Origin of the sequence: Alcaligenes sp., from assembly GCF_050255915.1 — a bacterium.
Classification (GTDB): Bacteria; Pseudomonadota; Gammaproteobacteria; order Burkholderiales; family Burkholderiaceae_B; genus Alcaligenes; species Alcaligenes aquatilis.
Window position 1 is genome coordinate 1 of the sequence record NZ_JBFWIQ010000017.1, and the last position, 56,193, is coordinate 56,193.

At 55.9% G+C, this 56,193-nt stretch carries 54 protein-coding genes and 1 pseudogene (1 of these 55 only partly in view); 33 read left to right on the forward strand and 22 right to left on the reverse strand.

Annotated elements, in window-relative coordinates:
• Positions 1–1,117 precede the first annotated feature (1,117 nt).
• Positions 1,118–1,483 carry a DUF4870 family protein gene (locus AB7E06_RS17330; RefSeq protein WP_094197537.1) on the forward strand — a complete coding sequence of 122 codons (366 nt, stop codon included), beginning with the start codon at positions 1,118–1,120 and terminating at the stop codon, positions 1,481–1,483.
• Positions 1,484–1,866: 383 nt separating this feature from the next.
• Here the strand turns inward: AB7E06_RS17330 and AB7E06_RS17335 are convergent, their stop codons facing one another.
• The 3 genes from AB7E06_RS17335 to AB7E06_RS17345 all read right to left on the reverse strand — a co-directional run bounded on the left by AB7E06_RS17335 (position 1,867) and on the right by AB7E06_RS17345 (position 4,287).
• A complete protein-coding gene (locus tag AB7E06_RS17335; protein ID WP_094197536.1) occupies positions 1,867–2,445 on the reverse strand; it encodes a hypothetical protein in 579 nt (192 codons plus the stop codon).
• A gap of 18 nt (positions 2,446–2,463) precedes the next feature.
• Positions 2,464–3,903, reverse strand: coding sequence for a cryptochrome/photolyase family protein (locus AB7E06_RS17340; RefSeq protein WP_427957872.1), 1,440 nt, complete (start codon positions 3,901–3,903; stop codon positions 2,464–2,466).
• Positions 3,904–4,008: 105 nt separating this feature from the next.
• Complete coding sequence (locus tag AB7E06_RS17345) at positions 4,009–4,287, reverse strand: SWIB/MDM2 domain-containing protein (RefSeq protein ID WP_009459783.1); 279 nt, start codon at positions 4,285–4,287, stop codon at positions 4,009–4,011.
• Between the two features lie 318 nt (positions 4,288–4,605).
• Between AB7E06_RS17345 and pyrC the strand changes: the two genes are divergently transcribed.
• The gene (pyrC, locus tag AB7E06_RS17350) at positions 4,606–5,664 is read left to right on the forward strand and encodes a dihydroorotase (RefSeq protein ID WP_108727875.1); all 1,059 of its coding nucleotides are present in this window, start codon (positions 4,606–4,608) and stop codon (positions 5,662–5,664) included.
• 87 nt (positions 5,665–5,751) lie between these two features.
• Complete coding sequence (locus AB7E06_RS17355; RefSeq protein ID WP_230017564.1) at positions 5,752–6,552, forward strand: hypothetical protein; 801 nt, start codon at positions 5,752–5,754, stop codon at positions 6,550–6,552.
• A 4-nt stretch (positions 6,553–6,556) separates the two neighbouring features.
• Here the strand turns inward: AB7E06_RS17355 and ruvB are convergent, their stop codons facing one another.
• Entirely contained in the window at positions 6,557–7,627 is a 1,071-nt protein-coding gene (gene ruvB / locus AB7E06_RS17360) for a Holliday junction branch migration DNA helicase RuvB (protein ID WP_094197533.1), read from the reverse strand.
• 201 nt (positions 7,628–7,828) lie between these two features.
• On the opposite strand from ruvB, the gene AB7E06_RS17365 reads away from it, so the two are divergent.
• Complete coding sequence (locus AB7E06_RS17365) at positions 7,829–8,788, forward strand: threo-3-hydroxy-L-aspartate ammonia-lyase (RefSeq protein ID WP_108727874.1); 960 nt, start codon at positions 7,829–7,831, stop codon at positions 8,786–8,788.
• 280 nt (positions 8,789–9,068) lie between these two features.
• Here the strand turns inward: AB7E06_RS17365 and ruvA are convergent, their stop codons facing one another.
• The 6 genes from ruvA to AB7E06_RS17395 form a co-directional block, all read right to left on the reverse strand.
• Complete coding sequence (ruvA, locus tag AB7E06_RS17370; RefSeq protein WP_121739460.1) at positions 9,069–9,650, reverse strand: Holliday junction branch migration protein RuvA; 582 nt, start codon at positions 9,648–9,650, stop codon at positions 9,069–9,071.
• An 18-nt stretch (positions 9,651–9,668) separates the two neighbouring features.
• Positions 9,669–10,214: a crossover junction endodeoxyribonuclease RuvC gene (gene ruvC / locus AB7E06_RS17375; RefSeq protein WP_094197530.1), complete on the reverse strand. Its 546-nt coding sequence runs from the start codon at positions 10,212–10,214 to the stop codon at positions 9,669–9,671.
• Position 10,215: 1 nt separating this feature from the next.
• On the reverse strand, positions 10,216–11,808 hold the full coding sequence (gene purH / locus AB7E06_RS17380; RefSeq protein ID WP_346547996.1) for a bifunctional phosphoribosylaminoimidazolecarboxamide formyltransferase/IMP cyclohydrolase: 1,593 nt from the start codon (positions 11,806–11,808) through the stop codon (positions 10,216–10,218).
• A gap of 26 nt (positions 11,809–11,834) precedes the next feature.
• Positions 11,835–12,074 carry a helix-turn-helix domain-containing protein gene (locus tag AB7E06_RS17385; RefSeq protein ID WP_003803089.1) on the reverse strand — a complete coding sequence of 80 codons (240 nt, stop codon included), beginning with the start codon at positions 12,072–12,074 and terminating at the stop codon, positions 11,835–11,837.
• Positions 12,075–12,129: 55 nt separating this feature from the next.
• Positions 12,130–13,125: a tRNA dihydrouridine synthase DusB gene (gene dusB / locus AB7E06_RS17390; protein ID WP_094197528.1), complete on the reverse strand. Its 996-nt coding sequence runs from the start codon at positions 13,123–13,125 to the stop codon at positions 12,130–12,132.
• Positions 13,126–13,220: 95 nt separating this feature from the next.
• On the reverse strand, positions 13,221–14,381 hold the full coding sequence (locus tag AB7E06_RS17395) for an FAD-dependent monooxygenase (protein WP_094197527.1): 1,161 nt from the start codon (positions 14,379–14,381) through the stop codon (positions 13,221–13,223).
• A 126-nt stretch (positions 14,382–14,507) separates the two neighbouring features.
• On the opposite strand from AB7E06_RS17395, the gene AB7E06_RS17400 reads away from it, so the two are divergent.
• The 4 genes from AB7E06_RS17400 (at position 14,508) to AB7E06_RS17415 (ending at position 18,029) form a co-directional block, all read left to right on the forward strand.
• On the forward strand, positions 14,508–14,957 hold the full coding sequence (locus AB7E06_RS17400; RefSeq protein WP_230017567.1) for a hypothetical protein: 450 nt from the start codon (positions 14,508–14,510) through the stop codon (positions 14,955–14,957).
• A 340-nt stretch (positions 14,958–15,297) separates the two neighbouring features.
• Entirely contained in the window at positions 15,298–15,633 is a 336-nt protein-coding gene (locus tag AB7E06_RS17405; RefSeq protein ID WP_003803097.1) for a hypothetical protein, read from the forward strand.
• Positions 15,634–15,663: 30 nt separating this feature from the next.
• A complete protein-coding gene (locus AB7E06_RS17410; RefSeq protein WP_094197525.1) occupies positions 15,664–16,518 on the forward strand; it encodes a cytochrome c oxidase assembly protein in 855 nt (284 codons plus the stop codon).
• 17 nt (positions 16,519–16,535) lie between these two features.
• A complete protein-coding gene (locus tag AB7E06_RS17415; RefSeq protein ID WP_346547999.1) occupies positions 16,536–18,029 on the forward strand; it encodes a M48 family metalloprotease in 1,494 nt (497 codons plus the stop codon).
• A gap of 28 nt (positions 18,030–18,057) precedes the next feature.
• Here AB7E06_RS17415 and AB7E06_RS17420 read toward each other — a convergent pair whose 3' ends face one another.
• Positions 18,058–19,188, reverse strand: coding sequence for a YheT family hydrolase (locus AB7E06_RS17420; RefSeq protein WP_094198418.1), 1,131 nt, complete (start codon positions 19,186–19,188; stop codon positions 18,058–18,060).
• 66 nt (positions 19,189–19,254) lie between these two features.
• A complete protein-coding gene (locus AB7E06_RS17425) occupies positions 19,255–19,467 on the reverse strand; it encodes a zinc-finger domain-containing protein (RefSeq protein WP_094197523.1) in 213 nt (70 codons plus the stop codon).
• A gap of 284 nt (positions 19,468–19,751) precedes the next feature.
• Here AB7E06_RS17425 and AB7E06_RS17430 point away from each other — a divergent pair, with 284 nt between their 5' ends.
• From AB7E06_RS17430 to AB7E06_RS17440, 3 genes are all read left to right on the forward strand, one after another.
• On the forward strand, positions 19,752–20,438 hold the full coding sequence (locus AB7E06_RS17430; protein WP_094198417.1) for an AzlC family ABC transporter permease: 687 nt from the start codon (positions 19,752–19,754) through the stop codon (positions 20,436–20,438).
• Entirely contained in the window at positions 20,438–20,773 is a 336-nt protein-coding gene (locus AB7E06_RS17435; protein ID WP_094197522.1) for an AzlD domain-containing protein, read from the forward strand. Before AB7E06_RS17430 ends, AB7E06_RS17435 begins: the two co-directional genes overlap by 1 nt.
• A 113-nt stretch (positions 20,774–20,886) precedes the next feature.
• Positions 20,887–22,254 carry a DEAD/DEAH box helicase gene (locus AB7E06_RS17440; protein WP_094197521.1) on the forward strand — a complete coding sequence of 456 codons (1,368 nt, stop codon included), beginning with the start codon at positions 20,887–20,889 and terminating at the stop codon, positions 22,252–22,254.
• Here the strand turns inward: AB7E06_RS17440 and AB7E06_RS17445 are convergent.
• On the reverse strand, positions 22,234–22,623 hold the full coding sequence (locus AB7E06_RS17445; RefSeq protein WP_427957880.1) for a thioredoxin family protein: 390 nt from the start codon (positions 22,621–22,623) through the stop codon (positions 22,234–22,236). The two genes, AB7E06_RS17440 and AB7E06_RS17445, sit on opposite strands and share 21 nt — an antisense overlap.
• A 73-nt stretch (positions 22,624–22,696) precedes the next feature.
• Here AB7E06_RS17445 and AB7E06_RS17450 point away from each other — a divergent pair, with 73 nt between their 5' ends.
• The 4 genes from AB7E06_RS17450 to phaP all read left to right on the forward strand — a co-directional run bounded on the left by AB7E06_RS17450 (position 22,697) and on the right by phaP (position 26,020).
• Complete coding sequence (locus AB7E06_RS17450) at positions 22,697–23,515, forward strand: EI24 domain-containing protein (protein ID WP_108727869.1); 819 nt, start codon at positions 22,697–22,699, stop codon at positions 23,513–23,515.
• Positions 23,505–24,314, forward strand: a complete 810-nt coding sequence (locus tag AB7E06_RS17455) for a competence/damage-inducible protein A (RefSeq protein ID WP_108727868.1) — start codon at positions 23,505–23,507, stop codon at positions 24,312–24,314. The genes AB7E06_RS17450 and AB7E06_RS17455 overlap by 11 nt, the downstream gene beginning before the upstream one ends.
• Positions 24,315–24,435: 121 nt before the next feature.
• Entirely contained in the window at positions 24,436–25,185 is a 750-nt protein-coding gene (locus AB7E06_RS17460) for an IclR family transcriptional regulator (protein ID WP_162496905.1), read from the forward strand.
• A 244-nt stretch (positions 25,186–25,429) separates the two neighbouring features.
• Positions 25,430–26,020 carry a TIGR01841 family phasin gene (phaP, locus tag AB7E06_RS17465; protein ID WP_427957883.1) on the forward strand — a complete coding sequence of 197 codons (591 nt, stop codon included), beginning with the start codon at positions 25,430–25,432 and terminating at the stop codon, positions 26,018–26,020.
• A 134-nt stretch (positions 26,021–26,154) separates the two neighbouring features.
• On the opposite strand, the gene AB7E06_RS17470 is transcribed toward phaP, so the two are convergent.
• From AB7E06_RS17470 to AB7E06_RS17495, 6 genes are all read right to left on the reverse strand, one after another.
• Positions 26,155–27,189, reverse strand: coding sequence for a quinone-dependent dihydroorotate dehydrogenase (locus AB7E06_RS17470; RefSeq protein ID WP_094197515.1), 1,035 nt, complete (start codon positions 27,187–27,189; stop codon positions 26,155–26,157).
• A 21-nt stretch (positions 27,190–27,210) separates the two neighbouring features.
• Positions 27,211–27,936 (reverse strand): arginyltransferase, encoded by a 726-nt coding sequence (locus AB7E06_RS17475; protein WP_094197514.1) that lies wholly within the window; start codon positions 27,934–27,936, stop codon positions 27,211–27,213.
• 48 nt (positions 27,937–27,984) lie between these two features.
• On the reverse strand, positions 27,985–28,713 hold the full coding sequence (aat, locus tag AB7E06_RS17480; protein WP_249460023.1) for a leucyl/phenylalanyl-tRNA--protein transferase: 729 nt from the start codon (positions 28,711–28,713) through the stop codon (positions 27,985–27,987).
• A 2-nt stretch (positions 28,714–28,715) separates the two neighbouring features.
• A complete protein-coding gene (locus AB7E06_RS17485) occupies positions 28,716–29,306 on the reverse strand; it encodes an NUDIX hydrolase (protein ID WP_094197512.1) in 591 nt (196 codons plus the stop codon).
• Between the two features lie 20 nt (positions 29,307–29,326).
• Complete coding sequence (locus tag AB7E06_RS17490) at positions 29,327–29,929, reverse strand: DUF2946 family protein (RefSeq protein WP_108727866.1); 603 nt, start codon at positions 29,927–29,929, stop codon at positions 29,327–29,329.
• A gap of 110 nt (positions 29,930–30,039) precedes the next feature.
• Positions 30,040–30,597, reverse strand: coding sequence for a MarR family winged helix-turn-helix transcriptional regulator (locus AB7E06_RS17495; RefSeq protein WP_427957887.1), 558 nt, complete (start codon positions 30,595–30,597; stop codon positions 30,040–30,042).
• Between the two features lie 839 nt (positions 30,598–31,436).
• Between AB7E06_RS17495 and AB7E06_RS17500 the strand changes: the two genes are divergently transcribed.
• The 3 genes from AB7E06_RS17500 to hppD all read left to right on the forward strand — a co-directional run bounded on the left by AB7E06_RS17500 (position 31,437) and on the right by hppD (position 35,099).
• The gene (locus AB7E06_RS17500) at positions 31,437–32,855 is read left to right on the forward strand and encodes an aspartate ammonia-lyase (RefSeq protein ID WP_094197509.1); all 1,419 of its coding nucleotides are present in this window, start codon (positions 31,437–31,439) and stop codon (positions 32,853–32,855) included.
• A 149-nt stretch (positions 32,856–33,004) separates the two neighbouring features.
• Complete coding sequence (locus tag AB7E06_RS17505) at positions 33,005–33,754, forward strand: sulfite exporter TauE/SafE family protein (RefSeq protein WP_094198416.1); 750 nt, start codon at positions 33,005–33,007, stop codon at positions 33,752–33,754.
• 268 nt (positions 33,755–34,022) lie between these two features.
• Positions 34,023–35,099 (forward strand): 4-hydroxyphenylpyruvate dioxygenase, encoded by a 1,077-nt coding sequence (gene hppD / locus AB7E06_RS17510; RefSeq protein ID WP_264671985.1) that lies wholly within the window; start codon positions 34,023–34,025, stop codon positions 35,097–35,099.
• A gap of 99 nt (positions 35,100–35,198) precedes the next feature.
• Here hppD and AB7E06_RS17515 read toward each other — a convergent pair whose 3' ends face one another.
• Entirely contained in the window at positions 35,199–36,332 is a 1,134-nt protein-coding gene (locus tag AB7E06_RS17515) for an HPP family protein (RefSeq protein WP_108727865.1), read from the reverse strand.
• A 57-nt stretch (positions 36,333–36,389) separates the two neighbouring features.
• Complete coding sequence (locus tag AB7E06_RS17520) at positions 36,390–36,830, reverse strand: hypothetical protein (protein ID WP_108727864.1); 441 nt, start codon at positions 36,828–36,830, stop codon at positions 36,390–36,392.
• Between the two features lie 127 nt (positions 36,831–36,957).
• Here AB7E06_RS17520 and gspG point away from each other — a divergent pair, with 127 nt between their 5' ends.
• From gspG to gspF, 11 genes are read left to right on the forward strand one after another with little or no spacing between them, the layout of a single operon-like run.
• Complete coding sequence (gene gspG / locus AB7E06_RS17525) at positions 36,958–37,428, forward strand: type II secretion system major pseudopilin GspG (RefSeq protein WP_094198415.1); 471 nt, start codon at positions 36,958–36,960, stop codon at positions 37,426–37,428.
• Positions 37,403–37,900, forward strand: coding sequence for a type II secretion system protein (locus AB7E06_RS17530; protein ID WP_230017572.1), 498 nt, complete (start codon positions 37,403–37,405; stop codon positions 37,898–37,900). Before gspG ends, AB7E06_RS17530 begins: the two co-directional genes overlap by 26 nt.
• Positions 37,897–38,256, forward strand: a complete 360-nt coding sequence (gspI, locus tag AB7E06_RS17535; RefSeq protein WP_094197504.1) for a type II secretion system minor pseudopilin GspI — start codon at positions 37,897–37,899, stop codon at positions 38,254–38,256. The genes AB7E06_RS17530 and gspI overlap by 4 nt, the downstream gene beginning before the upstream one ends.
• Positions 38,253–38,852 carry a PulJ/GspJ family protein gene (locus AB7E06_RS17540; protein ID WP_094197503.1) on the forward strand — a complete coding sequence of 200 codons (600 nt, stop codon included), beginning with the start codon at positions 38,253–38,255 and terminating at the stop codon, positions 38,850–38,852. Before gspI ends, AB7E06_RS17540 begins: the two co-directional genes overlap by 4 nt.
• The gene (gene gspK / locus AB7E06_RS17545) at positions 38,849–39,709 is read left to right on the forward strand and encodes a type II secretion system minor pseudopilin GspK (protein ID WP_094197502.1); all 861 of its coding nucleotides are present in this window, start codon (positions 38,849–38,851) and stop codon (positions 39,707–39,709) included. Before AB7E06_RS17540 ends, gspK begins: the two co-directional genes overlap by 4 nt.
• Before the next feature lie 4 nt (positions 39,710–39,713).
• Positions 39,714–40,682, forward strand: a complete 969-nt coding sequence (locus AB7E06_RS17550) for a GspL/Epsl periplasmic domain-containing protein (protein WP_230017574.1) — start codon at positions 39,714–39,716, stop codon at positions 40,680–40,682.
• The gene (locus tag AB7E06_RS17555) at positions 40,679–41,230 is read left to right on the forward strand and encodes a type II secretion system protein M (protein ID WP_264671984.1); all 552 of its coding nucleotides are present in this window, start codon (positions 40,679–40,681) and stop codon (positions 41,228–41,230) included. The genes AB7E06_RS17550 and AB7E06_RS17555 overlap by 4 nt, the downstream gene beginning before the upstream one ends.
• Positions 41,227–41,973, forward strand: coding sequence for a type II secretion system protein N (gene gspN / locus AB7E06_RS17560; protein ID WP_264671983.1), 747 nt, complete (start codon positions 41,227–41,229; stop codon positions 41,971–41,973). The genes AB7E06_RS17555 and gspN overlap by 4 nt, the downstream gene beginning before the upstream one ends.
• Before the next feature lie 13 nt (positions 41,974–41,986).
• On the forward strand, positions 41,987–44,296 hold the full coding sequence (gene gspD, locus AB7E06_RS17565) for a type II secretion system secretin GspD (RefSeq protein ID WP_125277653.1): 2,310 nt from the start codon (positions 41,987–41,989) through the stop codon (positions 44,294–44,296).
• Positions 44,293–45,711, forward strand: coding sequence for a type II secretion system ATPase GspE (gspE, locus tag AB7E06_RS17570; RefSeq protein WP_427957893.1), 1,419 nt, complete (start codon positions 44,293–44,295; stop codon positions 45,709–45,711). Before gspD ends, gspE begins: the two co-directional genes overlap by 4 nt.
• 14 nt (positions 45,712–45,725) lie before the next feature.
• The gene (gene gspF, locus AB7E06_RS17575; RefSeq protein ID WP_094197496.1) at positions 45,726–46,928 is read left to right on the forward strand and encodes a type II secretion system inner membrane protein GspF; all 1,203 of its coding nucleotides are present in this window, start codon (positions 45,726–45,728) and stop codon (positions 46,926–46,928) included.
• 100 nt (positions 46,929–47,028) lie between these two features.
• Here gspF and AB7E06_RS17580 read toward each other — a convergent pair whose 3' ends face one another.
• Positions 47,029–47,592, reverse strand: a complete 564-nt coding sequence (locus tag AB7E06_RS17580) for a recombinase family protein (RefSeq protein WP_094198414.1) — start codon at positions 47,590–47,592, stop codon at positions 47,029–47,031.
• Positions 47,593–48,164: 572 nt separating this feature from the next.
• Between AB7E06_RS17580 and AB7E06_RS17585 the strand changes: the two genes are divergently transcribed.
• The 4 genes and pseudogenes from AB7E06_RS17585 to AB7E06_RS17600 all read left to right on the forward strand — a co-directional run.
• Positions 48,165–49,448, forward strand: a complete 1,284-nt coding sequence (locus tag AB7E06_RS17585) for an EAL domain-containing protein (RefSeq protein ID WP_427957896.1) — start codon at positions 48,165–48,167, stop codon at positions 49,446–49,448.
• Between the two features lie 2 nt (positions 49,449–49,450).
• Positions 49,451–49,582 (forward strand): annotated as a pseudogene (locus AB7E06_RS17590) (ESPR domain-containing protein); the annotation flags it as partial.
• Positions 49,583–49,609: 27 nt separating this feature from the next.
• Positions 49,610–55,426, forward strand: a complete 5,817-nt coding sequence (locus AB7E06_RS17595; RefSeq protein WP_427957923.1) for a YadA-like family protein — start codon at positions 49,610–49,612, stop codon at positions 55,424–55,426.
• Positions 55,427–55,500: 74 nt separating this feature from the next.
• On the forward strand, positions 55,501–56,193 hold the 5' portion of the coding sequence (locus tag AB7E06_RS17600) for an OmpA family protein (protein WP_249460012.1). It continues 81 nt past the right edge of the window; only the first 693 of its 774 coding nucleotides appear in the window; the start codon lies at positions 55,501–55,503; its stop codon lies beyond the right edge, outside the window.

Genomic DNA, 56,193 nt, shown 5'->3' on the forward strand with positions numbered 1-56,193 from the left:
GACGGACGTCTGTGAAAGTAGGTCATCGTCAAGCTCTTATTGCTCAAAACCCCCGCAAGTATCCCTTGCGGGGGTTTTGTTTTTTATGCGCGCTACGCGTACACCTTGCTACTCAGCCGTGTTCTGGCGGCATAAGGACCGGATCCCTGCGATCATCGGTCGGACGTCCCTTCCTTGCTCCTGGCCCGTTCTGGGCACCTTGTCTGCCTTCTTCTTCTTCTTCTTCTTCTTCTGTACGGCTTACTCGTGTCTGCTTCGGCTTGCCCCTCGGGTAGCTCCGCCGCGTAGCATCCGGTGCTGCTAATACAGGTCGGAGCCTTCAGCCTCACCTTCCTTCCTTCCTTCCTTCCTTCCTTCCTTCCTTCCTTCCTTCCTTCCTTCCTTCCTTCCTTCCTTCCTTCCTTCCTTCCTTCCTTCCTTCCTTCCTTCCTTCCTTCCTTCTTCTGTACGACTGTTGTCCGCCCCTTCTTCTCGGCTTGCCTCGGGTAGTTACGTGGATTGGCATCCAGTGAGCCAAGAAAGCCTTTGGTTTGATCGAGCTGATGGCCTATCGGCTGGGGGGACGCTGGATCTTCCCCATTCTTCTTCTACAACACCTCTCCATCCCACCCGTAAAAACTCATTCCGGGCGCTTCTTAACCTACCTTCCTTTTTCTGTTCGGTGACCCGCCGTCGCTTCCATCGTCATGGTGCTTGCCTGACTCTAGCTGCGTGGAGCGTCTATTGTTGATAGCTCTGCACACCTGCATCACCATCAGCCCGTTTCGGTTGCTGATCTTCCTTCCTGCTGTACGGCTGTTACCCGCCATTGCTTCCATCGTCATGGTGCTTGCCTGACTCTGGCTGCGTGGAACGTTTGTTGTTGATAGCTTGGCACACCTGCATCATCATCAGCCCGTTTCGGTTACCGATTCCCCTTCTTTCTATTCGGCTGCTGCCTACCGTGTCTATTGAGTATGTGGGGTGTGTACTTCTTCGGGATATAGGATTTATCTTCAGGCCGCTAATTCTTCTATTCATATGGTGGTAGCTCTGCCACTGTCATACGGTTAATGCCCAAAGTATGGGTAAAATGGTTCGGTATCGTTATTGTTAATGCTTGTTTCAGGAGAACCGAATGAATCAGCCCATTAGCCCCGAGCTTGAACCAGGCTTGTCGCTGCGCAAGATCACGCACATCTGCTATGGCTTGTTTTCTTTGGCTATGATCAGTGCAGGTATCTTCGGTGCTGCGGCTGTGGCAGCCGTGATCCTGGCCTACGTCAAACGCGGTGATGCGTCGGGCACCATTTATGCCAGTCACCTGGACTGGGTTATCAAGACTTTCTGGTGGGGTCTGTTGTGGGTGGTGCTGAGCGCTTTGCTAACGACCATCTTCATTGGTTGGGTAACCGCGCTGGTGGCCTTGGTTTGGATCGTTCATCGCTTGATCAAAGGCTGGTTGGCTTTGGCTGGTGGTCAGGCGCTGGGCCACGATTACTAGGTCGATCCAGTATCAGAAGAGTTCTGGGCCAGACCAGAAAGAAGTATTTTAAAAGGTGCTCTGATGAGCACCTTTTTTTATGTGATCTCGTTTTGCTCCATTCTGGGTACGATTAGTCTTGGGCCCTTTGCTTGCGGGGCTCTTTGCTTATGTGTGTTGACTCAGCCTCATCGTGACGGTTGGCAGCTTATCTTCTCTGCGCCCTATGTCAGGGGGGCAAAAAAAATACAAGACGTTTTGCCCTGGCTTTAGGAGGTTTCGCCACTGCAAGCCAGGATGCTTGCTGCTTGAATGCTTGTACTGAAGGATGCCTGGTTTTATGTTGGGTGTTTTCCTGCATGGCTGGGTTTCTCTTCACCTATAAAAACCCCAAAGGGCAAGCCTCAGGGCGCCAGCAAGTGAACCTGCTCGATATGCATATGGTGCATGCATTCACGCAGCAGTAGCAGGTATATACCCAGGTTTTGATTGTTGACTAGCTGATGGATATTTTCCAAAGAGCTAGCGTTGATCATTTTCAGACTGACGGCCCCTTGGCTGGCGGCGGCATAAAGGGTGAACAGATCGTCGATCATGTCCCGATTGATGATGTGCTGTTCATTGCCTTGAGCTGTATGGAGCCAAGCATGTAGTTCTTCTGCATATTCAGCCGTGGCAAATACCGTGAACTGGCGTAGATCCAGACTGGCCGGCATGATGGCGTCTTCGACGACTTCAATGGCATGCTCCAACTGCGCCTGGCGTGAGCTTGAGTCTGAAAAACAATTGGCCAACAGCTGGACTGCGCTAAGTTCCGGGAAGTGCTCCGTATGTACAGGGGCGCCTTGATGAGCCAAGCTGATTTCGGCATGGTCTGCGCTGAAGTCCAGAACGGCCACTTGTGCTTGGGGATGAGCGGCTTGCAGGTTTTGTAGTAATACGGAAGTACTGATCGGAGAAGGTCGCTTGAAGCTATCTGACATAACTATCCTTAAGGTATTTCAATCCGCTTGTTCTTGCTCTCCTGCTTGCTTGAATAAGGCCAAAGCAAGATGCCGTTGTGTGTCATGGTCTACGATGGGGGCCGGGTAGTCTTTCCCTGACCTGAATTCGATAGGGAGCTGCTTGGCCTGCCAAGGCGCGTGAATAGCTTGTTTGTCCAGCGACGCCAGTTCGGGCACATATCGACGTATGAACTGTCCGTCTGGATCAAATTTACGCGATTGGGTTATGGGGTTGAAGATGCGAAAGTAAGGCTGCGCATCGCATCCGGTGGAAGCGGCCCATTGCCAGCCCCCCACGTTAGAAGCCATATCGTAATCAAGCAGCTTCTGGGCAAAATATTGCTCCCCCCATCGCCAGTCTATCAGCAAGTCTTTTACCAGAAAGGACGCACTTATCATGCGCAGCCGGTTGTGCATATAGCCTGACTGGTTCAATTGACGCATGGCGGCATCAACAATTGGATAGCCGGTCTGGCCGTCTTTCCAGGCCTGAAACCAGTCTTCGCGATTAGGGAAAGGCAGGTCCTTGTAGGCCGGCTTGAAGCTCTCTGTCGCCGTTTCTGGGTGATGCCATAGGAACTGCTGGTAGAACTCTCGCCAGATCAGTTCGCTCAGCCAGGTGGCCGCGCCATCGGAGTCGCTGGGCCAAGCCAGAGATACGGCTTGGCGTATGGATAGTGTTCCAAAGCGCAGATGGGGGGCTAAATAGGACACGCCTCGTTTGGCTGGAAAGTCCCGGCGTTCATGATAGGCATGGATTCTGGGCTCAAATTGTTCCAGCAATGTCTGGGCGCCTTGCCAACCGGCGGGACTGAGCAGTTTCGCGCGAGATTTTTCCTGAAAGCCTAATTCTTCCAAGTCAGGTAGGGCTTGCTCTGGCAGGGCGGCCCATTCTCCTTGCGAGCAGTCATAGGCTTGTGCATCCTCCGATTGAATACGCGCCAGCCAGTTCCGCTTGTAAGGTGTAAAAACCGTATACGGTTGTCTTTGCTGTGTCAGGATTTCATCCCGCGCAAAGATGACCTGGTCCTTGAATAGCTTTAGTTCCATGCCTTGGCCAGACAGGGTATGACTGACAGTCTGATCTCGTGCCATGGCCGCAGGTTCGTAGTCTTCATTGGCATAGACCGCCTTCGCATTCAGGCGGTTTGCCAACTCGGGAATTTTCTGTACTGGGTCACCGTGAGCCGTGATCAGTTCACTGCCATATTGGCGCAGTTGTTCCTGCACCTGCAGCAGACTGTCATGTATAAAAGCCAGCCGTACATCGTCGGCAGGCAAGGAGTCCAGGATTGTGCTGTCAAAGATAAACACACAGGCCACAGGCAAACCGCTTTTCAGGGCGTGGTGCAAGGCCGCGTGGTCGTGCAGGCGAAGATCGCGGCGCAGCCAGCATAGAACACGTGGGGTTTGATCGGGAGCAGTAGAGATTGACATCGATATGAAGATGCGAAGGCTTGATGATGACACATGAAAAAGGGCCGCAGCTGAAAGCTCAGCGACGCGGCCCGATACTGCCAAAGGTGCCTGAGCACCCCGCGCTTATTTCAGGTGAGCGCTGACCAGTTTGGTCAGTTCAAACATGGAGACCTGATCCTTGCCGAACAAGGGGCGTAGTTTGGCGTCAGCATTGATGTTGCGACGGTTCTTGGGATCCTGAAGATCGTGTTTCTTGATGTATTCCCAGATTTTCTTCGTAACTTCAGTGCGCGGTAGCGCGCCAGAGCCAATCACCGCAGCCAGTGTTGGGCTAGGAGTGAGTGGTTTCATGAAGGCTGCATTGGGTTTGCGGGTAGCAGGTTTTTTTTCAGTGCTGGCCATGAACGGAACTCCTGAGAAACGAGTTGAAGGGGCGGGTTATGCGCTAGGGCACGACTTGTCTGTCAGCATACCGTGATACTCCTTATACGTCCAAGCCCTTTGTGAGTAGGAGCTTTGCCGGTCTGTAAGCAGATTTTCCAGTGTTTACAGGCTGCTGCAACGCAGTATTGATTCGGGCTCGGGACTTCTGTGCCGACATGCGCAGCGCAGGCAGCTGTAGCATAATGATGGATTCGGCCTGCTGACAGGCAATTGTGGCACCTGTTGCTTTATTGACGGTTCAAAGCACGGAGCCTTTGTTTGATATTGAGTAAAGATATGAGCCCTACTGTGGATACCTTGGTCATTCGTCGTCCTGATGATTGGCATTTGCACCTGCGCGACGGTGCTGTGTTGGAGTCGGTCTTGGGCCATACTGCGGCACAATTTGATCGGGCTATCGTCATGCCCAATCTGACCCCGCCCGTTACGGCAACCGCACAGGCTCTGGCCTACCGCGAGCGCATTCTGAGCGCATTGGCCAAAACCGAGTACGTCGGTAAGTTTGAGCCTTTGATGACTTTGTACCTGACGGACAATACTCAGCCAGAGGAAATCGTTCGCGCCAAGGAAAGTGGGGTTGTGCATGGCGTCAAGCTCTATCCTGCCGGAGCCACCACCAACTCTGACGCCGGTGTGACGGATTTGCTAAAGAACTGTTCCCGGGTGCTGGCGCAGATGCAGGAATCGGGCATGCCTTTGCTGATGCATGGCGAGGTTACGGACCCCAGCATCGACTTGTTTGACCGCGAAGCGGTATTCATTGAGCGTGTGATGATTCCCATGCGCAAGGCTTTCCCTGAGCTGAAAGTCGTGTTTGAGCACTTGACTACGGCAGAAGGTGCCGCCTACGTGAGCCAGGCCGATGGCCCGGTTGCTGCGACGATCACGGCGCATCACCTGCTCTATAACCGTAATGCCCTGTTCCAGGGGGGCTTGCAGCCACACTGGTACTGTTTGCCAGTCTTAAAGCGCGAGAAGCATCGCCAGGCTCTGGTAGACGCCGCAACCAGTGACAGTAACCGTTTTTTCCTGGGTACAGACAGCGCACCCCACTCGCGTAGCCGCAAAGAACAAAGCTGTGGCTGTGCGGGCTGTTACACCGCGCTGCATGCTATGGAGTTGTACGCGTCGGCTTTTGACAAGGCCGGTCGTTTGGATCGCCTAGAGGCCTTTGCCAGCTTGAATGGCCCCGCTTTTTACGGCTTGCCCGTCAATGAAGGAACAATGACGCTGCAACGCCGTCAATTCACGATTCCCGAGTCTGTGGAGATGGCCGGTGAGCCATTGATTCCTCTCGCTGCCGGTCAGGCTCTGGACTGGAGTGTGGTGAGCTAGGGAAAAAAGAGGCGGCTCGGTTCCTGCGTCTTTAATGACGCTTAGCCGGGCGGCTCTTAATATCTGATCTCACTGCGAAATACGTCCGTGGAAACTGTTTTTCTTGATGTGGCGTGGTCTGCCTTGGCCGCACGCATGGCCGCGACCGCTTTGGTCGTGATCTTGGTTTCGTGGTCTGTGGGCGCATTTGGCCCCTTGATCGGTGGTGCCTTGGCGGGCTTGCCCATGGTGCTGGGCCCCGGCTTTTATTTTTTGTCCCAACAGTTTCCCGCCGATTATGTGCAGCAGGCGGCAACCTATGCCGTGTATTCGCTGAGTGCGACGCAACTGTTTTTGCTGCTCATCATTCTTTGCGCTCCCAACTTGTCGCCTTGGCGCACCTTGCTGTGTGCGGTCGCAGCTTGGGCAGTGGCTGCCTTGCTTTTGTCCTTCATGCCCGTGCAGCCTGTGCTGGGGCTAGCCTTGTTTATTGCCGTCACTGCGTTCAGCTTGCGCGCGTCGCGCCGTTTGGCCGGCATGAAAGGGACCAGCAAAGCGAAGGCGGGCTGGGGCTTGCTGATATTCAGAGGAGCCTTGGCAGGACTTCTGGTCGCTATCGTGACCACCAGCAGTTCTTTGTTAGGGCCGAGCTTGTCGGGACTGATTATGGCTTTCCCCATTGGCTATACCGTGGTGGCTGTGACCATTCACCAAACCCTGGGTGCTGCTAGCTTGGTAGCGACCTTGCGTTCGGCTTTGTGGGGGACGGGGAGTCTGGCAGGGTTTTGCACTACGCTGGCCTTGGTCTTCACGTATATGCACTGGCTGCCGGCCTTGCTGTTGGCCGCCGCCGTATCGATTGCGATTACCTTGCTATTGGTGTTTCGCCCCTGGTCCCGCCGGGGCTAAATGCTTATTCTGCCTCGAACAGGTCCTGACCCTGTGTATTGCGTGGGGGTGTGAGCCCCAGGTGGCGCCAGGTGTTCAGGGTGGCAATACGGCCCCTGGGAGTGCGTTGTAAAAAACCATGCTGGATCAGATAGGGCTCGATCACGTCCTCGATTGTGTCGCGCTCTTCACCGATGGCAGCGGCCAGACTGTCTACTCCTACTGGACCACCGTCGAATTTATGGATGATGGCTTCCAACAACTTTCTATCCATTAAATCCAGACCTTGTGGGTCCACTTCCAGCATGGACAGAGCGGCTTGGGCGCATTCGGTATGGATGATGCCGCCGGTTTTGACTTCGGCGTAGTCGCGCACCCGGCGCAAAAGCCGGTTGGCAATACGCGGTGTGCCACGTGAGCGGCGGGCAATTTCGTAGGTGCCCTCGTCTGTTGTGCTGACATTAAGCAGGCCGGCACTACGTGCCACAATGTGCGTTAAGTCTTTGACGTCATAGAACTCCAGGCGGGACACAATGCCAAAACGGTCCCGCAAGGGGTTGGTCAGCATGCCGGCACGCGTGGTGGCCCCCACCAAGGTAAAGGGTTGCAGATCCAGTTTGACACTGCGGGCTGCCGGGCCTTCACCAATCAAAATATCAATCTGGAAGTCTTCCAGGGCCGGGTACAGAATTTCTTCGACAACGGGGGAGAGACGGTGGATTTCGTCAATAAACAGGACGTCGTTGGGTTCCAGATTCGTCAGCAGAGCAGCCAGATCACCGGGGCGCTCCAGCACGGGGCCGGAGGTTTGACGTAGATTCACGCCCATTTCATGGGCAATGATGTGAGCCAGAGTGGTTTTACCCAGACCGGGCGGGCCAAACAGCAAAACGTGGTCCAAGGCCTCCTGACGTTGTCGAGCAGCAGCGATGAAAATTTCTAGCTGTTCACGCGCACGAGCTTGCCCGACATAGTCCTCCAGCATCTTGGGCCGTAAGGCGCGCTCGATGGACTCTTCGTTGGGCGACAAAGGTTTGGGCGTAATGATGCGCTGTTCAGAAGGCAGGCTGGAGAGCGAATCGGAGTGTATGGCCATGATGACTACGCTGATTGAATATACAGTATGGTACACCAAGCGCTAGCCGCCTGAGTACTGAGGCTCGTGGCAGCGTGCACAGAGTGCTTATGCAAATCGTCGCTCTGCTACAGGGAGGATCGTTTTGTGCCGACGGGTCTAGGCTGCTTCGCTTGGCATCCCGCATAATGTAGGTTGGAATTTTCAAACGAGATTTTAGCCATGTCCCTGGAGTTACCTGATTTTGCTGATGTTGTGGCTGCCGCAGAACGCTTGGCGCCCGTGGCACACCGCACCCCGGTCCTGACTTCCACTACATTGAACGAGCGCCTGAATGGCGAAGTCTACTTCAAATGCGAGAACTTTCAGCGTATTGGTGCTTTCAAGTTCCGAGGTGGTTTCAATGCACTGGCGCGTTTGACGGATGAACAGAAAAAAGCCGGTGTCGTGGCATTTTCTTCGGGTAATCATGCTCAGGCCGTGGCCTTATCAGCCAAGCTCTTGGGTATACCGGCCACCATCATCATGAATTCGGATGCGCCGGTTCTTAAGCTTGCTGCGACGCGCGGTTACGGGGCCAAAGTGATTGAGTACGATCGCCTGACCCAAGACCGTGCCCAGATTGCCCAGGACTTGGTGGAGCGCGAGGGACTGACTTTGATCCCGCCTTTTGCGCATCCTGATGTGATTTCTGGGCAGGGCACAGCGGCATTGGAACTGTTCCAGGAAGTGCCCGATTTGCAGCAATTTTATGTTCCCTTAGGTGGGGGCGGTTTGCTGTCGGGCTGCTTGCTGGCCGCCAAGGCCATGGCACCGGCTTGTGAAGTTTTTGGGGTAGAGCCGCAGGCGGGCGATGATGCGCAGCAGTCTTTGCGTAGTGGGGCGATCGTCAAAATTGCACCGCCTGCATCGATTGCTGATGGGGCGCTGACCCAAGCGCTGGCCCCCATGACGTTCGAGCTGATTCGCAGCATGGTGACGGATATTTTGACGGTGCCGGATACCGAGCTGGTTCAGGCCATGCGTTTCTTTGCGGAGCGCATGAAGATGGTGGTGGAGCCTACAGGGTGTCTGGGTGCCGCAGCGGCAATGCGTCAGGGGGATTTGCAAGGCCGTAAGGTTGGTGTGCTGATCAGTGGTGGTAATGTGGATGTCTCCGCCTTGGGTCGGCTGCTGGCTTGATGAGGTCAGTGATTTGCATACGTAAGCATTTATCTTGCCGATGGTTCAGAAAGCGGATCAAACTGGAGTTGCAAACGAGCAAACGAGCAAACGAGCAAACGAGCAAACGAGCAAACGAGCAAACGAGCAAACGAGCAAACCGCAGTAAGCCAATAGGGTAATCAGCCAGTACATCATCGCATCAATAAGAGTCACGGCGGATACGCTGCCACATGGATAGATATTAAAAATCGGGCCGTTCAGATGAACGGCCCGGTTTCTTATTCATGGCAGTTTTTTGTCACGCGCGTGACAGCGACTTCAAGGCCTGCTTGATCCCTTCCGACACATCAATATCATCAGGTAGTGCTTTGACAGCAATACTGGCTTCCTTGTTGGAGTAGCCCAATGCCTCCAAGGCGTGCAGCACATCATCACGGCTATTGGGAACGGCGCTGACGGCGCCACCGCCACCCAGGTCTGCACCCAGCTTGCCACGCAGTTCCAGCAAAAGACGCTCGGCTGTTTTCTTGCCTATGCCTGGAATCTTCACCAGACGGGAAGTCTCCTGGCGGGTAATAGCATCGGCCAGTTCTTCAGCATTCATGCCTGAAAGCAAAGATAGGGCTGTGCGGGCACCAATACCGGTGACTTTGATCAGTGCCTTGAAGGTGCTGCGCTCGTTCAGGCTGGAAAAGCCAAACAGCACGTGAGCATCTTCACGAATGGCCAGATGGGTGAACAGATTGACCTGCGCCCCCAGCTCCGGCATTTGGTAGAGCGTACTCATGGGTACATCGATTTCATAACCGACCCCCCCTACATCCACGCAGATGGTAGGCGGTTGTTTTTCGATCAAGGTACCCCGGATGCGACCTATCATGATGTTCCTTCTGGATAGTTAACCCAAGATCCGGCCAGCGCGAATGCGACGGCGCGGCCCGCTTGTGAGAGCTCCGCTTTTTTGCAGACCACCCACCACACTGCTGTGATGGGCATGGCTGATGGCGCAGGCCAGGGCATCGGCCGAGTCCGGCGCAGGCAGGCCGTTCAACTGCAAGAGCCGTTGGACCATCAGTTGGATTTGTTCTTTGGCAGCGTGGCCGCTGCCGGTGACGGTTTTCTTGATCTGCAAAGCCGTGTATTCATGGACATCCAGCCCACCTACCGCCAGTGCACACAAGGCGGCGCCCCGTGCTTGCCCCAGCAAAAGGGTAGAGGCAGGGTTGCTGTTTACAAAGACTTTTTCAATGGCAGAGGTATCGGGCTTGCTTTGCTCAATCACTTCCGTGATGTGAGTCAAAATCAGCTTGAGCCGCTCTGCCAGAGGCAGATCGGGCGGGACCACGATGGTCCCGCTGGCCACATAGCGCAAGCTGGGCCCCTGGGCGTCGATCACTCCGAAACCAGTGCGACGCAAGCCAGGGTCTATGCCCAGGATTCGCATATTAGTGACGGAAGTGGCGTGTGCCGGTCAAGACCATGGCAATACCACGCTCGTTCGCGGCGGCAATGACTTCGTCGTCACGCACGCTGCCGCCGGGCTGAATCACGCAGGTGGCGCCAGCTTCGGCAACCACATCCAGACCATCGCGGAAGGGGAAGAACGCGTCGGACGCGACAGCCGAACCCTGCAGGGTCAAGCCCGCGTTTTCAGCCTTGATGGAGGCGATGCGGGCAGAGTCCACACGGCTCATCTGGCCTGCGCCTACGCCTAGCGTCATGCCTTGGCCGCAGAACACAATAGCGTTGGATTTCACGTACTTGGCCACGTTCCAGGCAAACAGCATGTCTTGCATTTGCTGGGCGGTAGGCTGGACTTGCGTCACGACCTTGAAGCCTTCGGTGTTGTCGCGGAACGTATCGGGCGTTTGCACCAACCAGCCGCCACCCACACGTTTGACGTCAAAAGCGTTGTGAGCCTGACCGGGCTGAATGCTCAGTACGCGCACGTTCTTTTTTGCGGCAAACACGTCCAGTGCACCTTGAGTGTAGGAAGGTGCCAGTAGGACCTCCACAAACTGGCTGCTGATCGCTTGGGCCGCCGCTTCGTCCACCTCGCGGTTAAAGGCAATAATGCCGCCAAAGGCCGAGGTTGGGTCTGTTTGGAAGGCTTTGCGGTAGGATTCTTCGGCGGTTTCGCCCAAGGCTACACCACACGGGTTAGCGTGCTTGACGATGACGCAGGCGCCCGCATCAAAGCTGCGTACACATTCCCAAGCGGCATCGGCGTCAGCAATATTGTTGTAGGACAGTTCCTTGCCCTGCAATTGCTTGTAGCGACCCAGCAGACCTTCACCAATGGTGCCGTCTGTGTAGAAAGCAGCGCTTTGGTGCGGGTTCTCGCCGTAGCGCAGCGTCTGTTCCTGTTTGAGCTGAATAGTCAGCACATTGGGCCAGGTGTTCACTTCGGGGGCGCTGTTCTGGGCAGGCTCGGCTTGAGCCAGGCTGCTCAGGTAAGCGGCAATGGCACCGTCGTAAGCGGCGGTATGGGCGTAGACCTTGGCAGCCAGTTCCAGACGCAGGCCGTAAGAAGGGTGACCAGCAGGGCCGTCCATATCAGCCAGTACGCGTTCGTAATCGACAGGGTCAATGACGACACAGGCGCCGCCTTCAGGCGTACCGTGGTTTTTGGCAGCAGCGCGCAACATGGCGGGGCCGCCAATATCAATGTTCTCTACCGCATCGGCAAAGGTGCAACCCGGCTTGGCAATGGTTTCACGGAATGGGTAGAGGTTGACGACCAGCAGATCGATACGGTCAATGCCGTGCTCTTCCAATGTCTTCAGGTGTTCGGCGCTGTCGCGACGGGCCAGCAGGCCACCGTGAATTTTGGGATGCAGTGTTTTGACACGGCCATCCAGAATTTCTGGCGAACCGGTGTGCTGGGCCACTTCGGTAACGCTCAGGCCGGCCTGGGCCAGCAGCTTGGCCGTGCCGCCAGTGGAGAGAAGCCGCACTCCGCGCTGGGCGAGTGCTTGGGCAAATTCGACAATACCGGTTTTGTCGGAGACAGAGAGAAGAGCTGTCTGGATTTTCATGGAAGGTGAGACGTGAGAGTTAGGAATCAGGGTTGCAGATTGTGGGCGCTGAGTTTCTTGCGCAAGGTACTGCGCGTGATACCCAGCATTTCTGCGGCCTTGGATTGGTTACCCGCGGATTTCTCCAGGGCAACTTGCAGGACAGGCCGTTCCACGCAGGAGATGACCATCGACAACAGATCGCGTGGCTCGGATTCGCCCAGATCGGCGAAGTAGCGTTCGAGGCGTTCACGTACGGACTGTTCTAGTGGGTTGGTCGTTGACATTTTTTTCTGAAGGTATACGAAGTACTTAAATACAAAAGAGCCACACAGCTGTCTTTTATTGCAGGTAGGGCTGGTCCAGGTCGCATTCTTGAAACCAGTGAGTAATGGCTTCTAATTGATCTGCACAGTTTTCGATACGATTAATCTGATCCAGCCAGTGTCGGGAGTCCGGCATATCCGACAGATACCAGCCTATATGCTTGCGGGCAGTACGTACTCCAGTGTGCTGCCCGTAGAAAACGTAGTGGTCTTGCAGGTGTTCGATCATGCAATCGCGCAGCTCGCCAAAGGTGGGGGCTGCACGATGTTCGCCATGTTCGAGGTAATGCAGGATTTCCCTGAAAATCCAGGGCCGCCCTTGCGCGGCTCGACCAATCATGACGGCATCCGCTCCGGTGTACTCTAGTACGAATTTTGCCTTTTCGGGACTATCGATATCCCCATTGGCGATGACCGGAATAGAGAGGCTGTTCTTGACTTCGCGTATGGTGTCGTATTCGGCGTGGCCCTGGTAGAAGTCGCAGCGTGTGCGACCATGCAGGGTCAACGCGGCGATGCCGATATCTTCGGCCAAGCGGGCAATACGAACAGCATTGCGCGATTGCGCATCCCAGCCAGTGCGGGTCTTGAGTGTAACCGGAACCTGGTAGGGAGTACATGCCTTGACAACGTGTTCAAGGATTTCAATGATGCGTGGCTCGTCACGTAACAGGGCAGAACCCGAGGCGACGTTACAGACTTTTTTGGCCGGGCATCCCATATTGATATCAATGATACGAGCGCCTTTGCTGATGTTGAATACGGCGGCTTCGGCCATCATTTCAGGGTCGGAGCCGGCAATCTGTACAGCGATCGGGTCAGCCTCTCCTTCGTGATTGAGGCGTCGTGCTGTTTTCACGCTATCCCACAAGCGCTTGTTGCTGGCGGCCATTTCCGAGACGGCATAACCGGCGCCCAGTGTCTTGCACAGACGACGATAAGGTCTGTCTGTGACTCCCGCCATGGGGGCAATGAAAATAGGGTTGGGAAGGGTCCAGGGGCCGATACGCATGGGGAAGATTTTAACCCTGCGACACGGCTTCGTGGGCAAGGACTTACAAGAAGAAAAGGACAGGCCCCGTATTAGGGCCCCTGTTGCTGGTGGGCCTAGGCGCGCATCCCTTGCAGCAGTTGTCGGGCAAAGGGCTGACGAGCGAAAGGCAGGGTGTCCATCGCCAACAGTCCTAGACCACAAGCGTGCTGGATCAAGGGGTTTTTGGTGGCAAACAGACGTGGCAAAGTGTCGGTGATGGCAGCAGTTAACCAGCGATCCGGACGACGCAGACGGGCATAGCGTGCCAAAAAGGGATCGGGGTTCTGGCTGCAATCGGCTTGCCAGGCGGCCAGACACTGTGACAATTGTGCGACATCGCGCAGGCCCAGGTTCAGACCCTGACCGGCAACCGGGTGCAAGGTCTGGGCGGCATTGCCTACAGCCAGCAGGCGCTCGGACAAGCGGCTGGGGCCAGCATGGAAGGCGAGCGGAAAGATGTGGCGCTTGGAGACCAGCTCCAGATGCCCCAGGCGCTCCCCAAAGGCCTGCAGCATGGCGGTCTGAAACGCGTCGACAGGCAGTTCGGCCAAGGATTGGCTGCGCTCCGGGCTATTGCACCAGACGATCGCGTATAGGTCCGGAGCGTCAGGGTGGGGCAGGGCTGCAAAGGGGCCATGTTCGGTAAAGCGCTCGTATGCCCAGCCGGTTTGAGGCTGGCTGGCGCGTACTGTCGTCAACAGGGCGTGTTGGCCGTAATCGCGTCGTACGCCGCTGGGACGGACGCCGTCACACTGCACGGCAATCAAGGCCGTGGCCTGACCGGCATCGTGGTCGACCAGAATTTGTTTGGGGGCGGAATGGGTACGGGCTTGCTGGGCAGGCAGCAGGGTGACGCCGCTGTCGCGCAACCGGGCATGCAAGGCCCAGAGCAAATCATCGTAATGCACCACCGCGCCCAGATCGGGGACGCCCAGTTCATCGGCCTGAATCAGGCAACGGCCCAGACGCCCCTTTTGGGATACATGCACGGTGCGCATCAGGGCGGCGCGCTCGGGCCAGGCTTTGAGCTGATTCAGAATCAAGCGACGGCTGCCGTGATTCAGGGCCAGGGTGCGCGGATCGCCTTGAGCATGTTCGGTGCTGGCCAGATTGAAGTTTTTCCCCAGGACGGCGATGCGTGACGGGCTTGGGTGCTGGGCAGCCAGCATTAGCGCCAAAGATGCGCCTACGGGACCGGCGCCACAAATGGCGATGTCGTAGTCGGTGGCATTCATGGGGGACCTCATGACGGCAAGGAAGTAATTCAGGTATTGTACGGGAAGGTGGCTGTCAAATTGGCGTTAAGCAATTGACAGCTGTGCTCAATGGCTGGCAGCACAAGCCCGGATTGGATGCCTTGCATGTCTCAGCAGACTTTGTCATTTGTACAGACCAAACCTTTTCGCCATAAAGTCACCGCCGCGTGGCTGTCTCTTTTATTAGGCGTGGTGGGCGCACAGCACCGTTATTTGGGCCGGCGTTTTTGGTATGTCCCGTTGGCGTTTACCAGTTTGGCCGTTCTGGGAACGCTGGTGTTTGAGCAGGGGCTGGATTCGCTATTTCCCAATTTGTTGATCTTGCCAGTCAGTGCCGGGATTATCGAGGCCGTCATTCTGGCTCTGCGTAGCCCCGAAAAATTTGACGCGCTCTACAACCGGCAAAGCGATCAACATAACCAGCATGGCTGGCCCAGTGTCCTGACGGCGGTGGTGGCTGCAGTGGCCTTTGCCAATATCAGCCTGTTCTGGCTGGTGCACATCATCATGGCCTTTTATCGCTATATGGGCTGGCTGGATTTGTCTGTGTATTAAACACATCAAGTGCCTTGTAAAGTAAAGGTTTTTCTAGAGGGCTGCCTTGTGGAAGGGGGCTGCGCACGTTACACTACGGGTTCTTTAGTTTTATAGGAGCTGTGTGGTGAATCCCGACCCCGGCGACAGTGCTAGTCGATCTATGTTCGACCTATCTATGTCCAGGCGCGTTCAGGCCCGCTGATTCCTTCACAGCTTGCCGCGTCCTGGAAATTTCAGGGCGTGGTATCTCAGGCAGTTGTTCTTGCTGCCTTAACTTCCCCGCCATTTCATTCTCTGAAAGCCTTGCGCTTTCTGAATCCTGATGTGTTGCAACGTTAATGTGCAATAGGGGGAATGTATGCGTATTTTTGATCTCTTTTTGCGCCGTGCCGGCATCCAGGCCTCTGCCCTGCGTGCCCGTGCCCCTTTGTCCGTCTCCCGTTTGACGGTTGTCTGCCCTCGTGGCGATCTGGCCCAGATCCGGCGTCGTATTTACTCGGACCTGAACACGGCGGGTATCCGCGTGGCCAATGTGCAGGTGGACCATTCCGATACGCACGATACCGCGTGCGTGACCTTGACCTGCCCGCCTGAACTGCGAGCAGAGCTGATGCAGCGTGCCCGGTTGATTCGGGATTATCCCGGTGTGTTGAATGTGAAGTGGGCAGGCCGGGAGCGTATTGCTATAAACTAAACCGCAACTGGATTTGCGGATGGCGCTGCTATGTCCTTGCTCGACTGGCTGACACCTTGGGAGTTTTCTCCTGTTCTGCTTTTGACCTTCTTGCTGGTCATCACTTTGTACGTCCGGGGGCGGCAAGTACACCGCCCCAATCTTTTGCGCCAGTCCTTTTTCTGGATTGGCCTGATTCTCCTCTACCTTTCTTTGCACACGCGCCTGGACTATTACGCCGAGCGCATGTTCTTCATTCATCGGGCCCAGCATCTGATCTTGCATCATCTGGGGCCCTTGTTTCTGATGGGTGCCTATCCTGGTCAAACCTTGCGCGCTGGCTTGCCTTCAAGCTGGCGACGGGCTCTGGCGCACTGGTTGCGTCGACCCAGTGGCCGGCGTGTCCAGGCTGTCCTGACCAACCCGATACTGGTCGCTTTCCTGTTTGTTTTCCTGGTCCTGATCTGGATGCTGCCTACGGTGCAGTTCTATTCCATGCTGGACTGGCGTTTGTACCGTTTGATGAACTGGTCTGTGGTGATCAGCGGGATCATGTATTGGAACCTGATCCTGGATCGCCGGCCTTCGCCACCGGCCCGGCTGTCGGTGGGTGGGCGTATACTTTCGCCGGTTATTACGATGGTGCCGCAAATGATTGTGGGTGCCATCATCACCTTTACCGAATACGATCTCTATCCAATTTTTGATTTATGTGGTCGTGCCATTGCGGGCATGGATGCTCTGGATGATCAGGTCATGGGAGGCCTGATCATGTGGGTGCTGGCCGGTCTGGTAGAAGTGTTTGGCCTTTTGTATGCCTTGGGCACCTTGATGCGCCTGTCAGCGCGTCACCGTTTGCCAGAATCTCGCAGGCAGACAAACGCTATGATGGTCAGGGCCAATTGATTTTGTCGGGAGTATCCATGCAGTTTAAACCCGCCCGTTCCGCACTTTCTCTATGTCTGGCACTGTCGCTGACGTTCAGTTCAGTGATACCTGCACAGGCGCAGCCTGTGGGCATTCCTTCAATGGGAGCCGCTTCGGGTGCCGAGCTGTCTCCGGCTTTGGAGCGGACTTTGGGCAATGCCATTATGGAGCAGGGCAGGCGCTCGCCCGAATATGTGTCGGACCCGGATATCAATCAGTATCTGACGGATATGGGCCGCAGGCTGGCCCAGTATGGCCCGGCCATGGCGCAGCCTGTGACGGTGTTTGTCCTGCGCGATAGCAGTATCAATGCCTTCGCCTTGCCCGGTGGCTATATTGGTATTCATAGCGGTCTGTTTACGGCTTCACAGTCTGAGTCCGAGCTGGCCTCGGTGCTGGCTCACGAAATTGCCCACGTGGCGCAACGTCACGTGGCTCGCGGTATTACGCAAAGTGCGCAAAGCAATCACTTGTTGATTGCTGCTCTGGCCGGTGCCTTGCTGGGTGCCTTGGCGGGCAGCGGTGATCTGGCGATGGGGGCGGCTGCCTTCGGACAAGCGGCAGCGGTGGATCGTCAGTTGGGATTTTCACGGCAGGCCGAGCAAGAGGCTGACCGGGTTGGTTTCGAGATGCTGCTCAAGGCCGGTTACGAGCCTCAAGGCATGGTGCAGATGTTTCAGCGTCTGGCGGCGGCTTCGCGCCTGAATGAACGCGCGACAGCCAATGAGTACGCCAGCACTCACCCCATGTCTCAGCAGCGTGAATCGGACATCAGTAACCGGGTGCGCGGTTTGCCGGCCAGCAGTTATCAGGACACTCCTTCGTTTTGGTATATCCGTGCGAAGTTGATGGTGATGCAGGCCGGGGGCGGGCAGTCCTTGCGCGTTCTGGAGCAGGCGCTGCAAAGCACGAACCAGTCACAAAGTGATCTGGAGCGCTCTGCGGCGCAGTACGGTCTGGCTTATATTGCGCAAGGCCGTCAGGATTATGAGCAGGCTCGTGTGCATTTGACCGAAGCTCGGTGGCAGGGCCAGTTCCAGGCTCCTGAACTGGATACCTTGGGGATCCGCATTGCGATTGCCGATCGTGATGTGCAAGGGGCTTTGAATTTAGCTAAACAAGCCTGGCAGCGGTGGCCCAAGAGCCAAGGGGTGGCTCTGGCTTATGTGCAGGTCTTGCAGCAATTGGGACAGAATGATCAGGCGCAGGCTTTCTTGACGGATCGCATCAAACAATGGCCTGATGAACCGCAATTGCATCAGTTGCTGGCCAAAACCTATGACCGTTTGGGCGATGGGGTTAAGGCTCGTCGGGCCATGGCTCAATACTATGAATTGGTCGGGGCATTGCCTACCGCGGTGGAGCAACTACAGCAGGCGCGTAATCTGACCCAGGATTTCTATCAGCAATCTGAGCTGGATACGCAGATTCGCCAATTGCGCGAGCGTGTTGAAAGTGAGCGTGTCTTGCTGGAGCGTTTCCGCTCCTGATGAGCCCGCAGGCCCGCTTTAAGCCGTTTTAGCTATTGGTTTCAAAAAAGCGGGCCAGTCTTGCGGGTAACCACCCCATATTGCCGGGAATACTACCTGTAATGAACCCGACGTGCCCACCCTCGGCTGGCTGGTGCAGCAAAATAGAATCCGAGCAGTCCTGAATTGTTGGCAAACTGGTGTGCGGCACGAAAGGATCGTTGCGGGCATTCAAAACCAACGTGGGGATTTTGATATTGCGTAGCAAAGGTTTGCTGGACGCGCGCGTCCAGTAGTCCAGCGCATGGCTGAAACCGTGCATGGGCGCAGTGTAAATATCGTCGAAGTCGCGTATGGTGCGGGCCTGGTTTAGGCGGGCAGTATCGACCATTCCTGGAAAGCGATGGGCTTTGTCCTGCAACTTGCGGCGCATGCTTTTCAAAAAGTAGGGCGAGTAGAACCAGCGACCCATTCGGGATTCGGACAGGTAGCGGCCACAAGCGACCAGATCCAGTGGCACCGAAATGGAGGCACATGCCTGCAGCCAGGAGACCTCATCACCCGCTTCACCCAAGTACTTGAGCACGGCATTGCCGCCCAGCGAGGTGCCGGCCGCATGCCAGCGCACATTGGGCAGATGGCCACGAACGGTATTTAAGATAAAGCTGATTTCTTCCGAGTCGCCCGAGTAATAGGCGCGTGCCATACGATTTGGAAAGCCTGAGCAACCCCGGAAATGGGCGACAACTACAATCCAGCCGCGTGCGCGAAAGTACTGCGCAATGGCCTGGATGTAATGGCTGCGGCTGCTGCCTTCCAGGCCGTGAAACAGAATCAGAGCATGGGTGTCAGTGGTGCTGGGCAGGCTGTCCCAATCCTGGGGCTGCATCCAGCGGCGGGCAGCGGTACGGGATAGATGGGCGTCGGGCTGGGCAGTGGCGCCGTTGGCCAGCTTGTCTGCAAACAGGCCCGGCCCTGTCCAGTCCAGATCCAGAAAATCGCCATCGGGCGTATCAAGTCTTTGGCGGACAAAAGCGATATGGTGATGGCGGGCAAAAAATGCCCCGTGAATCGTTTGAAGGTGTCCGCCAGGCAGCCAGGCGGGCAGAGGGCAGGCGCTGGAATCCAGACGAGCAGTCACTTCGGCATGACGCCAAGGGTGCGCGTCTGCTCCGGGCACAGGGCCCGGCGCTATCGCATTGCCAGAGGGGGGAGCAGTGGGATCCAACGAAGCCAGCTTCAAAAATTAATGACCGTGAACCTTCTCGCCTTCTTTCAGGCGGTAGCGGGCACCACAGTAAGGACAAGCGGCTTCGCCAGTTTTGCTGATATCGATGAATACGCGAGGGTGCATATTCCATAGCGTGCTGCCAGGACGAGGGCAGTGTACGGGCAGATCGTCGGCTCCGACCATGATCAGTTCGTGATCTGCTTTTTTAGGTTCGATAGCGGCGCTCATAAGGTTCCTGATAACAATGAGAGGGTAACAATACCGTACACGTAACGGCGATGCTGAGCGTTACGTGCGTAGACTAGCGATTGTAGCAAGACCCGGCCTGTTTTTTCTTGACCATATTAATAGAGCAAGATGTTCGGGGCCGTCTTTTGCTTCTAGAATAAGAAAAATCACAAGTAAAGCTGCCTCCACAGATTACCGCTTGCGGGCAGCACATCTCAGGAGACGGCGTGTCAGCCTTCACAAGATTATCGGCCTTGTTGCCTAGCGCACAGGACCGTGTGCATATGCGCGCCGGTTTTATCGACTTTATTCCCGCTTTGATAGCCACTGTGGTCTGGGGTTTTGTGACGGGTGTGGCGATGGTCAAGTCTGGTCTGAGTGGCTTGGAAGCTACCTTGATGACCTTGTTTGTGTATGCAGGATCGGCCCAACTGACAGCCTTGCCGCTGATCGAATCTCACGCCCCCTTGTGGCTGATTTTCACCGCCGGTTTTATCGTCAATATCCGTTTCATTATTTTTGGAGCGGCCTTGCAGCCTTTTTTCCGCCATTTGAGTTGGAAAAAGCGTCTGGGCCTGGGTTACATCACCAGTGACATGGTGTTTGTTCTGTTTATGTCCAAGTATGGTGACTCCAAAGAGCGCGGCTCGCGCGAGCATCTTTGGTATTACCTGGGTATCATCCTGCCCGGTTGGCTGAGCTGGCAGATTGCTTCCTTGTCGGGCATTGTGCTCAGTGCGTATGTACCGCCTTCCTGGTCGCTGGAGTTTGCGGCCATTCTGGCTTTGCTGGCACTGTTGATTCCTCTGGTCAACAACCGTGCGATGTGGGCCTGTCTGATTACGGCCAGTGTGATTGCGTGGGTTGGACAGGCGCTTCCCCTGCGTTTGGGGCTGGTGGCAGCCGTGCTTGGCGGAGTGTTGGCTGGCGTGGCGGCAGAACAACTGCAACGGCATAGGGATGCACGGTGATGAGCGATTGGCAGTATGATTGGTACGTTTTGGGTGCAATTGCCCTGTTGGTGTTGTGCAGCTTGCTCACCCGTTCAGGCTATTTCATGTTTGGTGATTTGCTGCCCCTGACCGAACGTATGCGGCGCGCCTTGCGCTTTGCTCCGGTGGCTGCTCTGGCAGCAATCATTATCCCGGAACTTTTGCCTTGGGCTTACGGCGACACCCCTCGACTGGATATTAAAGCCTTGGCCAGCCTAGTGGCTGTGCTGGTGTTTATTCGTACCCGTAACGCTGTATGGGTAATCGTGGCCGGGATGGTGTCGTTCTGGCTGATACGTGCCGTGATGCCCTGAAATCCTGACGCGAGTACTTAATGCCTGTGGCCGCTGTTGATGCTGGCAGGCATCAGTTAAAATAGGATTGTTACAAATGCTTGCCACTGATGGCAAGCCGACTTTTTGCGTACATGACAGATAAAACTCCTTCGACTCCCAATGACCTTACGTTTGCTGATTTCGGTCTGCACCCTGGAATATTAAATGCCGTCACCGAGGCGGGATATTCCAAGCCTACGCCTATTCAGGCCGAGGCCATTCCCGTGGTGCTGGCTGGCCGTGATGTCATGGGGGCAGCCCAGACTGGTACAGGTAAGACGGCAGCCTTTTCTTTGCCTATCCTGAATCGTCTGATGGCACACGCCACGACCAGCGCTTCTCCCGCTCGTCACCCGGTGCGGGCGTTAGTGCTGACGCCAACACGCGAGTTGGCCGACCAGGTGGCTGAGAGCATTGCGCTCTATAGCAAATCGGTCCCGCTGCGCTCGACGGTGGTATTTGGTGGTGTGGATATCGGACCACAAAAAGAAGCCCTGCGACGCGGCGTGGAGATTGTCATCGCGACCCCGGGCCGTCTGCTCGATCATATTGATCAGCGCACCATCAATTTAAGCCAGGTCAGCATGCTGGTGCTGGACGAAGCAGACCGCATGCTGGACATGGGCTTTTTGCCCGATCTGGACCGTATTGTTTCCATGCTGCCGAAAAGCCGTCAGGGCTTGTTGTTCTCGGCGACGTTCAGCAAGGAAATTCGTAAGCTGGCCCGTAACTTCCTGAATGATCCGGTCGAGATTGAAGTGGCCGCCCGCAACGCGACCGCCTCGAATGTGACCCAGGTGGTATACCCCATGTCAGCAGACGAGAAGCGTCGTGCCGTGGCGCATCTGATCAAGACCAAGAAGTTGACGCAAACCATCGTTTTTTCCAATACCAAGATTGGCGCGGGTCAATTGGCGCGTTATCTGGAGCGTGAAGGCATCAAGGCGGAATCCATTCATGGCAACAAAAGCCAGCTGGAACGCATGAAAGTGCTGGACGCCTTCAAGAGCGGTACCGTGGATGTATTGGTGGCAACCGACGTGGCCGCTCGTGGTCTGGATGTGGCCGGGATGCCTTGTGTGATCAATGTGGACCTGCCGTATAACGCCGAGGACTACGTCCATCGTATTGGTCGTACCGGGCGTGCTGGTGCCTCGGGGGAGGCGATTGCCTTGATGGCCCCCGATGAAGAGCATCTGTTGCAGGACATTGAAAAATTGATTGGCACCGTTGTGCCACGTCTGAAGCTGGATCTGCCGTCAACGGCTTCGTCGCCCCGTTCCGGCCCCAAGCGCCATGAGCGTCGTTCGTATCAGTCAAACACGCCACCGGTGGATGATTTTTTCTTAAAGCCTTACGAGCCATCGACCGCTGCGGCGCCTAAGCCAGCGGTAACGTCTTCTTCCAACACAACGCGCAAGCGTTCGGTGGGTGTCCTTTTAGGCGGCGGCCGCTACTAAGGCGCGCAAATCTCCAGGCCCGGTATTAAGCACCGGGCTGCGTTCTGAGATGCTGTGCACCAGACGCTCCAGATGTTCGATATGAGGCAGCATGGGACCGTAAAAAACGGTCCCATTTTCGTTTTGGATCAGCAAGGTGGGGAAGTCTTCGATATCTTCCTCGCCCAGCAGTTCGGGCTGCTCTTCAATATCAATCCAGATCAGGCAGGCTTGGGGAAATTGTGTGGCTAAAGCCTCAAAAGCGGGCTGATATTGCTGACCGGTTTTGCACCATTGGGCACAGAAACAGGCAATCAGAAACGCGTTGGGCGTAGCTTGCAAATGGGCAGCCAGTGCGGGAAGATCGTGTTGGGCGTTGAACACGGCCATAATTTCATACAGACAAAAAGAAGCGACTGTGTCTATGATACTCGGGTAATCGATTTTGCTTCGCAGGAGCTGTATGTCCCTTTTTTCATCTGCCCCATCTCGATCGGGCCCGGCTGGTGGATGGGCCAGTATTTCAACCGCCTTCAAGCGTTCATTGGTGTCGCAATTTCAGCCACGCATGCTGGTGGCTTTGGTCATGCCTTTTCTGATCATGTTTGTGGGCCTGATTCTGTTGAGTTGGCTGCTTTGGACGCCTCTGCAGAACTGGTTGCTGGAGGTGTTGGGCGGCTGGAATACCTTTGAGTCTGTGGATCAATGGCTGGTGGGCCTGGGCCTGTTCTCGCTGAAAGTGTATTTGGCCCCCTTGCTGGCCTTGGGCATTTTATTGCCGCTGGCAGGGGTGCTGGGCCTGATTATTGCAGCCGTTCTGGTCATGCCTTTGGTTTTGGGGCACTTGCAGCAGAAGGACTATCCCGATGTGATCAAGCAAGGTCATAATGCGACGGCTTATAGTGTCTGGAATGCTGTTTGGGTGGGCACCTTGTTTTTGGTGGGCTGGCTAGTCACCTTGCCCTTATGGATTTTTCCTCCTTTTGCGCTGATTCTTCCCGTGCTGTGGTGGGTCTTTGCCCTGACGCGCATGTTGCGGGTGGACTCCTTGGTAGAGCATGCCAATGTGCCAGAGCGTAAATATTTGTGGTCCCGTCTGAATAGTCAGTACTGGCTGATCGGCCTGGTATTTGCCTTGTTGAATCTGATTCCGCCCGCTTGGCTGGTCTTGCCCGTGTTCTCGGCCCTGGTATTTGCTCATTTCTCTTTGGAAAACCTTCGTCGCCTGCGTCAGCAAGAGGCAGCTGCGGCTTCTACTTCACTCATAGACCATGACAACTAAGGATCAAGCCATTATTCGTTTGATTATCATTGGCGACGAAATCCTGTCGGGGCGTCGTTACGATAAACATTTTTTAAAATTGATTGAGTTGCTGGGGGCCAGGGGGTTGCAGTTGGGAGGCGCGCAGATCATCCCTGATGATCTGGATACGATTGCCGCTACGTTGGAGCGCAGTTTTGCAACGCCGGATATTGTGTTTTGCTGTGGTGGCATTGGCGCGACACCGGATGACCAAACCCGTCAGGCGACGGCCAAAGCCTTGGGTGTAGACCTGACGCTGCACCCCGAGGCAGCGGCCTTGATTACCGAGCGTTGCGCTGAAAACGAACGTAATGGCGTGGGTAGTGCTGATATGTCCTTGCCCGAGAACCAGCAGCGCTTGCAGATGGGCATGTTCCCCGAGGGGGCAGAAATTGTGCCCAATACATACAACAAAATCCCCGGTTTTTTCATTCACAACCATACCTTTATGCCGGGCTTTCCCGTGATGGCCTGGCCCATGATGGAGTGGACGCTGGATACTCGCTATCGACAATTGCATCATCAGGCTCATCGGGTAGAGCATTCTTTCCTGGCCTTTAATTTGCCTGAGTCACGCATTACACCGGCGATGGAACATGTAGAGCTGACTTGGCCTGGGGTAAAAGCATTTAGTTTGCCTAGTGTGGAGGGGACAGATGGGCGGCCTCATATTGATCTGGGCGTAAAAGGCGACCCGGAACCGGCAGCAGAAGCGTTGGACTATTTGCGCAAACAGGTGCTGGATTTGGGGGGAAGCTTGAGCCCTGCGCTAAAATAGCGCTTGCCAAGCGCGCGGCCATTTCATATTATGGAATTTGTTGCGTTGCATCATAATTCTCCTAATAATGACAACAAATTCCTTTACGCCTTCTAACGCATCGCCAAGCAATGGTGGGCAGATGTCGATCCAGGTGCTGGAACGCGCCATGATCCTATTGGACGAACTGGCCAAGCAATCCGAGCCAGTGGCATTGAAGAACCTGGCGGCGGCAACTGGCCTGCACACGTCTACGACTCACCGCATCCTGAATGATCTGGTGGTGGGACGGTACGTTGAGCGTGTGGATAGTGGTTTGTATCGCCTGGGCATGCGTTTGCTGGAGTTGGGCTCCTTGGTGAAAGGCCGCCTCAATGTCCGTGCGGCTTCCTTAGCTCCCATGCGCGAGTTGCACAAGTACACCGGACAAACGGTCAATCTGTCCCTGCAGCAGGGCGATGAAATTGTCTATGTAGAACGTTCCTGGAGTGAGAGCTCCGGCATGCAGGTGGTGCGGGCCATTGGTGGCCATGCGCCTTTGCATTTGACCTCTACCGGCAAGCTGTTTTTGGCCTCCTGGGAGCCGCGTCAGGTTCGGGCTTACGTCATGCGGACCGGTCTGGCTGGTGCGACCCGCAACAGCATCACTCAACTGGAGTTGCTGGAACGTGAGTTGGCGCAAGTTCGTCGCTTGGGTTATGCCCGCGATAACGAGGAGCTAGAAATGGGCGTGCGCTGTATTGCGGCGGGTGTGTACGATGATACCGGCAAGCTTTTGGCGGGCTTGTCTCTGTCTGCGCCTGCTGAGCGTTTGCACGACGACTGGATTCCTGTTCTCTTGAGCACGGCCGCCAGGATCTCTGAAACGCTGGGGTACGACAAACAGCGCTAGGTCTTTGTTTTATCGCTGTTTTTAAGTCATGGATGACAAATAAATGACGGTTTTGTTGCAGCGCAACAAATTTCGTTGACTTTGGTTTGAATAGCGCTTAAAGTTGAATTGTTGCAGTGCAACATAGAAGGTTTGCCTTGCGTAGTTGCGAGTGGGCTGGGCCTTCTACAGACCCTTGTCTAGTAACACTGACATTAATTTCACGTTGGCTTGACCCAGGCCACGTATCTCCAAGGAAAACATCATGAGTGCTATTCCACAAAACGTACTGGAATCCCAACAAGCTACTTTGAACAACCTGTTCGCTGCCCAAGGTCAATTGCTGCAAGGCTTTGAAAAGCTGGTTGGTCTGAACCTGAATCTGCTGCGCAGTTCGCTGGAACAAGCGGCTGGCCAATCCCAGCAAGTCATCAATGCCAAAGACGTGCAAGACGTTGTGGCCCTGTCGCAAAACGTGGCCAAGCCTAATGCTGCTCAGGCTCTGGAATACGGCAAAAGCGTGTACGACATTTTCTCCGACCTGCAACTGAACCTGTCGCGTATCGCTGAGGCTCAACTGGCTCAAGGCCAACAGCACGCTGCTGACGCGATTGACCAACTGGCCAAAAATGCCCCTACCGGCACCGAAAGCGCTGTTGCTTTGTTGAAGTCCTCCTTCGCCACGGCTTCCAATGCTGCTGAGACCGTTGTTAAGGCGGCTCGCCAAGCTGCTGATGCTGCTGAAAGCAACATCCAGGCTGCTACCAACGCCAGCTTGAAAGCGGCTGCTCAAGTGACTGAAGCCAGCAACAAAACGGTTGAAGCGGCTGCCGCTGCTGCTACCAGCAAGAAGTAAATCGTTGCTTGCCTGATTTGATCAGGTGTTAAAGGAAAAGCCAGCTCGATGAGCTGGCTTTTTTGCTTCGTGCAGTGCAAGTTGCCAATTTGTTTCTGGATACGGTTGCCCGCATCAAGCGGGCAATAGGCGTTTTACAGAGCGCGAATGCACTCGGAAATCAGTGCGGGGCCTTTGTAAATCAAGCCGGTATATAGCTGCACCGCCTGGGCACCTGCCTGGATTTTTTCCTGAGCCTGACGGCCGGATTCAATACCGCCCACACCAATAATCGGGAAGTCCGGACCCAATTGCTCGCGCAGACGACGAATGACGTTCAAGGACAGCTCGTGCACCGGTGGGCCGGACAAACCGCCTTGCTCTTGGCCATGCTGCAAACCTTGAACGGCCTCACGTGACAAGGTGGTGTTGGTGGCAATAATGCCGTCCAGTCCTTGCGAGGGAACGGTGTCAGCGATGGCATCAATTTGTGATTGATCCAGATCGGGTGCGATTTTCACTACGATAGGCACGTAGCGTTGGTGTTCTTCTGCCAATTCGGTACGCAGCGTCTGCAAGGAGCCCAGCAGGCGAGCTAGCTCGTCTTGAGCTTGCAGTGCACGTAGGTTTTGCGTATTGGGCGAAGAGATATTCACAGTGACGTAATCGGCGTGAGGGTAGACCGCACGCAGGCAGGTCAGATAGTCCTGATCGGCCTGCTCAATAGGCGTGCTCGCGTTCTTGCCAATGTTCAGACCCAGAATGCCACCTTGTGAACGAAACTGGCTTTTACGCACATTCTCGATAAAGGTGTCCAGGCCGTCGTTGTTAAAGCCAAAGCGGTTGATCAGGCTATTGGCTTCAGGCAGACGGAACAGGCGAGGTTTGGGATTGCCGGGCTGTGCTTTCGGAGTAACGGTGCCGACTTCAACAAAACCAAAGCCCAGTGCGCCCAAGGCATCGATATGTGCGCCATTCTTATCCAGACCAGCGGCCAGCCCTACGGGATTGCGTAGCTTCATGCCCATCAGTTCCAGAGGCTTGCTGGGCAGGCTTTTGAGCAAGCTGCCCAAAATAGGGGTTTGGTGGGCGCAATGCAGGGATTTCAGAGTCAGTTCGTGGGCGTGTTCAGCATCCAGACTGAACAGCACCCGGCGAGCCAAGGGATAAAGGCTGAATAGGGCAGACATGGGGATCGATAAAAGAGGACGTTAAGCCAGCCATTCCCAACGACCTTTTATCAGGAGCTGGTAGGGGCGAAAGCGGGTTTTGTAGGTCATTTTACGGCTTTCTTCGATCCAATAGCCTAAATAGAGCCAGGGCAGGGATTGTTGACGGCAATAATCCAGTTGCCAGAGTACGGCGTAGGTGCCCAGACTGCCGGTGTCGTCGGGATCAAAAAAGGTATAGACAGCGGAGAGTCCGTCTTGCAGCACATCAATGACCGCCACGATTTTCAAGGTGCCGTCGGGCTCGCGAAACTCCAGCAGGCGTGAGGTGACATGGCTGGCCAGCAGAAACTGGGCGTACTGGGACTGATCGTCTTCGTCCATGCCGGCACCGGGATGGCGGCTGGCCTGGTAGCGGCGATACAGCTCGTAGTGCTCGGCGTTCCAGTGCAGGGGCAGATCTTGCACGATCAGATGGCCATGACGTTTTTTGGCACGGCGCTGGGCACGGTCAGGCTGAAAGTGCAGAGTGTCGCAACGCAAGGGCTGGCAAGCGCGGCATTGGTCGCAATAGGGACGATAGGTAAAGGTGCCGCTGCGTCGGAAGCCTTGTTGGACTAGCTTGGAGTAAACCGCGTCGTTAATCAGGTGCGCAGGAGCGGCAACCAGAGAGCGTGCCTGTTGCTCTGGCAGGTAGCTGCAACGGTAGCTGGCCGTGGAATAGAATTGCAGCGTTTGGGGACTGGTGGGTGCTTTGGGATAATTCATGCGACTCTGCCAAGCGTGATAGAGCCATTATGGGATGCTCGCGCCAGCCTAGCAAGTTGGGGGCTGGCCTAGTTGCAAAGCCCCGTGTGGCCAAACCGGGCTGGGCTGGTTCATGGCCCAGGCCAGGGCATCCATGAAATCCGCTCGGGGAATGGGGCTGGCGCCCAGACTGGCCAGATGCGATGTCTCTTGCTGGCAGTCTATATACGGTATCCCGGCAAATTTCAGAAAATCCACCAGATGGGCCAGGGCTATTTTGCTGGCATCGGTTTGTAAGGCAAACATGGATTCACCAAAAAAGAAGCGGCCTAGATTCACGCCATACAAACCACCGACCAGCTTGTTATCCACCCAGGTTTCTATGCTGTGGGCGTAGCCGCTGTGATGCAAGTCGGTATAGACCTGCTGAATATCCGGGCTGATCCAGGTACCGGTGGCGCTGCGTTGCGCGGCGCATTGGCCGATGACTTGTTCGAAAGCCAGATCGCAGGTGACACGAAGGCGGGCCTCGTTCTGATCTTGTTGGCGTGCAATCTGGCGCAGCTTCTTGCCCAAGGAGCGGGAAATCTTGAATTTGTCCACTTCCAGCACCATGCGCGGATCAGGCGACCACCACAGTACCGGGTCGCCAGGGCTGTACCAGGGAAACATGCCCTGACTGTAGGCTTCTAGCAGACGTGGAACACTTAAATCCAGACCGGCAGCCACCAGCCCTTCCGGGCTGGCGTGCTCAGGGCTGGGCAGGGCCTGATCGGGAGTGACCCAGACAAGCGACATGATCAGTCGTGGTCGCGGGGGGCGATATCAAATTCGTGAATCTGGAAGCGACCAGCCTTGTGATCCTCCACGTAGCGCTCCAAGGTGGCGCTGACCGTGCGGAACGCCAGATTGTCCCAAGGAATGTCGTCCAGGTGGAAGAAACGGGCTTCCAGAGATTCCGGACCGGGATCCAATACGTCGCTGGTGACTTTGGCCAAGTAGTAAATATGCACTTGTTCTGCGTAGGGCACGCTGATGACGGTAAAGAGCGGCCCGGGTTCGACTTGGGCACCGGCTTCCTCACCCATTTCACGCAAGGCGCCTTGCCCCAGGGTCTCACCCAGTTCCATAAAACCGGCGGGCAAGGTCCAGGTGTTGTAGCGTGGTTCGATGGCACGACGGCACAACAAGATCTGATCGTCTTTCCAGGCAGGCACAATCCCGACCACATTACGGGGATTCTGGTAGTGCACCGCGCCGCAGTTTTGGCAGACATCACGCATGCGGTTATCGTCCGGGGGCACCAGTCGTGTCAGTTTGCTGCCGCATTGACTGCAGAAGTTTTGCGTGCGTGGAGCAGGGAAGTAAAAAGAGGCGGGTGGCTGGGTCATGCAGATTCTGTGATGGCGGTTCAAATAGGATCGGGCTCAGGCAAAACAATATACGCCAATTCGTCGGCGGGCGACACGCAGGATGACCAGACTGTCAGGGAACAGCGCCTGGGGTAGGCGGGTAAAGACCAGCCCTCGCTGTAATGAGGGTGCTCCAGATCCAGGCTGTCCAGGCCGTGTTGCTTTGTTCGCAATTGTTCCAGCAGCGCCGGAATATCGCGACTGGCCAATAAGGCCGGGCCGGTAGGGGTACGCAAATACAGCCGACCTTCAGCGCTGACGAACCACGCCTGGACGGCTTTTACGAGGCGTCCGGTGTGGTCTTGCAAATGCGCCAGATCTTCGGCCAGGGACACAATGAGAGGAGCGGCGTCCAGGCGAACATAGACACGCTGGGGGCCATTTTGGATAAACCAACGGCCTTGTTCATCCGTCTGATAATTGCGATTGAAAAATGCCAGCAATCCTGGGTGAGAAATGCGTTCACCCACGTGCTCGGGATGCTGGTTGGCATCGCCAGCCGGATGATGACGCCAATGGCCTGACTGATCCAAAGAAAGATATCCGCTGACAGCGGGTACATTGGGCCATTTTTTCATGGCTTCAATAACAGCAGCATCCATAAACCTCAGCCTTGCGGGGACGAAAACAAAGGGTGGCAACCGTATCGGTGCCACCCTTGATCATGTTGGGTCGACCACAAGGTTGACCTTTGGGCAGACGATCTTGCGCCTTAAACCATATAACTGCGCTGCATGGTTCCGGGAACGGTGTGCGAAAGAGGTTTTTCAATTTTGATTTCCCCTTTGCTATCGCTTTGCATGGCCCGGGATAACAAATTAGACAAGCGTTCACGCACGTCTTGGGGCACATGGCTAAACACACCCGAGAGCCACTCGATGTAATAGGGCAGCAAGTGCTCGCTTAACTCTTTGCCAGCTTCGGTCAGTTTAACAGTGAGTACACGGCGATCCGAGGTATTGTTTTGTCGCACCAGCAATTGCTGCTGCTCCAGCCCGTCTAGCAGGCCGGTAATGGTCGCGCGGGTGACACCGGCTTGTTCAGCCAGCAAGGCGGGACTTAAGCCGGAAGGTTGGCGGCTCAGCAAAAAAAGCAGAACCAGACGGCCTTCGGATAGGCCAAATTCGTTCAAGACGGTGCTGGAGGCGCGATTAATACTGGACGCCAGCGATAGAACGCGTAAACACAGTTCGATATCCTCGGTTTTAGGGTGAGCCTGGCGCTGGGATTCGCTCAGGATAGTTTGATATTTCAGATCGAGTAATTTCATAGTGCTGTGCCGTTGAGTAGTGCGCGGCAAAGAGCAGTAGTTATTTAGAAAGAATCACAAAGCCCAATAAAACCGAGCTTGCTTTCTTTTATTACTGAGCCGCTGCTTTTAAAGTGGAAATTTATCTTATTTTTTAATTCCATTTTCATTGATTTAAACACCTTTTATTGATCAGGAATTTTCATTTAGTAAAATAGTGCTGGTTTTTTTCAGTATTGTCAGTAGTGAGTTTATTGAATGGTCTCACTGTTTGTGTATACTCTTTTGCCTTCTTTTTTTCTCACATAACAAGGTTCTGGGACTCTCAATACCGGCATCTTGGTGATGATTGTTGATCTTGTGTTGTGAGTCTTATAGCGCAACAGCATCAAAATGATGCAAGCACGCAACGTTCGTGTTCAAAACGCCAGATCTTTGTTATGGGCAGGATGAGTGAGCTATATCAGAGGTAGACCGTCAAATTAAGTCGGTTCTCAAGCGCCAAGCAGAAAAACCAGGCGCAGCAACTCAAGAAAAACCGCAAAACGACGTGCAGGCGAGCGCTCGGCGTTTACAATGCTTACAGCGCTTCCCAAGCTCGACGATGCCTTCAAAAAAGGCGGTTGGATCATTCACCCCGCTTGGCGGATAGCAATACAGGCCCGTTTTTTACGGGCCTTTGCTTTCCGCAACTGGATACAAGCATTATCCAAAGCTTATTAGTGGTATTTGCCAGCATGTCCCCGAGCCCCTGCCCAGTTCGCAAGAAATGGCAGGGCTTTGTTCCGTTTGTACTCCGGGATTGAGTATGAGGCGTATCAGAAATGTCTTGCTATCGTTATTAAGGAAACGAAGGAATTATGAGTCAGTTCCGTATCGAACATGATTTGCTGGGAGACCGCCAAGTCCCCGATGAAGTCTATTATGGTGTTCATACCTTGCGTGCCAAGGAGAATTTCCACATTACCGGTACGCCTATTTCAACTTACCCGGAACTGATTAATGCTCTGGCACTGGTCAAGCAGGCTGCTGCTCAGGCCAATTTCAAACTGGGTTTGTTGGAGCAGGACAAGCATGACGCCATTGTGGCTGCATGCCAGGCCGTACAGACAGGCAAGTGTCATGAGCATTTTGTGGTAGACATGATTCAGGGCGGCGCAGGTACCTCGACCAATATGAATGCCAACGAGGTTATTTGTAACCTGGCTTTGGAGCATATGGGGCACAAGCGTGGCGAGTACCAATATCTTCATCCCAATGAAGATGTGAATATGGCCCAAAGCACCAACGACGTCTATCCAACGGCTTTGCACCTGGCGGCCTACCGTTCGCTGGATCCGCTGTTTGCGGCCATGGAACGTTTGCGTGATGCCTTTTTGAAAAAGTCCGAGGAATTCTCCTCGTACATGAAGATTGGCCGCACGCAGTTGCAAGATGCTGTGCCCATGACCCTGGGTCAGGAGTTCAACGCATTTGCCACCATGATTAACGAAGACATCGTGCGCCTGAAAGAATCGCGCAAACTGATGTGTGATGTGAATCTGGGTGGTACGGCAATTGGTACTGGTATTACCGCACACCCTGAATACGCCGAGCTGGCTGTAGCGGCTTTGTCCGATCTGTCCGGTGTTCAGCTGCGCGTGTCTGCCGACCTGATCGAAGCAACTCAGGATTGTGGTGGTTTCTTGCATCTGTCGGGCGTGTTGAAGCGGGCTGCCGTCAAGTTGTCCAAGCTGTCCAACGACTTGCGTTTGCTCTCTAGCGGTCCTCGTGCTGGTATGGGTGAAATTTGTCTGCCTGCTGTGCAAGCGGGTTCGTCCATCATGCCCGGTAAGGTCAACCCTGTGATCCCTGAAGTGGTCAACCAGGTCGCCTTTGAAGTGATTGGTGCCGACTTGACCGTGACCATGGCTGCTGAAGCCGGTCAATTGCAGCTGAACGCGTTTGAGCCTGTGATTATTCACTCCCTGCTGCGCAGCATGAGTTTGTTGAGCAATGCTTGCGACACGTTGACTCAGTTCTGCGTGGTGGGTATCACTGCCAACCGTGAATGCCTGGAAAGCAATATCGAACGTTCTATTTCCTTGGTGACTGCCTTGAACCCGTTTATCGGTTACAAAGCCGCTACCTCGGTTGCCGCCGAAGCCTTCCAGACAGGTACTAATATTCGTGATGTGGTTCTCAAGCGTGGCCTGATGGATGCCGAGACCCTCAATGAAGTGTTGTGTGCCGAATCGCTGATCCAACCTCGTGATCTGCGCGCTGCTGACCCAGCCTGAACCAATCTGAGCCAGGCATGATTTGGCCAACTTTGGCCAACGCCGGTAACAGTTTGGGAAGCCTCCAAGTTGGAGGCTTTTTTCTGCCCGCTCATTTCGCACAAGAAGGATACTGTGACCTTGTCTACATGCAGGAGCAGCAGGGGAATATGGAGTCGGTTTATTGGGCGGTTGCCTTTGGCGCCATTGTGGCCGGTTTTGTGCAGGGCCTGTCAGGTTTTGCCTTTGGTATGGTGGCCATGTCCTGCTGGGCCTGGTTTCTGGAGCCCCAACTGGCGGCGGTGCTGGCAGTGTGTGGTGCCTGGACGGGGCAGATGATTGCCGCCTTTACCCGGCGGCGCACGTCGTACTGGCAGATTCTCTTGCCTTTCTTATTCGGTGGGCTGCTTGGCGTGCCGTTGGGAACGTATCTGCTGCCTTTTCTGGATGCAGCGCTGTTCAAGGCGTTTCTGGGTACCTTGATGGTGATCTGGTGCCCCGTCATGCTGATGTCTAGCCGTCTGGGCCATGTGCGGGTGTGCAGTCGCTTGGCTAATGCTTTGGCGGGTTTGATTGGTGGTGTGATGGGCGGTCTGGGTGGGATGACCGGGGTGATTCCTACTTTATGGACCACCATGACGGGCCTGCCTAAAGACAAGCAGCGTGCCGTTATTCAAAACTTCAATCTGGCTACCTTGTCTGTGACCTTGCTGGCGTATATCGCCTCCGGTTCTATTGTCTCGTCCATGCTGCCCGCGATCGGGTTGGTCATGCTGGCGGTGCTGATTCCCGTATTGGCGGGCGCACGTCTGTATGTGGGGATCAGTCAAAGCACTTTTCGCGCCATTGTGTTGAGTCTACTGACTTTGTCCGGGGTAGCGATGTTGCTGTCATCTGTCCCTGTGCTGCTGGCGCGCTAAGGCAGGTGGTTTAGACTTCTAGGGTAATGCTCTATATCGAAAAGGGGCTTGCTCCCCGCATAATAAGTGTCGGCGATGGGAGCGCATTTCGGGTTCCCGCCCACTGGAGCAGAGCCTGTGAGAGTTCTGGGGTTTCAATTGTTGTTTGGTGATCACTTGGCACGCAGTGTGCGCGGGATATCCTGCGCCCCTCCCAGCCAGGCTTGAGTCAACGTTTCAAGGCGTTTTTACGCCCTCCTTGATTACCTGATTACAGTTGGAGTCTGCTATGACTGACTTGTTTGAAAATCCAATGGGCCTGATGGGCTTTGAGTTCATCGAATTTGCCGCTCCCCAGCCTGGTGTGATGGAACCTGTGTTTGCGATGATGGGTTTCACCAAAGTGGCGGTACACCGTTCCAAGAAAGTGTCCTTGTACCGTCAGGGCGAGATCAACCTGATCCTGAACGAAGAACCCAAGAGCCACGCTGCTTACTTTGCCGCCGAGCACGGCCCTTCGGCCTGCGGCATGGCGTTCCGGGTGCGTGATGCGCAAAAAGCCTATGAGCGTGCACTGGAACTGGGCGCCCAGCCTGTTGATATTCCTACCGGGCCGATGGAGCTGCGCTTGCCTGCGATCAAAGGGATTGGTGGCGCGCCTCTGTACCTGATCGACCGTTTTGGCGAAGGTAACTCTATTTACGATATCGACTTCGTCTACCTGGAAGGCGTGGACCGCCACCCTGTGGGTGCGGGCCTGAAAGAGATCGATCACCTGACCCATAACGTGTACCGCGGCCGCATGGCCTACTGGGCTCAGTTTTATGAGCACCTGTTCAACTTCCGTGAGATTCGCTACTTCGACATCAAGGGTGAATACACTGGCTTGACCTCCAAGGCCATGACGGCCCCCGACGGTAAAATCCGTATTCCTCTCAATGAGGAGTCCGCCAAGGGTTCGGGCCAGATCGAAGAATTCCTGATGCAGTTCAATGGTGAAGGCATCCAGCACGTAGCATTCCTGACCGATGATCTGATTGCCACCTGGGACAAACTCAAGGACATGGGCATGCGTTTTATGACGGCGCCGCCACAAACCTATTATGAAATGCTGGAAGGTCGCTTGCCTGAGCACGGAGAACCCACTGCAGAACTGCAAAACCGTGGCATTTTGCTCGATGGCACATCAGAAGGTGGTCACCGTCGTCTCTTGCTGCAGATTTTCTCTGAAACGCTGATGGGGCCTGTGTTCTTTGAGTTCATTCAGCGCAAGGGCGATGATGGCTTTGGTGAAGGTAACTTCAAGGCCTTGTTCGAGTCCATTGAGCGCGACCAGTTGCGCCGAGGTGTTTTGCAGGCTGACTAAAAAGGTGTTGTGTCAGTGCTCAATGTACTGATGCAGATCTGTCCCCACTGTTTGGCGATGGCAAACAGTGGGGTTTTTTATTGGAGCTCAGCTTTATAGTCAGTCCGGCTGGTCTCGCGGAGGCTGCAGGATTCTGAACAGCTCCAGCATCAGATCTGACTGGGTAATCATGCCCACCAGTTCTTTGTGTTCATTGACTACCGGCATATGACGATGGCGGCCCTGGCTGAACAAGGGAATCAGCTCGGCCACAGACCAGTTTGCATTGGCGGTGACGGCAGGCGAGGTCATGACTTCGGCCACCGTGGGAGCCGATTGCTGGCGGGGGCTTAAAAAGCGCTTGAGTCGCTGGCGCAGATTATCAGGTTGATCCAGTCCGGCGCGCTGCAAGAAGTCCGACAAGGCCAAAATACCAATCACATGTTTGTCTTGATCCAGCACTGGCAGGGCCTTGATCTTGCGCTCGCGCATCATGTCCCAGGCTTGTTGCAAGGGCGTGCTGACCTGGCAGGACAGGGGGGCATCATTCATCAAGGTCGCGCAGCGTCGTGTGCCCAGATTGCGTCGGAAGGCCGACTGATGAACGTAGCTGACCAATTTTTCCAGATCGTCCTGGCTGATGTTCAGCGTCTGGTTGTAGTGGCTTAGCGCAGCATCGTAATCCTGGTCCGTAAAGCGTGACAGTGTGCTTGTCGCACGAGTGGTGGGCTTAGGGACGGGGGGATAGGTAACCCCGGTCAGGCGGTTGTACAGCATGCCCAGGCAAATCAGCACGCAAGAGTCAAACAGGACCGGAAACAGCGCAAAGTCGTAATTGTGAATCCCGTTCAGGGCGGGGAAAACCGCCATTGCCACGCTAGGCGGGTGCACACAGCGCAGCGCCAGCATGATGGGCATGGCCACACACACGGCCATGGTAATGGCGGCAATTGGGTGAGGTAGCAAAATGGCGCAACTAATCCCTGTCAAAGCACCGACCAGATTGCCCAGCAACACATTCCAGGGCTGGGCCAACGGGCTGGTTGGCACCAGAAAAATCAGCAAGGCACTGGCCGCCAGGGAGGCTACCAGCCAGTGGTGCGTGTGGGCAAAATCCGACAGGTACAGGCTCAGAGAGGAAACAATCAGTACGCTAAGCGTGGCGCCTAGCGTGGCACGCAGCATTTCAGGGCGTGCAATGGCCAGCGACTTGGGGCGCAGGCTGTCAAACCAGTGACGAAATAAAGCAGACATACCCACCAGGGGGGAAAGAAGAAAGACAGCTTTAAATCATACTGCTAACTCTTCACTTCAGGGCTGAGCCCCTTGCTGAATACCGGCAATGACGGCGGGGCCCTTACGCTCGGTGGCGATTTGTTGGGGCACGGCATCGACCGTAATCACAATATGCTCGCGCTGCAGCGAATCCAGCAGCACGCCTGGTGCCAGCTCCTGACCAGGGCGGTAGGCGCGCACCGCCTGTTGATTAATGCTAAGTAAGGCGGCCCCACCCTGACCACTCACAATCATGCCGTGCAAACGCAGCTCGGGCATGGCGGTGCTGCCTCCAAACCACTGCGCAATTTGTTGCGTGCTGATCTGTTCGCGGTGGTCCTGCTCCAGCACAGGCGCAATCGTTCCTTCCGAGGGTAGGAATAGATGGATCAGCAGGTTGATCAAGGCCAGAGCAATACCGGCCTGACACAAACGCAGCCAAAGATGTGACGGAAATATGGCGGAAATAATACCCATTTAGACTGCATCGAATAGTGCATTGGCAGACAGCCCGTATGGCTGTCTTAAGGGCTCTTAGTGTGCGTGTGCTGCATGAAGCCCGTATGACAAGAGCTTGGGTTTTTTTGGGTGGCTTATTTCCTTCATGTCTCGATCTACTTTATCTCGCAGTCCGGCGCGTCGTTTGGCCGGATCGGTTCAGTCCCGCGCTCAACAAGGTTTTTCTCTGATTGAGGTCATGGTGGTGGTGGTCATCATGGGCATTATGGCGGCCCTGGTTGTCCCCAGCCTGATGGACCGTCCCGATCAGGCACGTGCCGTCGCGGCCCGTCAGGATATTGCCGCGCTGACACAGGCCTTGAAGCTGTATCGCCTGGATAACGGCCGTTACCCCAGTACGGCTCAAGGTTTGGCGGCGCTGCACCAGCGCCCCGCTCAACCTCCCGAGCCACGCAACTGGCGCCCTTATATGGACCGTCTGCCTAACGACCCTTGGGGCAATCCGTACCAGTATCTGCAACCCGGCGTGCATGGCGAGATCGATGTGTTCTCGCTGGGGGCGGATGGTCAGGCTGGCGGGGCGGGTAGTGATGCCGATATCGGCAATTGGGACTGATGTGGCACAGCGGGGCTTTTCCTTGATCGAGACCCTGGTGGTCTTGTTGATCGTGGGTATTGTCAGCAGCGCAGGTTTAAGCGTGCTGGTACTGGACCGGGATCAGGGGATACAGCGGGAAGCCCGTCAACTGGCCCTGCGTCTGGCGCAGTTGCAAAGCTATGTGCGCGAAAGTGGCCGCAGCGTCGCCTGGAATGCGGATCAGCAGGGCTATCGTTTCAGCCTGATTCCGGACGCTACCGATGGCTCCAGCCCCACTGTGGGCTGGCTGCGCGATCAGGCTCGTTTTGCCCAATTGTTTCCCCAGCGATCCTGGACGCTGGAATCAGTGCGTGTGCGCCTGGAGCCAGCCGGGCCCTGGGTTTTTGTGAATGAATGGTTGTCCGCGCCGCGTCTGCTGGAGCTGGATGATGGCCACGAGGTACTGCATCTTCGCAGCGACCCGACAGGCCGTTTTGATGTGCAGTCATGACAGAGCGTGGCATGAGTTTGATTGAGGTGTTGATTGCGCTGGCCATCGTATCGGTGGCCCTGACCGCCGGATTGCGTGCGCTGGGCCTGAGTGCTTCTGGCAGCCAGGCCATGCATGAACGCAGCCTGGCTCTGCTGGCCGTTGACGGTGTGGTGGCCGAGATGCGTCTGCGCCGCCTGTTTCCCGATCCGGGTGAAACCGTGGTGCCTTGCCGCCAAGGTTCCTTGAATTTGCAGTGCAAGCAGACCGTGCAAGCCACGGCCAATCGCTTCTTTCGTCAGGTAACGGTGCAGGCTGCCTTGCCCCAAGGCCCCGTGCTGGCCGAGCTGCACGCGACCTTGGCGTCCTTGCCATGACAGATACTGGCCAGGAAGGCTTTACTTTGGTGGAAATGCTGGTGGCCTTGACCATCATGGCCTTGATCAGCCTGATGTCCTGGCGAGGCCTGGATGCGGTCTTGCATGCGGATGAGCAACTTGGTCAGCAGGCACGTCAGACCCAGGCCTTGTTCAATGTCTTGGCTCAAATGGGACGGGATCTGGAGCTGCATCTGCCCCCCGTGCCAGGCCCCGTGGACCCGACCGGGGCGATGGCAGTACTGCCCGCCAGTATTCGCTGGCAAGCCCAGGGTGAAGGCCCGGCCATCCTGATGATTGAACGTCGTAGCGATGCTGGCGCGGGAACCCAGCAGATTCAATGGCGTTTGCAGCAGGGTGTGTTGCAGCGGGCCATTGCCCAGGCAGGAACGGTGTATCCCTTGCCCGAGCTGGGGCCTTTGCAAGCTGTGCTGGAGCAGGTCACTGCCTGGAATTTGCGTATCTGGATTCCGGCACGTGGCTGGCAAAGCTGGCCCTGGCCTGAACAAGCCGGAGCTGCCGCCACAGGCATAGAGCTGACGGTGCAGTTGGAAGGCCAGGAGCACCCCTACCGAAAAGTGGTGATGCTGTTATGAAGCGCAGATCCCAACAAGGCATGGCGGTGATCAATGCGCTGGTGGTCGTGATGGCAGTGTCCATTGCCACTATGGGCATTGTGCAGCGTCAAAGTGCACTGGCAACGCAACTGGCCAGCGAGCGTGACTACATGCAGGCCAACTGGCTGCTGCGCGGTGCGCTGGATTGGGCCGTGCTGGTCTTGCGTTTGGACTCGCAGCGTTCGGCTGTGACGCATAAAGGCGGCTTGTGGGCCCAGGCTTTGAGTGAGTTGAAGATAGAGACTCCTGACAAGACCCGTGCGGCTTACTTCTCTGGCTATATCCAGGACGAGCAGGGCAAATTCAATCTGGCTTTATTGCTAAGCGATGGCCGGATTCAGGCCCGCTACGTGCAGGCATTGGAGCAGTTGTTGGGCAGTGTGCAGCAGGAACCCTCGTTGGCTTTGGAGTTGGCCCAGCGGCTGCAACGGGCTCAGGCCGGACAAGCGCCCTGGCCCTCCCATTTGCAGGACTTTTTCCCCAATGCGGTGCAACAGGCCAAGCAACTGGAACCTTATCTCAGCTACCTGCCGCAAGCCAAATCCTTGAATGTGAATACTGCCAGTGCCCAGGTGCTGGCTGCGGTGCAGCCTTCCGTCAGTCTGGTTGAGTGGCGTGGCCTGTTGGCGCAGCGCGATCGGGGCCAGTGGTTCCGGGATCAGGCCGATGTCCAAGCCCGCTTGCAACGTCAGGAGGCGTTGGAGGGGCAAACGCTGACCGTGCGCAGTGAGTGGTTTTTATTAAGTGGTCAGTTACGACTTGACCATAGCCGGGTAGCGACCCAGGCCCTGATTAACAGGGCTGCGGACCGCAGCCGGATTGTCTGGATTCGTTGAAGTGATGAGCAAAGTGCTGCGTATCTATTTGGACTCCCCACCTAGGCTGGATCAGCCGGTGGACTTTGTGCTGCGCGACAAGCGTGCCAAGGTATTGCGCCGTGGCCGGGCAGCGATTCAGGAGTTCAAAGCCCTGGCCCGATCGTTGGAGCTGGTTTTACCGGCTGGGATGGCAACGGTGACTGAGGCGCGTATTCCTTCAGTCAGTGCGTCGCGGCGGCAGGCCGTGGCCTGCAGTGCGGTCGAGCCTTTGTGTTTGAGCCCTATTGAACAGGTGTGGGTGGCCTGCTCGGCACCGGGGCCTGCCGGTATGAGTCAATTAGTCTGGACGGAGCGCCAGCCCTTGCTGGCCTTGGGAGAGCAAGCGCGCCAGGCCGGAGTCCCTCTCAGTGGAGTCTATGCCTGGTCCGAGGGGCATGAGCAAGACAGGCAGGGCCAAGGTCAAATGCTGACAGTACCCGCTTGCTCCTTGTTGATGCCGGAGATGGCCGCCAGTGGCGGCGGGAACAGCGTGCTGCGCCAAAGTCTGTGGTGGACTCTGGCCGCGGTATTGAGCTGGACCTTGGTCTTGCAGCAGCAGGCGCAGTCCTTGCGCTCCCAGATGAAACAGGTACAGACCCAGATGGAGCAGGCTGTTCGACAAGCCTTGCCGCATTTGCCTGTCATTGTTGCGCCCTTGACGCAGGCCAGACAGCATCGTGACGGCTTGCTGGCCGATAAAAGTCCGGCCTCGGCGCCTTTTGATCGGTTGTTGATGGCCAGTGCCGTGCAATGGCCTGCCTTGCAAGGACAGGTGCGCGCATTGAATTTCAAGGACCAACAGTTGCTTTTGACACTGGCCAGCGATTTGCCTGCACCACCTTTGCCTGCTGAATCGGAGCTGGAGTGGAAACAGGGCGAGTCGGCCCGTCAGTGGGAGATCGGTTTGAACAAAGCAGCGCAAGCGTCCAGCCAGCAAGGGGGGCAGCAATGAGCAAATTTGCTGCCTTTCAGCCTGTACTGCTGACCGTCCATAACAAGCTTGCCATTGCCCGACAGTACTGGCGAGCCTTGAGCCGTCGGGATCAGTTGGCCTTGTCGGTATTGGGGGCTGTGCTGCTTGTGATGCTTCTGTGGTTGTTGCTGTTACGTCCCGCTGTTCGTGATCTGGCCTTGGCAAAACAAGAGCTGCCGCGCCTGCAGTATGAGATGGCGCAACTGCAAACCGTGTTGTCGCAAATTCAGGTCCTGGATAAAGAGCTGGTCGCGCCGGTTGACGCGCAAGGACAAGACAAAGCCTTGCAGCGCAGCTTGCAGACTTTGGGCACCCAATGTCAGACAGAGGTGTCGCCGGCCGAGCAGCGTGTTCTGGTCTGCCAGGCCGTGGCCGCTCCTGCCTTGATGGATTGGTTGATGCACGCCCCTCGTGTGCTGGGCTTTGCCGTGCAAGAAGTCAGCCTGAGTCGCTCGGTGGTAGATAGCCGCGAACGTGCAGGTTTGTTGGATGGCCGCATTGTGTTGGGTGCAGGAGAGCCTGCATGAAAAAACTGACCAAAATCATGGCCTGGACCTTGTTGGCGGTGTGTCTGCTGCTGGCCGCCGTGCCCTTTTTGCCTGCCCGCATGATGTTGATCTGGCAGCCGGAGCAATTGCCGCTACGACTGGAAACGGCTCACGGCAATCTGGCTTCCGGGCAAGGTCTGCTGGTGGTGGGGTCGGGTTTGTTGGCTCGCACTGTTCCCGGCCCTGTCAGTTGGCGTTGGCGTTTGACGCCCTGGCCGCAAATGGAAGTAAGCCATGCGTGGCTGGACCAGCCTGTGCGCTTGCAAGCCAGCCTGCAAGGCTGGCGCATTTCTGGCCAAAGCCTAACGGTTCCCGCTGCGCTTTTAGGGCGTTTGCATCCCTTGTTGCAGACCGTACAACCGCAAGGGCAGTTGCAGTTGCGCTGGCCCAGTCAGGCGCTGGCCGCTGAAAGTGGACCTTTGCTGGAGCTGGATTGGCGCAATGCGCGCTCGGCTTTGGCGGCCCAAGCCGAGCTGGGTGATTACCAATTGGCTGTCAGCCGCAAGGGCCAGGGTGTGCAGCTAAGCCTGCGAACCCTGGCGGGGGATCTGACTTTGGCAGGTCAGGGTCAGTGGGGGGCGGCAGGCGGGCTGTTTGAAGGACGTGCCCAAGCCAAGCAGGCCGACGATCAACGATTCAAAGAGTTACTAGAGGCCTTGGGGCCTCAGCGTCAGGGTGTGACCCAATGGCGAATAGCCACAACGATTAGCAAGCAGGAATAACCATATTTTGACTATGAGTACCTTGACCAAACGACTTCCTGGGCTGCGCCCTCGCTTCTTTTTAAGTCTGGGGGCCGCCGTCCTATTAAGCGCCTGTGCCAGCACAGGTCAGAAACCTGAGCCTGGCCCGGATCCTTCTTCGTTTTTTGCTTCGGTAGGCAAGACGCCTGTACGCAGTACCCAGGCTGATCCGCGCTTTACCAATGACAATACGCCTTCTGCTGCCGTGACGCGTCGGGTTCCGCAGCGAGTCGGGGGCCGGGCCGCTCCGATCGACCTGCCCGACCCGGCCGAGTTTCCGCAAGGCAACGACATTACCTTGAATTTTGTAGATGCTGAGCTGGACGGGGTGGTGGCCGCCTTGGCGCGCTTTACCGGCCAGAACTTTATTGTGGACCCGCGTGTAAAAGGGCAACTGACCTTGGTGTCCGAGGTGCCGGTCGACGCCCGCACTGCCTACGAGATGTTGCTGTCAGCCTTGCGGATGCAAGGGTTTGCTGTATTGCGCAATGGCAAGGTCAGCCGAGTAGTGCCCGAAACCGAGGCGCGTCAACAGGGCGGTGCCGTGCGTGCCGCAGGTGCCGGGGCCAGCGGCAGTGGCGAGCTGGAAACCCGTGTGTTCACCTTGCGTTATGAAAATGCCACGGCCCTGGTTCCCGTGTTGCGGCCCATGATTTCGCCCAACAATCCTATCAATGCTTACCCCTCCAATAACACCCTGGTTGTGACTGACTATGGTGATAATCTGGATCGCATTGCCCAGGTGATCGCCGGGATCGATACCCCTGCCGGTTTGAATACGGACATCATCCCGATTGATTACGGGGTGGCGCTGGATGTGGCGGCCTTGGCATCCCAAATGCTGGATACTCCGGGAAATGATGTGGCGCAACGCATCACGGTGGTTGCCGATCCGCGCAGCAATTCCGTATTGGTGCGGGCAGGCAGTCCGGCTCGGCTGGATTTGGCGCGGGATTTGATACGCCGTATCGACAGCCCGGAAAGCAATAAGGGCAATTTGCATGTGGTCTATTTGCGTAATGCCCAGGCCGTACAGTTGGCTGAAGTGTTGCGGGCTGCTTTGACTGGGCAATCCGGCTCAGGTAATACGGCAACGGGTGGACAGCAACAGAGCAATAGTCTGGCTCCTGCTGGCAATGCCTCCAGCACCACGGGCGCGGCCAAGGCAATGGAAACGTCGGCAACAGCAGGTCAGTCCCAAGGCGAGATGGGCTTGAGTGCCGCTAATAATGCCAGTGGCACCGTGGCCTTTAGCGCTGGTGGGGCGACTGTTCAAGCCGACCCGTCTACCAATACCTTGATTATCTCGGCCCCCGATCCGGTCTACCGCAGCTTGCGTGAAGTGATCGACCAACTGGATCAACGTCGCGCTCAGGTGCTGGTCGAAAGCCTGATCGTGGAGGTGAATGCAGAAAATGCGGCCGAGTTCGGCATTCAGTGGATGACGGGCGGCGGCAATATTTCGGACGGCGGCTCGGGCTTTGTGGGCGGTGCCAATCTGGGCGGTAGCGGTATCACCAAGGCTGGGGCAACGACGCTTGATTCCTTGGCTGCTGGTTTGAGCCTGGGTGTGGTGAAAGGCACGGTGAACGTGCTGGGTCAGCAGATTGTCAATCTAGGTGTACTGGCGCGAGCGCTGGAGCGCCAGGGGGGCACCAATATTCTGTCTACTCCTAACTTGATGACGCTGGACAATGAAGAAGCCAGCATCATGGTGGGCCGTACCGTTCCCTTTGTGACGGGCCAATACACCACCACGGGCGACGGGGCCAGCAATCCGTTCCAGACGATTCAGCGTGAAGACGTGGGGCTGACCTTGAAAGTGCGCCCGCAGATCTCGGAAGGGGGCACCGTCAAGATGGCGCTCTATCAGGAAGTCAGCAGTATCGATACAGCCATGTCGGTATCGGCCAACTCGCCCGTCACACGCAAACGTGCACTGAGCACGAATGTGCTGGTGGATGATGGCCAGATCATTGTGCTGGGTGGCTTGCTGGAAGACTCGATTGAGGACGGTACACAATCGGTGCCTTTGCTGGGAGATATTCCGCTGGTAGGCAGCCTTTTCAAGTACGAGAAACGCAAGCGTACAAAAACCAATTTGATGGTGTTCTTGCGTCCGCATATCGTGCGTAACGCGCAGGACAGCCAGAGTCTGTCTTTGGACCGCTACAACTATATGCGTGCCGTGCAGACTGGACTGCCGGATCGTTCCACCTGGTTTCACCCTGATGCGGGACACATGGTCTTGCCACAGGCCGCCGGTTCATCCGCTGCGGTAGACCTGCGAGAGACGCTATGACCCGCCTGCCTTACTCCTGGGCACGTCAGCACCGCGCGGTGCTGACGCAGCAGCAAGGTGTGGGCACGTTGGTGATTAGCGAGCGCACACCGGATTGGGCCTTGGTGGAGTTGCGGCGACGCTATCCCGAGCTGGACGAGCGGCAAATCCCAGATGCCGAACTGGATACCTTGATTGATGCCAGTTATGCACAGGGCGACGATGCTGCCAGCGTGGTGGATGCCGCTGCCAACGAGGTGGACCTGGATCGACTGATGCAGGAATTGCCCGCTGTCACCGACTTGCTGGAAAATCAGGACGATGCGCCGGTCATTCGCATGATTAATGCCTTGTTTACCCAGGCTGTGCGGGATGGCGCCAGTGATATTCACCTGGAGCCGTATGAAACCCACTCGGTCGTGCGCTATCGAGTGGATGGCCGTTTGCGCGATATCGTCAGCCCGCGCCGGGCCTTGCACGGAGCCTTGGTGTCCCGTATCAAGATCATGGCCAGCCTGGATATTGCCGAAAAGCGGCTCCCACAAGATGGCCGTATTGCCTTGAAAGTAGGAGGCAGGGCGCTGGACCTGCGTGTCTCGATTCTGCCTACCGGACATGGCGAACGCGCCGTGATGCGCCTGCTGGACAAGTCAGCCGGGCAACTGGAGCTAGAGCGTCTGGGCATGGCCCCGGATATTTTGGCTCAGCTCGATGAGCTGATTCATCAACCACACGGCATTGTGCTGGTCACCGGGCCTACCGGCAGCGGTAAAACCACGACTTTATATGCCGCTTTGGGGCGCATTGATACGGCACGCAGCAATGTGCTGACCGTCGAAGATCCGATTGAGTATGACTTGCCTGGCGTCGGCCAGACGCAGGTCAACCCTCGTATTGAATTGAGTTTCGCGCGCGCCTTGCGCGCCATATTGCGACAAGACCCGGACATCATCATGATCGGAGAAATCCGGGATATGGAAACCGCGCAGATTGCGGTGCAGGCTTCCCTGACTGGCCACTTGGTGCTGGCTACCTTGCACACCAATGATGCGGTGTCTGCGGCCACTCGCTTGGTGGATATGGGGGTGGAGCCTTTTTTGCTGGCCTCTACCTTGCGGGGTGTGCTGGCCCAGCGATTGATACGCAAACTGTGCCGACATTGCCGTCAACCTGCCGAGCAGGGGCAATACCGGGCTAGCCCTGAAGGTTGCCAACAGTGTGCCCATACGGGCTATCAGGGGCGTACTGGGATTCATGAGCTGTATCGCATCGATGAACGTGCCCAGCACTTGTTAAATGACGCCGGAGCCGAACCCGCCTTGCGTCAGGCCGCGCGTGAATCGGGCATGCGAAGCTTGCGTGAAGATGCTCAGCGGTGGGTGGAGCAGGGCGTCAGTACGCCTGAAGAAGTATTGCGCGTCACGCGCGAGTTATAGGCGGGCAGGACAGTATGGGGACCTATCACTATGAGGCCGTGGATCAGGCCGGTCGCAGCGAACGGGGGGTGCTGGAGGCCGAGAGCGAGCGTCTGGCACGCCAGCAATTGCTGTCTCGAGGTCTGCTGACCGTTTCCCTGAAAGCGGGGCGCAGTCGTGCTGTGGCTCGTGCCCGCAGTGCGGGTTTGCGCCGCACCGAGCTATCCTGGCTGACTCGTCAGTTAGCCAGTCTGGTGGCGGCGGGCTTGTCTTTGGAGGCCAGCCTGGGAGTGGTGATTGAGCAGGCGACGCGTCGGCCTTTGGTGCAACTGCTGGCAGCCTTGCGTGCTGATATCCGAGCAGGACAAAGCCTGAGCGATGCCCTGGCCAATCACCCTCGTGACTTTCCTGAAATTTACCGAGCATTGGTGCGGGCAGGTGAGCAGTCCGGTGAACTGGAACAAGTGTTGGATCGTCTGGCCAGCTTTATCGAAGACAGCGGAGCCTTGCGCGGCAAGGTGCTGACAGCCTTTATTTATCCCGCCATCGTCAGCCTGATTTCTGTGGCGATGGTGGTGTTTTTGCTGAGCTATGTCGTCCCCCAGGTGGTGGGCGCATTTACCCAAGCCAAACAGCAATTGCCCATGCTCACGCGCGTGATGATCGGCGCCAGCGATCTGTTACGCGACTGGGGTGTGGTGCTGTTTGTGGTGTTACTACTGCTGGCTGTGCTGGCCGCTTTCCTGTTGCGACAACCGGCCTTGAAGCTGGCCTTTCATCGACGGCTGTTAAGCGTGCCCGTTCTGGGGGGCTATTTGCTGGGTGTGGATACTGCTCGTTTTGCCGCCACGCTGGCGATTCTGGCTGGTAGCAATGTGGCTTTGCTGACTGCCCTGGAAGCGGCAGGACGTACGGTCTCGAATCTGGCCTTGCGCGATGCGGTGAATCAGGCCGCTATTCATGTGCGCGAGGGTCTGCCTTTGGCGACTGCCTTGCAACGCAGTGCCTTGTTCCCGCCATTATTGGTACAACTGATTGCCAGCGGTGAAAAAACTGGCGAACTGGCCCCTATGCTCGATCGTGCGGCCACGACCTTGTCGACTGAACTGGAGCGCAAGGCCCTGACCATGACCGCCTTGCTGGAACCCTTGATGATTCTGCTGATGGGTGGTTTGGTGCTGCTGATTGTGCTGGCCGTGATGCTGCCTATTATCGAGATGAATCAACTGGTGCAGTAAAAGGTGGCAGTGTTTCTGCTTTTTTTCTATTTAGAGCATTGCCACCATATTGACCGCTGGCGGCAATGACAGTGGCCCTTTTGTTCCGGCGTTGTTTTAGCTATGAGGAGGACATGGCTTTGATGCGGCGAATAGTCCTGGGGTGGACGTCATATTTCTTTGCCACAATGTTCAGTGGAACATGATTTGTCAGCGCAATAAGGGCTTCTTGATGTTGAGCAGGCGATAGGGCAGGGCGTCTGCCTAGTGGTCTGCCATTGGCACGTGCCGCTGCCATTCCCGCGCGAGTGCGTTCGCTAATCAGAGATCGTTCAAATTCGGCCAGGGCGGCCATCATATGAAAAAGCAATCTGCCGCCTGACGTTGTGGTGTCTATATTTTCCGTCAGGGAAATGAAATGGATATTCTCTTTGCCCAAGCGATCAATGGTATCGACTAAATAACGCAATGACCTACCCAGTCTATCTAGACGCCAAACAATCAGCGTGTCGCCCGATTTCAATTTTTGCTGCAGATGATTCAGTCCTGGACGTGAGGCTTTAGCCCCGGATATTCCTCTATCCGTATAGATATGATCACAATTCACTTTTTTTAAAGCCGCGATCTGTAGGTCCAGGTTTTGATCCTGTGTTGAAACGCGTGCATATCCATATTTCTTACTCATAGTACCCATCTTTCTAGCGCAAAGCGCAGCCTCCCCCCCCCCACTCGAGTACATCTCAATGCAATCGATCTTAGTAAACCCAAGGATGGTCTAGTGGAATGTTGGCCACGCGATGTCAAGTTTTACTAACCGCATGCAAACCTGCTGCCACGTAAACGGCGATTGAGGTCGCTCGTACTGCAATAAAAACTATTACGTAATTTTTTATTAACGCTGTGTTTCAGATGCAGATACTGATTAAGTGTTAGCGGCTGGCACATGTGTGTCAACACGAAGTAGGTCTGGCCGATGCACTTTCTGAAGAACGTTGCAGCTAGCCATAGGCAAGAGTCAACAATGGTTAAGAAAAGGCGTAAATAGGCCTGTAATTTTGACAAGAAGCCTCCTTTTAGTCCCAACCGAATAGCGCATCGAAATGATCCTTTTCAGCGTAGTTTCCACGTACAAACGTGTCTATTTGTTATGGAAATGATGTTGACATAAAGGAGGCTTTTTGACCGTAGCCCGGTTGAAAGTAAAGCGCTGATTCAGGCTCAGCGTCCAGAGCGTCGGCCGGCGATGCGGGGCGCGTAATGGGCGTCCAGTCGGTAGAGTCTTTGTCTTGCTGGTTGCAGAAAGCGACTCCTTCGGGCAGCTATCTGTTGTTAGGGCTGCGCAGTGTGCAGTCTCTTGCGCAGGCGTACGGTGGGGGGGTGTTTCGGCAAGCTCTTTTGTCCGCCATTCAGGAGCGTCTGCGTCTTTGTGGCGTGGCGCGTAGCGACATGCTGGTACTGGACTGTGCGGTGCTGATCGGCTTGAGCGATAGCCGTTTGCACTCCCAGTTTGACAAGGATCTGTTTCTCGAACGATGCAAGGCGGCCCTGTGCTATGAGCCAGTCAGGTGTGGCACTGAGCGCATCCTTGTGAATGTGGTACTGGCTTGGGTGGAAGCATCCGTTGACCAGCCGGCTTACCCCCCTCATCTGCGTTCGCTGGCAAGCACGATTGCCTTTTCCGAGCTCAAGTCACAGGACTGCGAGCAGACTCGACAAGATATGGCGCTGGCAACCCGTTTCTTTGCAGAGATGCAAGACGGCAAGATTGCCCTGTCCTTTCAACCCGTTGTCTTTGTCCAGGACCACGATCACGTTCTGTACTACGAGGTGCTGTTGCGCTGGGACGATGCCGGCACAGGCTTTCAGTCAGTCTCGTGCGCACCCGTTGTGCAGGCGATTGAGCGCTTGCATGTTACGGAACGCCTTGATGCCAGTGTGCTTTGGTCGGTGGTGCAGCTCCTGGAGCGTTATCCGGACATTCACCTGGCCTGCAATATTTCTCCCTTGTCCTTGCAGCTCGGGCCGTGGTGGCGACTATTGATTGCTGTGTTGGGCAATGCTCCGCAGTTAGCCAGTCGCCTGACTTTGGAAATCACGGAGACGGCCTGCGTCTTTGACCATGAGGCTGCCGCCAAGCTGCTTTGCACCTTGCGCGGGCTGGGCTGCAAGGTGGCCATTGATGATATCGGAGCTGGTTTCAACACCTTGGAGCTGGCCCGTCAGATCCGCCCTCACGTCATCAAGATTGATAAGACCCTTGTGCATCAAGCACGGCACAGGGACGGTATTGCCGCCCTGAACTCCTGGGTTCAGGCCTCTTGTGGCATCAGCCAATACGTCATCGCAGAAGGCATTGAGACGGAGCAGGATTTCCGGCTGAGTGTCGATGCCGGTGTGCATGCCGTCCAGGGCTACTTCATTACATCTCCTTGCGTTCAACCCCCATGGGAGGGGGCGGAACCTTTGTCCGTTCGAGACAGTTTCAACCCCACACACACCAACTTTGCACTCAACAGATATTCCTTAAAGGATCAGGAATAGAGATGAATCACGTCTATAAAACCATATGGAATGAGCAAACTGGAACATTTGTTGCCGTTTCAGAGAACAAGACAGCGAAAGGAAAGCGCAGCTCTTCTTGCGTAAAAGGGGGAAAGTGTTCGGCTTTGTCCGCTCGTATGGGATGGGCGGCTTGTTTGACAGTGGGCGCTTTGGCAGTGAGCAATGCCTGGGCTGCTGTCGAGATTCCTGGCGACGGCCAGAGCAACCTGATTAACTTTACCGCTCCAGGCGGCACCATCCAGTTTACTGGGGGAGGCAGCATTGTCGGGTTGAGCAGCCTGACGGTCTCCGGTGCCTTGAGTGCTGATCAGATTACGGTAGGTGGTGAGTCTGTGGCGACCATGGCGCAGTTAACGGCCACTGCTGCAGATGTGCAGACCAATACTGGCAAGATTGATGGGCTGGAAGCTCGGGTTGCTGGCAATGAGGCCACTCTTACGGATCATGGGACTCGTATTACGGACAATGAAACGGCTATTACGAGTCATGACACCCGAATCTCGGGCAATGAAACGGCCATTGCTGATCAGGGCAGCCGCATTGGAACGGCTGAAGCAGGACTGGTAACGATCAACAATCATCTGACCGCCTTGGGTGTGGATGATACCAATCCTGGCGTGAAGTATTTCCGCGCCAATTCAGAACAACCCGATTCCGAGGCAAACGGCGAAGAGTCGATTGCGATTGGCCCTGAATCCAAGGCTGAGGGTGATCGCAGTATGGCCGCAGGCCAGGGGGCGTTGGCCGATGCCGACAGTGCCATTGCGCTGGGTGATGGTGCCCGTGTCGCCAGTGCAGACAGCCAGCCCAAACCGGAGGCGGCCATAGCCATTGGCAAGGACAGTGTGAGCAGTGGTCTGGCCAGTGTTGCGGTGGGTCGTGAAGCAGCAGCAGGTGGACATAATGCGCTTGCTTTGGGTACGCAAGCACAGGCCAGTGGGGTTAACGGTATCGCTTTGGGGCTGGGCGCTCAGGCCGATGCAGAAAACAATATTTCCATCGGTGGTGACGCCGGCAAGGCCACGGGCAATCATCTGCCTGGAGACCGCTCTCACAATATTGCGATTGGTCAGGCTAGCGGTCAGAACGTCAAGGGCCAGTTCAATGCGGCAATTGGTGACAATGCCGGCAATGGCATGGATGGCAATCAGAACGTCGCTATGGGGAAAGGGGCTGGTTCCAGTGTGACGGGCGATGACAACATTAGCCTGGGCACCAATGCTAATCAGGGGCGTACGTCAAATCGTGCCGTGGGTATCGGTGCCAACGCCAGTGCAGATACAGAGGGCATTGCCATTGGCTATAACGCGGTCGCCGGCAATACCGGTGTTGCCGTAGGTCGCCAGTCAATGGCATTGGGCACGGGTACAGCCATGGGTCCAAATGCATATGCAGACAGTGGTTTTGTCGCTTTAGGCCTGAACTCTCACTCGGTTCAAGGTGATGTTTCCGGTACAGGCCGATTTACCAATCGTGGATTCTCCGGTAGTGCGGTTTCTGTCGGTAGCAGTGAGTCAGGAAATGCATTCACGCGTCGTATTGTCAATGTGGAAGACGGAGCCAATGATACTGATGCGGTGAACGTGCGTCAGTTGCAGGCGGTTGTGGATCAAGCTGCCTTGGGTGGCCCCGTGGATTACGACCAGTTGGCTGAAAAAATTGGCGATGACTGGGGGCAGCAGATTGAAGACAGTAAAACACGTTATTTCAGTGTGAATGACGGTGGTGTGGATAAGGGCAACAAGAACAATAACGGGGCGGCCGCCACCGCGATTGACTCGATTGCCATTGGCCCAGATGCCACGACCAAGGAGCGGGACTCGGTTGCAATCGGGCACATGGCGGGAGCCGAGGGAGTGTCCGCTGTTGTGCTGGGGCACAACATCAAGGGACTGGGGTTGAACTCCACCACCATTGGTAACTCACAATCGGAGGCCCGAGATGAGGGCGGTGTGGCGATTGGTACGCACGTCGTTAGCCGTGACAAGAACTCCATCGTCATTGGTCGGGATTCTTATACAGATCGTCAGGCCAATGGTCCTTCGGTCGAGAACTCAATTGTGATTGGTACAGAGTCCAGCTCCACGGCAGTGGAAGGGATTGTGATTGGTAAAGGCTCGGTGGTGAATGCGGCTCGCGGTATTGCCCAGGGTAGCAATGCAACGGCAACAGCCAATGACGCCATGGCCTTTGGCACCCGGTCACGGGCGGCTGCCGGTGATTCCCAAGCCAGCGGTACGGATGCCGAAACCTTTGCGGCACGCGGTATTGCCATGGGAACTCGCGCTCGCTCAGGCCAAGCTAATCCTGATGTGGAAAACCAGGACAAGAACCGCGACTCCATTGCGCTGGGTACGGATTCTGTAGCCGAGTTCAACAGCAGCATCGCGGTCGGACGGGAAGCACAGGCAACGGCTGATTATGCACAGGCACAGGGCAAGGGCGCTCATGCCTTTGGCGAAGATTCGATTGCGCAGGGCCGTGATGCCTGGGCTATCGAACGACAGGCGATTGCGCTGGGCGCAGACTCTCGCAGCACGGCTGACCGTGCTGTCGCTATTGGACAGGGCGCACAGGCAGGCAATGCACGTTCGGTCGCACTGGGGGATGCTGCGGTGACTGCAGGCGCAGTTGGCACAAGCAATGCTTCATTAAATGGATTGAGCTATGGCAATTTTGCCGGTACGAATCCTGTTGGCACCGTCAGTGTGGGAACGGAGCAGGACAAGCGCACACTGACAAATGTGGCTGCTGGTCGGATCAACCCCGGCAGCACAGATGCGATCAATGGCAGCCAACTGTATGCTACGAACGCGGTGCTGGGCAATGTGGCCAACACCACGAAAAACATCTTGGGTGGCAATGCCGCGCTGGCTTCTGACGGCAGCCTGAGCATGAGCAATATCGGTGATACCGGCGAAAACACGGTGCACGATGCGATCAAATATGCTGCTCAAGGCTGGCATGTGAGTGCCAATGGTGCCGCTAGCGAGAACGTCAAGCCGGGCGGCTCGGTGGACTTCAGCAATGACGATGGCAACATCACGGTGACTCGCACCGACACCGATCTGGCCTTCAATTTGGCCGATGATCTGACCGTAGGCAACAGCATTACCGTGGGCGATACCGTGATCAACGGTGATAGCGTCACTGTGGGCGATACGGTCGTCAATGGCGATAGCATCACTACCAATAACCTGACCGTTCAGGGTGAAACCCGTCTGGGTGACAACTTTGTCGTTAACAACGCGGGTGATGTCATTTACAAGGGCAGTGAAGTCGCTACCCAGAATGACGGCTTGAGCTTTGCAGGCAATACCGGTAGCACTATTGCCAAGACGCTGGGCGACAGCACGCCGTTGGCTATTTCAGGTGAACTGGCCGAGGGCGAAGCCTCTACCGGTGCGAACCTGCGCGTCGATAGCGATGGAAACAAGCTGAACTTGGTCATGGCTCAGAACCTGACGGATCTGAACAGCATCACCATCAACAATGGTGGTCCGGTGATCAACGGCGACGGCATCAATATGGGTGGCAAGAAGATCACCAATCTGGCTGTCGGTACAGAAGATACTGACGCCGTGAATGTGTCGCAGTTGAAGGAAGTTGAAGAGGTTGCCAACGCAGGCTGGAACATCAGTGCCAATGGTGGTGCTGCCGAGAACGTTAAGCCAGGTGCATCGGTGGACTTCAGCAATGACGATGGCAACATCACGGTGACTCGCACCGACACTGATCTGGCCTTCAATTTGGCCGATGATCTGACCGTAGGCAACAGCATTACCGTGGGCGATACCGTGATCAACGGTGATAGCGTCACTGTGGGCGATACGGTCGTCAATGGCGATAGCATCACTACCAATAACCTGACCGTTCAGGGTGAAACCCGTCTGGGTGACAACTTTGTCGTTAACAACGCGGGTGATGTCATTTACAAGGGCAGTGAAGTCGCTACCCAGAATGACGGCTTGAGCTTTGCAGGCAATACCGGTAGCACTATTGCCAAGACGCTGGGCGACAGCACGCCGTTGGCTATTTCAGGTGAACTGGCCGAGGGCGAAGCCTCTACCGGTGCGAACCTGCGCGTCGATAGCGATGGAAACAAGCTGAACTTGGTCATGGCTCAGAACCTGACGGATCTGAACAGCATCACCATCAACAATGGTGGTCCGGTGATCAACGGCGACGGCATCAATATGGGTGGCAAGAAGATCACCAATCTGGCTGTCGGTACAGAAGATACTGACGCCGTGAATGTGTCGCAGTTGAAGGAAGTTGAAGAGGTTGCCAACGCAGGCTGGAACATCAGTGCCAATGGTGGTGCCGCCGAGAACGTCAAGCCAGGTGCTTCGGTGGACTTCAGCAATACGGACGGCAACATCAATATTTCGCGTGAAGGCACGGACCTGGCCTTGAACCTGAACAAGGACATTGATCTGGGTGCGGATGGCAGCCTGACGACAGGAAATACGGTCGTCAATAACGACGGTCTGACTGTGGATGATGGGGCCGGTAACAAAACCTCCACGACAGCGGCAGGTACCACGGTCAGCAATGCCGCCGGTGACACGACTACCGTAGGCGCAGGTTCGATCACGGTAGCAGATGCGGCCGGTAACAGCACGGCTATCGGCAGCACGCAGGTCGTGGTGGGCGGAGCAAACCCGGTCACGATCAATGGTGATACTGGCCGAATTGGTGGCCTGACCAATCTGACTTGGGATCCGGACAACTACACCAGCGGTCAGGCGGCTACTGAAGACCAGCTCAAGCAAGTCAATGACCTTGCCAGCGCTGGTTGGAATGTGACTGATGCGCAGGGTAATAGCGCCAATATTGGCCCGAACGGCCAGGTTGCGTTTGTCGGTGACAAGAATGTCACGGTCGAGCAGACCGGCACCGATGATTCCGGACAGCTTGAAGTCAAGCTGAACAAGGACATTGATCTGGGTGCAGATGGCAGCCTGAAGACCGGCGATACCGTCATCAACAACGCAGGGGTTGCGGTAGGAAACGACGTACACCTGGGTAACACCGGCCTGATCATCAACAATGGCCCGAGCATCACCCTGGCTGGCATCAATGCAGGTGATATGCGCATCACCAATGTGGCCGCCGGTCGCAATCCGACGGATGCCGTCAATTACGGCCAGCTCCAGCCTATCGAGTCCTTTATTGGTCTGGATGGAAACGGCTCGTTTGCTTACAACGGTGGCCAGCATTCCTCCTTGAAAGATGTTTTGGACAGCATGCACTGGAATGTTGAGGCACCGACGGATGGCAAGGAAGGCGGCAATACCGGTGGTTCCAATGGCAATGGCTCCGGCTCCACAGGCGGTGGCAATAATGGCTCCGGTGATGGCACGCCTATCCACAATGGCAACACGGTGGGCTTTGTTGAAGGTGACAACATCGTGATCTCCAAGACGGACCGGGTCAATGATGCAGGCCAGACCGTTGGCGCTGATATCAAGGTGTCGGTGTCCCAGGATCTGAAGGTCAACTCCATTACGGCGGTGACTGTTCAGGCCGATGAAATTCAGATCAATAACGGTGGCCCGATCATCAATGAGAACGGCATCAATATGTCCGGCAAGCACATTACCAATGTGGCGGCGGGTGTCAATGACACCGATGCGGTGAACGTGAGCCAGTTGAATCAGGTTGCGGGCAATCTGCAAGGCCAGATCAACAATATTCGTCACGATATCAATCGTCTGGATAACCGCTTGAGTGCAGGTGTGGCGGCCGCCATGGCAACAGCGTCACTGCCCCAGGCTTACTTGCCGGGCAAACACATGATGTCCATGGCTGGAGGTACCTGGCGTGGCGAGTCCGGTATGGCCATTGGTTTCTCCGGAATTACCGATAACGGCAAATGGGTCTACAAGCTCTCGGGCAACACCACCTCACGCGGTGATTATGGTGGTGCCGTGGGTATTGGTTATCAATGGTAAGCCGGCCCTGACTCTATGGTGCATCGGCGTATTGACGCCGATGCACAGCACACACTTTTGAAGGATTTCAGATCATGAAGAAAAATTGGTTTGGGGCTGCTTTGCTGGGCAGTCTGGTTCTTGCTGGTTGCGGAACCTTGAGTCAGGTGGACTCGGAAGGTCATACAGAAAACCCGGTGTTTCCTGAAGTGGACAAAGCGACTTTTCACACGGGCTCTTACCCGAATATCGACAATCTGCGTCAGGTCCGGGAAGGCGTGACACGCGATCAGTTGTATGACTTGCTGGGTCGCCCGCACTTTGCCGAAGGCTTCAAGGTGCGGGAGTGGGATTACCTGTTCCACTTCAACACGGCACAGGGCATCAAGACGTGTCAGTTCAAGGTGCTGTTTGACCAGGACAAGCTGGGCCGCAGCTTTTACTGGAAGCCCAGTGAGTGTGCTTCTGTTCTGGATGCCACTCCAAAGACCGCGACAATTCAGCCTTTTTCGCTCTCCGGGGATGTGGCCTTTGCCTTTGGCAGTGCGACTTTGACCAGCGCGGGTCTGAGCACGATTGGCGATATTGCCGGCCAGCTCAAGCAAATGTCCAACATTGAACGGGTGACGGTTTCCGGCCATACGGATCGGATCGGGAATGCGGCATCGAATCAGCGTTTGTCGCAGCAACGTGCCCAGACGGTACGACAGGCCTTGTCGGCGCAGGGTATACCAGCCGCCGCGATTGTGACGCAAGGCTTTGGCCAGGATCGTCCCCTTGTGCAGTGT

Coding starts and splice junctions, on each gene's coding strand:
- AB7E06_RS17475 (WP_094197514.1), bottom strand. CDS start 27,936: ATGAATTATCCCAAAGCACCCACCAGTCCCCAAACGCTGCAATTCTAT.
- hppD (WP_264671985.1), top strand. CDS start 34,023: ATGACTGACTTGTTTGAAAATCCAATGGGCCTGATGGGCTTTGAGTTC.
- AB7E06_RS17495 (WP_427957887.1), bottom strand. CDS start 30,597: ATGAAATTACTCGATCTGAAATATCAAACTATCCTGAGCGAATCCCAG.
- AB7E06_RS17580 (WP_094198414.1), bottom strand. CDS start 47,592: ATGAGTAAGAAATATGGATATGCACGCGTTTCAACACAGGATCAAAAC.
- AB7E06_RS17430 (WP_094198417.1), top strand. CDS start 19,752: ATGCGCGCCGGTTTTATCGACTTTATTCCCGCTTTGATAGCCACTGTG.
- gspK (WP_094197502.1), top strand. CDS start 38,849: ATGAAGCGCAGATCCCAACAAGGCATGGCGGTGATCAATGCGCTGGTG.
- AB7E06_RS17425 (WP_094197523.1), bottom strand. CDS start 19,467: ATGAGCGCCGCTATCGAACCTAAAAAAGCAGATCACGAACTGATCATG.
- AB7E06_RS17540 (WP_094197503.1), top strand. CDS start 38,253: ATGACAGATACTGGCCAGGAAGGCTTTACTTTGGTGGAAATGCTGGTG.
- aat (WP_249460023.1), bottom strand. CDS start 28,713: ATGTCGCTTGTCTGGGTCACTCCCGATCAGGCCCTGCCCAGCCCTGAG.
- gspI (WP_094197504.1), top strand. CDS start 37,897: ATGACAGAGCGTGGCATGAGTTTGATTGAGGTGTTGATTGCGCTGGCC.
- AB7E06_RS17435 (WP_094197522.1), top strand. CDS start 20,438: ATGAGCGATTGGCAGTATGATTGGTACGTTTTGGGTGCAATTGCCCTG.
- AB7E06_RS17445 (WP_427957880.1), bottom strand. CDS start 22,623: ATGGCCGTGTTCAACGCCCAACACGATCTTCCCGCACTGGCTGCCCAT.
- AB7E06_RS17395 (WP_094197527.1), bottom strand. CDS start 14,381: ATGAATGCCACCGACTACGACATCGCCATTTGTGGCGCCGGTCCCGTA.
- AB7E06_RS17460 (WP_162496905.1), top strand. CDS start 24,436: ATGTCGATCCAGGTGCTGGAACGCGCCATGATCCTATTGGACGAACTG.
- AB7E06_RS17520 (WP_108727864.1), bottom strand. CDS start 36,830: ATGGGTATTATTTCCGCCATATTTCCGTCACATCTTTGGCTGCGTTTG.
- AB7E06_RS17455 (WP_108727868.1), top strand. CDS start 23,505: ATGACAACTAAGGATCAAGCCATTATTCGTTTGATTATCATTGGCGAC.
- ruvB (WP_094197533.1), bottom strand. CDS start 7,627: ATGGCCATACACTCCGATTCGCTCTCCAGCCTGCCTTCTGAACAGCGC.
- gspE (WP_427957893.1), top strand. CDS start 44,293: ATGACCCGCCTGCCTTACTCCTGGGCACGTCAGCACCGCGCGGTGCTG.
- AB7E06_RS17550 (WP_230017574.1), top strand. CDS start 39,714: ATGAGCAAAGTGCTGCGTATCTATTTGGACTCCCCACCTAGGCTGGAT.
- gspD (WP_125277653.1), top strand. CDS start 41,987: ATGAGTACCTTGACCAAACGACTTCCTGGGCTGCGCCCTCGCTTCTTT.
- pyrC (WP_108727875.1), top strand. CDS start 4,606: ATGAGCCCTACTGTGGATACCTTGGTCATTCGTCGTCCTGATGATTGG.
- AB7E06_RS17500 (WP_094197509.1), top strand. CDS start 31,437: ATGAGTCAGTTCCGTATCGAACATGATTTGCTGGGAGACCGCCAAGTC.
- AB7E06_RS17410 (WP_094197525.1), top strand. CDS start 15,664: ATGTCCTTGCTCGACTGGCTGACACCTTGGGAGTTTTCTCCTGTTCTG.
- ruvA (WP_121739460.1), bottom strand. CDS start 9,650: ATGATAGGTCGCATCCGGGGTACCTTGATCGAAAAACAACCGCCTACC.
- AB7E06_RS17490 (WP_108727866.1), bottom strand. CDS start 29,929: ATGGATGCTGCTGTTATTGAAGCCATGAAAAAATGGCCCAATGTACCC.
- AB7E06_RS17485 (WP_094197512.1), bottom strand. CDS start 29,306: ATGACCCAGCCACCCGCCTCTTTTTACTTCCCTGCTCCACGCACGCAA.
- AB7E06_RS17415 (WP_346547999.1), top strand. CDS start 16,536: ATGCAGTTTAAACCCGCCCGTTCCGCACTTTCTCTATGTCTGGCACTG.
- AB7E06_RS17400 (WP_230017567.1), top strand. CDS start 14,508: ATGTCTCAGCAGACTTTGTCATTTGTACAGACCAAACCTTTTCGCCAT.
- AB7E06_RS17340 (WP_427957872.1), bottom strand. CDS start 3,903: ATGTCAATCTCTACTGCTCCCGATCAAACCCCACGTGTTCTATGCTGG.
- AB7E06_RS17345 (WP_009459783.1), bottom strand. CDS start 4,287: ATGGCCAGCACTGAAAAAAAACCTGCTACCCGCAAACCCAATGCAGCC.
- AB7E06_RS17405 (WP_003803097.1), top strand. CDS start 15,298: ATGCGTATTTTTGATCTCTTTTTGCGCCGTGCCGGCATCCAGGCCTCT.
- gspF (WP_094197496.1), top strand. CDS start 45,726: ATGGGGACCTATCACTATGAGGCCGTGGATCAGGCCGGTCGCAGCGAA.
- AB7E06_RS17385 (WP_003803089.1), bottom strand. CDS start 12,074: ATGTCAACGACCAACCCACTAGAACAGTCCGTACGTGAACGCCTCGAA.
- gspG (WP_094198415.1), top strand. CDS start 36,958: ATGTCTCGATCTACTTTATCTCGCAGTCCGGCGCGTCGTTTGGCCGGA.
- AB7E06_RS17365 (WP_108727874.1), top strand. CDS start 7,829: ATGTCCCTGGAGTTACCTGATTTTGCTGATGTTGTGGCTGCCGCAGAA.
- AB7E06_RS17515 (WP_108727865.1), bottom strand. CDS start 36,332: ATGTCTGCTTTATTTCGTCACTGGTTTGACAGCCTGCGCCCCAAGTCG.
- AB7E06_RS17530 (WP_230017572.1), top strand. CDS start 37,403: ATGCCGATATCGGCAATTGGGACTGATGTGGCACAGCGGGGCTTTTCC.
- AB7E06_RS17470 (WP_094197515.1), bottom strand. CDS start 27,189: ATGTCTGCCCTATTCAGCCTTTATCCCTTGGCTCGCCGGGTGCTGTTC.
- AB7E06_RS17585 (WP_427957896.1), top strand. CDS start 48,165: ATGGGCGTCCAGTCGGTAGAGTCTTTGTCTTGCTGGTTGCAGAAAGCG.
- phaP (WP_427957883.1), top strand. CDS start 25,430: ATGAGTGCTATTCCACAAAACGTACTGGAATCCCAACAAGCTACTTTG.
- AB7E06_RS17555 (WP_264671984.1), top strand. CDS start 40,679: ATGAGCAAATTTGCTGCCTTTCAGCCTGTACTGCTGACCGTCCATAAC.
- AB7E06_RS17330 (WP_094197537.1), top strand. CDS start 1,118: ATGAATCAGCCCATTAGCCCCGAGCTTGAACCAGGCTTGTCGCTGCGC.
- AB7E06_RS17505 (WP_094198416.1), top strand. CDS start 33,005: ATGGAGTCGGTTTATTGGGCGGTTGCCTTTGGCGCCATTGTGGCCGGT.
- AB7E06_RS17335 (WP_094197536.1), bottom strand. CDS start 2,445: ATGTCAGATAGCTTCAAGCGACCTTCTCCGATCAGTACTTCCGTATTA.
- dusB (WP_094197528.1), bottom strand. CDS start 13,125: ATGCGTATCGGCCCCTGGACCCTTCCCAACCCTATTTTCATTGCCCCC.
- AB7E06_RS17440 (WP_094197521.1), top strand. CDS start 20,887: ATGACAGATAAAACTCCTTCGACTCCCAATGACCTTACGTTTGCTGAT.
- ruvC (WP_094197530.1), bottom strand. CDS start 10,214: ATGCGAATCCTGGGCATAGACCCTGGCTTGCGTCGCACTGGTTTCGGA.
- gspN (WP_264671983.1), top strand. CDS start 41,227: ATGAAAAAACTGACCAAAATCATGGCCTGGACCTTGTTGGCGGTGTGT.
- AB7E06_RS17450 (WP_108727869.1), top strand. CDS start 22,697: ATGTCCCTTTTTTCATCTGCCCCATCTCGATCGGGCCCGGCTGGTGGA.
- purH (WP_346547996.1), bottom strand. CDS start 11,808: ATGAAAATCCAGACAGCTCTTCTCTCTGTCTCCGACAAAACCGGTATT.